Here is a 56,325-nt window from a genome sequence, read left to right as displayed (position 1 = left end):
TCACGGCGGCGCGGGCCGAGGCCGAGGCGGCGGCGACCGCGGTGTCGCTGGCCGAGGAACGGGAGGAGAAGCTGCGCGGCGAGCTGGCCGGTGCCGGCGACGAGAGCGCGGTGCGACTGCTGCTGCGGGCGTACGACGATCGGGATCGGCTGTCCGGCGAGGCCGACACGGTCCGTGCCGCGGTGGGCGCGGCGAACGACGAGCACGCTACGGCGGTGGCCGCGCTGGCCGCCGCCCGCGCGGTGGCCGAGCGGGCCGACGCCGAGTTGGAGGCGGCCTTCCGGGCGCACGAGGAGGCGAAGGCCACCGACCTGGCGGTCAGCCTGCGGGTGCACCTGCATGCCGGCGCGGCCTGCCCGGTCTGCGAGCAGCCGGTGGCGCAGGTGCCGGCGGTGCCGGCCGATTCGGCGGTGGCCGCCGCGACGGCGGCGGGCAAGGCGGCGCGGGCCGCGACCAAGGCCGCGCAGACGACGGTGCAGCAGCGGGACGCGGCGGCGCGTGACCTGGAACGGCTGCTGGTGCAGGCGCGGGCCCGGCAGGAGCAGTTGGAAGCCCGACTGGCCGAGCTGGACGGGCAGCTCGCCGGCGCGGCCGAGCCGGCGGTGCTGCGCCGGGAGTTGGCCGAGCACGCCCGGTTGCGGCGTGCCCTGGAGGAGGCGGCGACCGCGGTCCGGGCCGGCCGCGAGACCGCTCGCCAGACCCGGGCCGGGGTGGACGCCGCCGAGGAGCGGCTGCGGGCGGCGTGGCGGGCCTTCGACACCTCCCGCGACGGGCTGGCCCGGTTCGGCCCGCCGGCGACCGATCGGGACGACGTGGCCGCCGCGTGGGCCGCGCTGACCGGTTGGGCGACGAGTGAGGCGGATCGCCGCCGCGCGGACCGGGCCGGCCGGGCTGTCGCCGTCGCCGAGGCCGAGTCGGTGGCCGACGTGGTGCAGCGGCGTATCGCCGGCCTCTTCGCCGCCGCCGACGTGCCGGTCGGTGACGACCCGGTGCACGCCGCGACAGTGGCGGTGGAGCGGGCCGATGCCGACCGACGGCGGCTGCGGGAGCGCCGCGAGCAGGCCGGGACGTTGCGCGAGCAGCGGGCCGGGCACGAGCGGGAGGCGCAGGTGGCGCGCGCGCTGGCCGGGCACCTGCGGGCCAACAACTTCGAGCGGTGGTTGCTGGCCGAGGCGTTGGACCTGCTGGTCGACGGCGCGTCGGGGATCCTGCGGGAGCTCTCCTCCGGCCAGTACGAGCTGGTGCACGACAAGGGCGAGTTCGTCGTGGTCGACCACCACGACGCGGGGCTGCGCCGGGGCGTACGCACCCTCTCCGGGGGTGAGACGTTCCAGGCGTCGCTGGCGTTGGCGTTGGCGCTCTCCGAGCAGTTGGCCGGGATGTCGACCACGGCGGCGAGCCTGGAGTCGATCGTCCTGGACGAGGGCTTCGGCACGCTCGACGCGGCCACCCTGGACACGGTCGCCGCCACGTTGGAAAACCTGGCCGCCCGGGGCGACCGGATGGTCGGCGTGGTCACCCACGTGCCGGCGCTGGCCGAGCGGATCCCGGTCCGCTTCGAGGTGCGCAAGGATGCCCGGTCGGCCCGCGTCGAGCGGACGGGCCGGTGAGCGCGAGGGGCGACGCCGCGTTCTTCGTCGACTCGTGGGATCCGGCGTACGGGGCGTCGTTCGAGGCGTCCGCTTCCGGCCCGGCCACGCCGAGCAGCGCGCAGGTCGAGGCGGACGTGGAGTTGCCCGCCGTGGACTGGCGGGCGATCGGGGTACGCCCAGGGGTGCGGGCACCTGACGTGGTGCTGCTGGTCGACGGGGTTCGTCGGATCGACGCGAGCATCTGGACGGCGGAGACCGACGGCGGGTCGTTCCCCGGTCTGGCCGCCTCGTACGCGGCCGGGGTGGTCCGGTGTGACCTGGGTCGGGGCGCGGCGCAGTTGGCCGGTACCCGGGTTGGTCGGGGTCTGTTCACCGCGAGCCCGTCGGCGCAGGACGTGGTGGCCGGTGCGATTCGGTACCCGGTGCACCGGGTGGGTGGCACCGGTGAGCTGGCGAAGCTGCCGGCCGCCGTGCAGGGCCCGCTGACCGCGCTGGAGGTGGCGGTGTCCGACGCCGCCCGGGTCGACGGTGACCTGCTGGTGGTGGACGGTCCGCTGCGTAGTCGCCGACAGTTGCCGCGCACGCTCGGTTACATCAAGACCCAGCACAGCCAGTACCTGGATGCCCGGCTGACCGCGGTGGTGATCGGTATGGCGTCGGGTGAGCGTTCGCCGGTGTTCCGGCTGGGCACCGCCTGGGGTGGCTGGTCGTGGTATTTGCGGCTGCCGGTGGCGGTCGGCGCGCCGTGGGCGGGCGTCGTCCGGGTGGAGTGCTCCGCCGATCTGCCCGTCGAGGCGGCGATCGAGCTGGCCGACCTGTCGCTGGTCACCCTGCCGCGCTTCGCGTCCACCCCGTACAAGGATCCGCGGGCCCCACAGAATCTGATTCCGATCGCCGGGCTGGAACGACGACTGCGTGCCCTGCTCGGCGATTCCCGACTGCTGCACCGCGCGTTGACCGCTGCGGCCCGCGCCGCCCGTTGAACGCGGATACTTGTCGGGATGGGACGTAAGCGGGCGGCTGACCGGGTGGTCGAGCAGGTGGACACCGGGCAGGCCGAGCTTGTTCCGGACCAGGACCGGGCCGGCTCGTGGACGCTGCTGCTGGACGGCGCTCCGCAGTCGCACGTCGACCTGACCGATCCCACCCATCTGGAATTCGAGTACGTGCGACGGTTGGCCGCCGCGGTGGACCTGATCGCACCGGCGGGTGAGCCGCTGCGGGTGCTGCATCTGGGCGGTGGCGCCCTGACCCTCCCCCGGTACGTGTCCGCCACCCGGCCCGGCTCCACCCAGCGGGTGTCCGAGGTGGACGGCGCTCTGGTGGAGCTGGTCCGCCGGGTGTTGCCGTGGCCGTCCGATGCCCGCCTGCGGGTCCGGGTGGAGGACGCCCGTGCGGTGTTGACCTCCACTCGGGATGCCAGCTACGACGTGGTGGTCGCCGACGTCTTCGCCGGTGCCCGTACTCCGGCGCACCTCACGTCGGTGGAGTACGCGGCCGAGGTGGCGCGGGTGCTCCGCCCCGGCGGCTGGTATCTGGCGAACCTGGCCGACGGCCCGCCGCTGCGGCACGCGCGTGGGCAGGTCGCCACGGTCCGTTCGGTGTTGCCGCAGGCCTGCCTGGTCGGCGACGCGGCGGTGTTGCGTGGCCGCCGGTACGGGAATCTGGTGCTGGTCGCCGGGCGGGTGCCGCCGCCGGTGCCGGAGCTGACCCGGCGCGCTGCCGGCGACTGGTTCCCCGGCCGGGTGGTGGCCGGCGACGAGTTGGACCGCTTCGCCGGCGGCGCGCAGGTGGTCCGGGACGCGGACGCCACCGGCTCCGATCCGCCGCCGCCGGGCCTGTTCTCCGTCCGCCGCTGACCGCACACCCGACAGGCGCGCAGAAATTTTTTCGCCGTTTGTTGATCCGCTCGGGGCGGTGCTGCGTACCACCGGGCGGCCCGCTTCGTGGGCCGGCGATGGTCACGGACATCCCGGAGGTCTGCATGCATGCGGTGGCGGCCGGTTGGCATGGCGACGCGGTACGCGCGGACTGGTTGTCGGCGCGGTCCTCGTCTCGGCCGACGTCGTCAGCCCGGGGGATCGACGCGCGCGCGACGTCTCGCCAGAATGGGCCGGTGACGCCGCGACCGACGCCCGGACGCCATCAGGCGACGTCAACCGAGGCCAGCCATTCCGACCAGCTGATCCGGTTGCTCTATGCCGAGCACGCCGGCCCGTTGCTGATGTTCGTCATGCGACTCACCGGGGGGGACCGGCAGCGTGCGGAGGACATCGTCCAGGAGACCCTGCTGCGGGCGTGGCGTAACGCGCACCGGCTGGGCACGCAGGGGCAGGGTTCGTTGCGACCGTGGCTGGTCACGGTGGCCCGTCGGATCGCCATCGACGAGCACCGCAGCCAGGAGGCCCGCCCGCCGGAGACGTACGACCGGGATCTCACCGCGTTCGCCGAGGCGGACAGCACCGACCGGGTGCTGCGGACCATGACGGTGGCGGACGCGCTGCGTACGCTGAGTCAGTCGCACCGGGAGATCCTGATCTCGACGTACTTCCGGGGCCGGACGGTGCCGGAGGCAGCCGAGGAGTTGGGGCTGCCGCTCGGCACCGCCAAGTCGAGGGTCTACTACGCGCTGCGCGCGCTGCGTACGGCTCTGCAGGAGCGGGGGGTGACAGAATGAGCCGGCCGGACCACATGGACGTCGCGGCGTACGCGCTGGGCGTGCTCGACGAGCAGGACACTGAGCGGTTCGAGGAGCATCTCGCCACCTGCTGGGCGTGTGCGGCCGAGTTGGAGACGATGGTGCCGGTGGTGGGGCTGCTCTCCGACATCGACGGCGAGACGATGATGGCGCTGGAGCAGACCGCGACGGATCCGGCGCTGCTGGACCGGACGCTGGGCGCGGTCCGGGCCGACCGGCGGCGCACCCGGTTTCGTCAGATGCTCGCGACCGCCGCCGCGGTGGTGGTCTTCGGTGGGCTGACCGGGTATGGCTTCGTCAGCGTGACCGACAGCGAGCCGTCGCCGGGGGTGCTCGCCGAGTCGACGCCGAGCGCACCGAGTGACCCGGCGACGAGCGGGCCGACGGCCCCGCCGAGCGGCCCGGGTGTCGGCGGCACCGAGGAGGAGGGCGACCAGGTCGAGGCCACCGACCCGACCACCGGTGTGCAGACCACCATGTTCCTGGTGAAGCGGGAGTATGGCACCCGGATCAATTTCATCCTGCGGAAGCTGCCCGGCCCGCGTACGTGCCGGTTGGTGGTGGTGCGGAAGAACGGCAGCACCGAAGTTGTCTCGAGTTGGTCGGTGCCCGATGACGGCTACGGCACCAACACCCGACCGCAGGGCCTTGAGTTGAGTGCTTCGACGTCGGCCCTGGCGGAGGAGATCAAGCAGCTCCAGGTGCAGTCGGTGGATGCTGCCGGTGTGGCGAGTCCGCTGGTCACGGTGCCGTTGTAGGCTTGCGTACCGTATCGGCGCCGGCCATTGTGACAATGGCCGGCGCCGATCTGTATTTCCGGAGGCGCTCCGTGTCGGGTACGTACGTATGCCGACTCGGATCAGTTCAATCAATTCCGGTGAAATTGACCACTGTTACTTTTTCAACCTTGACAGCCAGTCCTCCGTACCTATGGGTGAACTGCCAAGAATGAGGAGGGCACGTGGCACAGATGAAGCGGACCGTCATCGTCGCGAGCGCGATGGTCGCACTAACGGCCTGCGCTCCCGCGGGTTACGACGGGGCGAACTCGAGCGCGGCCGAGCCGGTCGCCGTCGCCGCGGCCGAGCCCACCGCGTCGGTTGAACCCGAGGCCTCGGCGTCCGCGGAGGCGCCGGCTGCCGACGCGCCGCCGGCGAACGTCGACCTGACCGAGCAGTTGATCGGCAAGAGCGTCGCCCGGATGGGCAAGGTGGTCACCGACGAAGACGGCTGGATCCTGTACCGCTTCGACAAGGACACCGCCGACCCGCCGTCGTCGAACTGCGTCGACAAGTGCGCCGAGGTGTGGCCCCCGGCGCTGACCGACGGCAACCCGCAGCTCACCGGCGTCTCCGATGACAAGGTCAGCAGCGTGACCCGCCAGGACGGCACCCGTCAGCTCACCATCGCCGGCTGGCCGGTGTACCGCTACATCGGCGACAAGAAGCCCGGCCAGTGGAAGGGACAGGCTGTCGGTGGCACCTGGTTCGTGGTGCAGCCGGACGGCAAGAAGAACCTGAGCTGCCTGCCCACCTCCACGCCGAAGGCGGTCGCGCCGCCGGCCAACAGCGGCTCGAGCGACGCCGGAGGCGCGGGCTACTCGTACTGAGCCCGTTCGGCACCAGGACACGGTGGTCGGTCGTCGCCGGGGAGGGCGCGACCGGTCACCGTCGTACGGAACGGGACGTCGGCACACCGGTGATGCCGACGTCCCGTTCCGTGCGTGGCAGAGTTGGCGGGTGACCGAGACCGAACCCGCCGCGACCAGGGTGTTGCACCCGCCGGTCGGCTACCGGCTGGCGGCTTCCGTCCGGGCGCTCACCTTCACCCCGTACGACCCGTGCGCGCGCGTCGCCGCGGGCGCCTTCTGGTGGGCCACCCGCACCCCGGACGGTCCGGCCACCCTCGCGCTGCGACCTGTCGGCGGCGAGCTGCTGGCGGAGGGCTACGGGCCGGGCGCCGAGCATGTCCTGGCACGCGCCGACGCGGTCGCCGGGCTGCGCGACGACCTGACCGGCTTCACCGAGTTGGCCGGGGCGCACCCGCTGGTCACCCGGCTGGCCCGGGACCACCGGGGGCTGCGGATGCCCGCCACCGGGCAGGTCTTCCGGCACCTGCTGCGCGCGGTCTTCGAGCAGAAGGTCACCGTGAAGGAGGCGTACCGGGCGTACGCGGCGACCGTGCGGCACTTCCAGGAGCCGGCACCCGGCCCGTTGCAGCCGCTGCTGCTGCCGCCCGAGGCCGCCGCGGTGGCCGCCACCCCGTACTGGGTCTTCCATCCGTTCGGAGTCGAACAGCGTCGCGCCGACACGCTGCGTCGCGCCGCGGCGCTCGCCGACCGGTTGGAGCGCAGCGCCGACGCCGCGGACGCCACCCGCCGGCTGACTGCCATCCCCGGCATCGGACCGTGGACGGCCGCCGAGGTGGTCCGGGTCGCGTACGGCGACGCGGACGCGGTCAGCGTCGGCGACTATCACGTCCCGAACACGGTGGCCTGGGCGCTGGCCGGTGAGCCGAGGGGCGACGACGCCCGGATGCTGGCCCTGTTGGAGCCGTTCCGGGGTCACCGGGGCCGGGTGTGTCTGCTGCTGGGGGCCGCCGGCATCCACGCGCCGAAGTACGGTCCGCGCGCTTCGATCCGCTCGTTCGCCCGCTTCTGACTCGCGTCAGCCCTGCTCGCTCCGACTCCTGAGCCCGTCGGCCTCCAGCCGAAGGTAGCGGCGGAACAACTCGCCGTACAGCCGACCGATCAGGCCGGCCAGCAGCCCGGACTGGCTCATTGCCAGCTCGACCCGGGTGCGTCCGTCGGGCAGCGGCAGCAGCCGGTGCTCGGCCGTGGTCCGCACGCCCGGGGTGTCGGAGACCCAGACGAACTCCCGCTGCTCGGTCAGCTCGGTGACCCGCCACACCGCCGGCCGTAGCTTCGGCTGGGTCAACCGGGCTGTCGCGCCGACGGCGAGAGGCCCGGGCTCACCCCGCTCGGCCCGGGACACCGACGCCGTCCACTCCGGCCAGCGCGGCACGTCGACCAGCACCGCCCAGACCTGCTCGACGTCGGCGGCGATCTCCGTCGCGGCTTCGAACCGCATCGTCTCCCCTCCCCGACGGCTCCGTCGGGCACCCGCCACGGATGCAGACGAGACCGCCAGGTGGATCGTGACACCAGCGCGCAAACCCGACGGGATCAGGCGGCTTCGCGCAGGTCGGCCAGGCTCAGAGGGGTACGCCGACGCAGCAGTTCCTCCAACTCCGGCACCGAACCGACCTCGCCGAGCACGTTCCGGCCGCCGCCGAACCGCTGCGGATAACGGCGGGTCAGCCGGTAGCGGTAGCGGCCCCGGATCAGCTCGACGCTCACCCGCCACCGCCCGCAGCAGTCACAGACCCACTCGGACACCTGGCGAAAGTAGCTCTGACCTGCGGCTATTCGATTCGCCCGGCGGGGACGAGGAGCGCGTGGGCGGACACGCCACCCCGGCACCCACGGTGATCTGCCTCACGACTGTCGGCACCGTCTGATTGACTGGTCGCCGTGGACCTGCCGATCAACCCTCCGGTCGAGCCGATGCTGGCCAAGAGCGTCGCCAAGCTCCCCACCACGCCCGGGGTGACCTACGAGCCCAAATGGGACGGGTTCCGGTGCATCGTGTTCCGCGACGGCGACGAGGTCGAGCTGGCCAGCCGGGGCGGCAAGTCGATGACCCGCTACTTCCCCGAGGTGGTCGATCAGGCCCGCCGGCAGTTGCCCGAGCGGTGCGCGGTCGACGGTGAGCTGATCGTCATTCGGCGGGACGGGCCGAGCGGCCAGGCCCGGTTGGATTTCGAGTTGCTGGCCCAGCGCATCCACCCGGCCGCATCGCGGGTGAAGATGCTGGCCGAGACCACACCGGCCGACTTCGTCGCGTTCGACCTGCTGGCCATCGGCGACGAGGCGCTGCTCGACCAGCCCTACCCGCGTCGCCGGGAGCGGTTGGTCGAGGCGCTGGCCGGGGTGCGCCCGCCGGTGCACGTCACCCAGGTCACCACCGATCCCGACACCGCCCGCCGCTGGTTCGACGTCTTCGAGGGCGCCGGCCTGGACGGGTTGATCGTCAAGCCGGCCGACCTGCCGTACGAGCCGGGCAAACGGCTGATGTTCAAGGTCAAGCACTCCCGCACCGCCGACGCGGTGGTGGCCGGTTTCCGCTGGCACAAGTCCGGCCCGGTGGTGGGTTCGCTGCTGCTCGGCCTCTATGACGACGCCGGGGTCCTGCACCACGTGGGGGTGAGCGCGTCGTTCAGCATGGCCCGCCGGGCCGAGCTGCTCGACGAGCTGGCGCCCTACCGGGACACCGACGGCGAGCACCCGTGGGTGCACGGCGACCACGAGCGCGGCCAACGCATCCCGGGTGGGGTGAGCCGGTGGACCGGCACGAAGAACCTGGAGTGGGAGCCGGTGCGCCCGGAACTGGTGGTCGAGGTGGGCTACGACGCGATGGAGGGCGAACGGTTCCGGCACACCGCCCAGTTCGTCCGCTGGCGACCGGACCGCGATCCCCGTTCCTGCCGCTACGACCAGCTCGACCGCCCGATCCGCTTCGATGTGGACCAGGTGCTGCGCGGCGATCCGGCGGCCACCGTGGACCGGGCCGCCAGCGGCTCGGCGTAGCCTGGCCGTCGACTCGATTCCGGAGGACCACGTGATCCGCACCGCCCCGCAGCCTCGGATGGCGACACGTCGCCGGGTCCGTCGTACTCTGGCCGCTTTCACCGTCGCGGCGCTGCTCACCGCCGGGTGCACGTTGCCGGCGTTCGCGCCACGCACCGAGGTGGAGGGTGCGGCCGCACCGACCGGCAGCGCGCCCACCTGGCGGCCCTGTCCGGAGGTGCCCGACGAGCTGGTCGGGCGCGGCGCACCGGACATGCGCTACGAGTGCGCGCGGATCGCGGTGCCGCGCGACTGGGGCACCGGCGGCGGGGCGAGCACCGGCCCGGGCGCCGGGCAGACCTTCGAGATCGCCCTGCTGCGGGCCCGCTCGACCAAGCAGCACGACCGGGTCGGCTCGTTGGTGATCAACCCGGGCGGCCCGGGCGGCTCCGGCGTCGACACCGCCGTCTACCTGTCCTTCGGCCCCCAGTTCGGCGGGCTTCCCGCCTCGATCACCGAGCGCTTCGACATCGTCGGGTTCGACCCACGCGGCGTTTCCCGGTCCAGCCCGGTGAAGTGCATCTCCGATGCCGACCTGGACGCCAGCTTCGGCTTCGACCCGGATCCAGCGAGCCAGTCGGCGTTCGACGGCTTCGTCGGCCTGAGCCAGCGGATCGGGCGTGGCTGCGGCGATCGGTACGGCGACCAGTTGCCGCTGTACGGCACCGAGCAGGCCGCCCGTGACATCGACGCGGTACGCGCCGCCGTGGGCGACGACAAGCTCACCTACCTGGGTTACTCCTACGGCACCCTGCTCGGCGCCACGTACGCCCAGCTCTACCCGCAGCGGGTGCGTGCGCTGGTGCTCGACGGCGCGGTCGACCCGCAGCAGCGGCTGGTGGAGGGCTCGGAGAGCCAGGCCCGCGGTTTCGAACGGGCGTTCAACAACTTCACCCGCTGGTGCGCGGCGAACGCCGACCGCTGCCCGATCGCCCCGGACGCGCGGGCCGCGGTCACCGAGGCCATCGACAAGGCCAAGGCCTCCCCGGTACGCGGTGCCAACGGACGGGAGGCAACTGCCGGTTGGGTGTTCTACGCGGTCATCTCGTCGCTCTACACCGAAGCCGGTTGGCAGGAGTTGGCCCAGGCGATCGACCACCTGGCCGAGGGCGACCCGAAGGACGTGTTCCGGCTCGCCGATGCGTACGCCGGCCGGGGCAGCGACGGGCACTACTCGAACCTGTTCGACGCCAACCTGGCCATCAACTGCGCCGACGAGACGGAGAAGCCGAGCCGGGAGCAGATCCGGCAGTTGCAGGCGGAGTGGCGTGGAAAGTATCCGCTGTTCGGGCCAGCGCTGGCGGTGGGGATGCTGAGCTGCGTCGAGTGGCCGGGTGGGCGTGACCCGTACCCGACCGGACGGGCGAACGGGGCGCCGCCGATCGTGGTGGTCGGCACCACCGGCGACCCGGCGACGCCCTACGAGCAGACTCCACGGCTCGCGTCGATGCTGGGCGTCGGCCGGGTGCTCACCTGGGAGGGTGAGGGGCACACCGCGTACCCGCAGACCTCCTGCATCACCGACGCGGTCGACGCCTACCTGCTGGACCTGAGCGTTCCCCGGGAAGGCCTGCGCTGCCCGGCCCGCTGACGTCGCGGCTCGGCGGCCTCCCATCCGTCGGCGTCGCTGTGCCAGGCTCATCAGCATGACCGACGTGACCTACCGGGAGGCTGTCCGGGCCGACCTGCCCGCCGTCATCGCCCTGCTCGCCGATGATGTCCTCGGCAAGGCCCGCGATTTCACCGTGGTCGACGCGGCCTACGAGAAGGCGTTCGCGGACATCAGCGCAGACCCGCGCAACCAGCTGATCGTGGCCGAGCAGGCCGGTGAGCTGGTCGGCTGTCTGCAGATCACCTACATCCCCGGCCTCGGTCGGCACGGCAGCGAGCGGTCGCTGATCGAGGCGGTCCGGGTCCGCTCCGACCGGCGCGGCCAAGGGCTGGGTCGGGACCTGATGACCTGGGCCATCGACCAGGCCCGGCAGCGTGGCTGCGCCCTGGTGCAGCTCACCACGGACAAGTCCCGCGCGGACGCGCACCGCTTCTACCTGGGCCTCGGCTTCACGGCCAGCCACGAGGGCATGAAGCTCGCGCTCTGACCCGCCGCTGACGCCGGCCCGCCGACGGCGCCAGCCCACCGACGGCGCCAGCCCACCGACGGCGCCGGCCCGCCAGCTACCCGGCGCGCGGTGGCACCTCGGGTCCCGAGGTCGCCCCTCTACGTGCCTGTAGAGCTGCCCCAGATCTGGGGCAGCGAATCGTGCTGACGGCAGGCACGGACAGCCGTTTCCCACGCCTCCCGCGCGGTCCATAACTGGCGCAGCACTCCCCACGCCCCCACGCGGTCCATATCTGGGGCAGCTCTACAGGGTGCGAGCACACCCAGGCAATCTGTTCTGACCGAGTCTGCGGGCCCACAACCCAGGCCACGGGCCACGGGCCACGGGCCACGGGCAGCGGTCAGCGGTCAGCCGTCGACCAGGCTTCCGTCGCGCAGGACGAGCACCCGGTCGGCGAGGTCGATCAGGGCCGGGTCGTGCGTGGCCACCAGCGCGGTCATGCCGCGGGCGTGCACCACCGCGCGCAGCAGGTCCATGATGGACCGTCCGGTCTCCGAGTCGAGTTGACCGGTCGGCTCGTCGGCGATGAGCAGGTCCGGCTCGTTGGCCAGTGCTCGGGCCACCGCGACCCGCTGCTGCTGACCACCGGAGAGCTCGTACGGGCGCTGGGCCGCGTGCCCGCCTAGGCCGACCAGTTCCAGCAGCACGGCGACCCGCTGCTCCCGCTCCGCGGCCGGCACCTGCGCCAGCCGCAACGGCACACCCACGTTCTCGGCGGCGGAGAGGATCGGCACCAGCCCGAAGGTCTGGAACACGAACCCGACGGTGCCCCGGCGCAGCCGCAGCAGCTCCGCCTCACCGGCCGAGGTCACCTCGTGCCCGGCGACCACGACCTGGCCGCTGTCCGGCCGGTCCAACCCGCCGATCAGGTTCAGCAGCGTGGTCTTGCCGGCCCCGGACCGGCCCCGGATGGCGACCAGTTCGCCACGGTTGGCGCTGAACGAGACGTCCCGCACCGCGTGCACGGCGTGCTCGCCCCGGCCGAAGGTGCGGCTCACACCACTGACCCGGACCACCTCGGCAGGGTGCTCCGCAGGCCCACCACCGAACCCGGCCGCGCCGGTCACCACCATGTCCCGACGGCTCATGCCCCTGCCCCCCGCTCGTCTGAGGCCCGGTCACCAGACCGCACCTGCACATGGTCCGGCTCCAGATCGAGCCGGACCCGCTCCTTCAGCGAGAGCGCGTCGACGAACGCGGCCGGTAGTTGCATCCGGCCGTTTCGGTCCAGCACCGCGTACTCCTCGCTGACCAACTCGGTGTTGCCGTCGACGCCGATCCGAGCGGTTCGGCGTACCTCGGAGGCGGTCCGACCGTCGCGGATCGCGACGGTCCGGCGAACCTGCGTGGCCACCGCGTGGTCGTGGGTGACGACCACGATGGTCACGCCCAGCTCGGCGTTGATGGTGCGCAGCGCGGCGAAGACGTCGGCGCCGGTCGCCTCGTCCAGTTCGCCGGTCGGCTCGTCGGCGAAGAGCACCTCCGGGTCGTTGGCCACCGCCACAGCCACCGCGCACCGCTGCTGCTCGCCACCGCTGAGCTGCCCGGGCCGCCGGTCCGCGCAGTACCCCACGCCGACCATGTCGAGCAGTTCCCGGGCTCGCTGCCGGCGGGCCTTGCCACCAAGCCTGCCGGCAAGCTGCATCGGCAGCTCGACGTTCTCCAGCGCGGTGAGGTACGGCAGCAGGTTGCGGCCGGTCTGCTGCCAGACGAAGCCGACCAGCTCCCGCCGGTAGCTCAACCGCCGCTTCGCGGACAGCGAGAGCAGGTCGTAGTCGGCCACCCGGGCGATACCGGCGGTCGGCGTGTCCAGGCCGGAGAGGATGTTGAGCAGGGTCGACTTGCCCGAGCCGGACGCGCCGACGATCGCCACCAGCTCACCCCGGTCGATGACCAGGTCGAGCCCCTGCAGGGCGACCACCTCCACCCCCTCGGTCTTGAAGATGCGCACCAGGCCGTCGCAGACGATGTGCCCACGCAGCCGGTCCTGTCCCCCGGCCCGCTCCGCGGCGCGTTGCGCGGCCTGCTGCTGCAGGGCAGCCAGGTCGGGCACCGGTGAAGTCTGGGTGGTAGCGGTCATCTCAGCTCTCCTCTCCGAGCCGAAGCACCTCACCGAGGCGCAACCGGCGGTTGTTCAGGGCCTCGACGGCGACCGCGAAGCCGAGGGCGACCACTCCGAGCGCGAGCACCGCAGCCACCAGGCCGGGCTCGAAGGCCACTCGGACCGGCATGCCACTGGTGAAGGCGGACAGGCCGAGCACCGGGTTGAGCAGCAGGGGCAGCACCGCACCGACGAGCGCGCCGGTCAGCACCGACACCCCGACCAGCGGGGCAAGCTCGACCAGCAGCAGCCCACGCCACTGCCGGCGGGACAAACCGAGGGTACGCAGCCGGGACAGCACCTGACCTCGGGCCCGCGCGCCGGCCAGCACGGTGAACGCGATGGCCAGCAGCCCGAGCACGGAGCCACCGGCGGCACCGGCCACGAACCCGAAGGCCAGTACGCCGTTCGCACCGCCGTCACCGAGATCACGCCGGACGTCGGCCCGGGTGTCGACGACCACCCCGATCGGCCGTTCCTGGCCGGTGACCGCCCCTTCCTGCTGGTACCGCAGCTGCCCCTGGTCGCCGGCGCGGCGTAGCGCCTCCGCGTCCAGCCGATCCCCGGCGACCAGCAGGCTCGTCGCCACCGGTGTGGTGTTTCGCGCCGGCAGCGCCTGCCAGGGCAGGATCACGAACCGGCTGGTGTTCGCCGACAGCAGGGGGAAACTCTCCTCGCTGCCGGCCACCCGGAACTCGTACCGCTGCCCCTGCACCGAGATGAAGGCGGAGCGGTCCAGCCCGGCCTTGGCCAGATCGGCGGCGACCTCCGGCGCGACGATCGCCGGCAGCGGCCCCGGTTCGGGCCGGGCGGTGCGCAACGCGTCCGGAAGCGGCAGGTCCAACCCGGATTCCCGAGCCACCGTGGCCAGTCCTGGTCCGTCGACCAGCAGCACAGCCGTCTCACCGAGCCGAGGGCTGGTCCCGAGCTCGTCGGCTGCCAACTGCTCGTCGGACCCGTACAGCAGCCGCGTCACGGCCCGGACCCCCGACAGGCGGCCCAACTCGTCGACCGTGTCGGGGGCGAAGCGCTCCCCGCGGATCACCGCGTCGGCGGGCACGATCTGCTCGGCGGCCCGGTCCCGGCTCGCGTCGACGCCTGCGGCGACGACCGCACAGAACGCCGCAGTGCCGATCGCCAGCACCACGACGACCAGCGGGGCGGCGACAGCCGACCGACCGGCCCGCGCCGTCCCGAGGAAGGCCACGCTGCCCCGGGTCCGCGCGGCCAGCCGACTGACCAGCAGCAACGGCCAGGGGTACGCCCGCAGCGCGAGCACCGCCGCGGCGATTGCGAGCAGCACCGGCACCGACACCAGCAGTGGGTCCACCTCACCGAGGGTGAGGCCGCGCCGACGCAGCAGCACCGCGGCGAGCACGGCGAGCCCCAGCACGAAGAGCTCGACGGTGAGCCGGCGGGTCGACGGGCGCATCCGGACCAGGTCGCGGCGGGCCGCCCCACCGGTCGGCACGGCCAGCGTGGCCAGCGGCAACGCCAGGGTGACCAGGACGGTTGCGGCGACCGCGTACGGCGTGCTGGGGTCCGGGGCGCCGGGGAACAGAGTGCCCAGCCACCAGCCGAGCGCGGCGGCGACCGGCACCACCAGCAGTGACTCGGCGAGGCTGCGGCGGGCACCAGCGGTGGCCCCGCCGCCCCGTGCACGGATCAGCACGAACTCCGATCGACGCCGCCGGGTGGCGAGGGTCGCCGCGAGCACGATCAGCCCGGCCAGGGTTGCCAGTACGCCGGCCGCGATCACCGCCAGCAGGGTCCGGGCGGCGTTCACCTGCGCGGCGAACGCCCGCAACGGAATGTCGACACCCTGGGCCAAGGAGAGGTCGGCCGGCTTGTTGCGCTGCGATTCCTGCAGACCGTCGATCAGCTGGTCCAGCTTCCGCGCATCGATGCTGTCGACGTCCAGTCGGTACCGCCAGTTGTATCGGACCGACCAACCCGCCGCAGCCCGCTTGTCGAGGGTCGACGAGGCGACCGCACCCGTGGCGATGAACGGCTCACCGTCCCCGGCCGGGTCGGTGATCCGCAGCATCGATGGCAGCCCGTCCCAGATGCCGCCCGTACGGTCGACGGGGCGGAACAGCCCGACCACCACCAGCGGGGAATCGTCGACAAGCTCCTTCGTGACATCTACCCTGCCGATGCGCAGTTGGCTGCCGGTACGCAGGTTGAGCTTGGCGGCCACGTCGACGTCCAGCACCACCTCGATCGGGCGGTCGGGCACGTACGTCTCGCTCGGCCACGCCCCCTCCACGAGGGTGCTGGCTTCCTTGATGTCGGGCACGGCCCGGAGGCCCAGGTCGACCAGCATGTTGCGGGCCGCGAGGTCCGGCCCGACCACCCGGGTGGCTTCAGCGTCGACGTTGTACCACCGCTCGTTCACCGCCGAACGCACCTGCGAGGGCATTCCCGCGGCCAGGGCGTCGAACCGCTCACGGGCGCTGAGCGTCGCGGGTTTGTTGGCGGGGACGGTCACCACGCCGGTGGTGTAGGAGATGTCGCGACGGGCTGCCGGCTCACTGTTCAGCTGCGCCCGAAGCCCCTGTTCGGCGAGCCGGTTGACCAGCCGGGGCACGCCGCTGATCAGGAGCGTGACCACCAGCGTCAACGCCGCCAGGAGCAGGAACTGCCCTCCGTACGCCCGGACCCGCCGGGCAGCCGCGCCGACGCTCATCGTTCTCCCCCGATTCGCAACTGCACCGCCGCCACCCGCTGACGGATGCCGGCGGCGATGAACGCGCTGAAGGCGAGCGCCGCCAGCAGCAGACCGACCGCGGTCAGGCCGATCGGCACCCAGGGAAGCGCGAACGCCGCCGGGGGGATCGGCCGGCCGGCGGCCGGGGTGAGGATGACCAGTGGGGCCATGGTGGCCCCGACCGCGGCACCGAGCAGCAGACCGACGCCTACCCCGATGCCGGCGAGGAAGGCCTGTTCGGCCAGCAGCGCCCGGGCCAGCAACCGAGGTGTGGCGCCGAGGGTGTGCAGCACCGCGAACTCGCTGAGCCGGCGCCGGGCGGTGGCCCACACGTCCACCATCAGGCCGACGATGGCGAGCAGCACCGCGCCGAGGGCGGCGGCGAGCATCCCGGTGCGCGACCCGCGCCAGTACGGATCCTCGGCGGCCGACTCGATCACCTTCTCCCGGTCGAGCACTGTCACGCCAGGAAGTTCGCTGGCGGCCTGGGCGGCGGCCGACGCGTCGTCGGTGCTGACCCACCACTCCGGAGTGGACCGCACCGTGCCGCCGGCCTGGATCAGCGCGTCGACCCCGGCGGGCAGGTCGAGCAGCACGCCTTCGCCGCTGGTGGTCGGCACGGAGGCCAGCTCACCGATCAGGTGGACCTTCAGTGACACCCCGGAGAGCGTCAGGTCGACGGAGTCGCCGATGCGCAGGCTCAGGGCTTCACGTACCGCGGGGGTCATCAGCACCGGGACGGCCGCGCCCGGTCCGGCGGGCACGACGGCGAACCGGGTGGGCGGTTGGTACTCGAACTGACCGCCGGGAATCACCTCCACGGCGTGGACTGCGGCGAACCCGGTACCGGTGGTCCGCACCGGCGTGGGTTTCACGCCGAGGGCCGTCATCACCCAGCCGCCGCTCAGTTCGGCTGGCTGGGTCGTGCCATCGGCCTTGACCACCGCCAAGTCGTCCACCTGGAGGCGGTAGGCGTTGCCGGCCGCCAGCCCACCGTCGGATTCGAACCCGGCCAGCCGTAGCCGCGCCCCGCCCACGTCGGGTAACTGCACGGTGAACTGGGTGGCCCGGCCGTCACCGTCCGCGTCGACCGCCGGCAGCCGCAGGGCGAGTCCGTCGGAGCTGGTGACCAGCAGCGTCACCGCGACCCGGAGGGACCGGACGGCGCTGCTCACCGGGGTACGCACCGTGCCGGTGATCGCGCGCGTGTCGGCGGGCAGTTCGATACCCGCAGGGGCCCCGCGCGCAGCGATCATCCGCTGGTACTGCTCCGACACCGGCCCGTCGGCGAGGCGGTCGGCGAGGCGGACCACGCCGGGGGCGCTGGCCGGGTCGACACCGATCACGGTCGCCGGGAGGTCGTTCCGGCCGACCCGTACCTCGTCGCGCCACGCCGGGAGCGCACGGTCCACGCCCGGCAGCGCGGCGAGTTGCGTGGCCCGGTCCGGCGGAGCGGAACCGCCGCGCTCGGTGACCCGCAGGTCGGCGCCGACCGTGTGGCCGGCCTGCTCGACCTGCGATCGCTCCCCCGTGCTGATCAGGGACCAGGCCAGGGTGCTGCCACCGACGGCGAGGGCGAGCAGCAGTACCGGACCGGCGTGTGGGCGCCGTCCGGCCTGCCACATGCCGAACATGGTGGCGGTCCACGGGCGTCGGTCGACGAACCGCTCGGCGAACCGGGTGAGCGGCGGGAGCACCCGCAGCGCCAGTACGGCGCCGGCCAGCACGCCGAGCGTCGGGGCGGCGACCAGCAGCGGGTCGAGCCCGAGCTGGCCGTTCGAGCCGGCCAGCGGTGAGGCGTACCGGCGTAGTTGCACCCAGGCGAGCACGGCGAGCGCCACCAGCACCAGGTCGACGCTGGCCCGCTGGACGCTCGCCGCCCGGTTCGGGCGGGATCGGGCGGCCATGTCGGCGACGTACGTTCCGGCACCGCGCAGCGTCGGCGCGACCATGGCCACCAGGCAGCCCACCGCGGTTGCCACGGCGGCGGCCCAGACCAGGGCGGTGTTGCCGCCGGCGGCGGAGAGTTCCGTCGACCCACCGGGCCGGACGAACCGCAGCGCTTCCACGGCGATCAGTGGTCCGAGCAGAACGGCCGGGGCGACCACCAGGGTGGCCTCGCGGGCGGCGAGACCGGCCAACTGCCGGCGGGCCGCACCCCGGGCGCGCAGCAGCGCGGTCTGCGCGCGTCGGTCCTCGTGCAGGAGGGCGGCGACCAGGACCAGCGCGTACCCGCCGAGCACCAGGATGAGCAGCAGCGGAGTGGCCAGCGAGGAGCGGCCCACCAGGTCGGCGCGGCCGATCCGGTCCAGCAGCCCCGCCATCTTGGTCGCCGTCTGCGCCGACGAGCCCAGTTGGGCGGCCTCCGGCACCGCCGTGCCGGCCGCGGTGAGGGCCTTCCGCACGGCCGGCAGATCGGCGCTGTCGACGTCACCGAGATCCGGTTCGGCCAGCCAGGACGCCGACACCGCACCCGGGAAGGTCGCCTCGAAGTCGGCCCGGTCGAGCGTGAACGGCCCGTACGAGGTGCCGGAGGGGGCGCTGCCGGCGCCCACCCCGGGGGCGAGCAGCCAGTACGCGTCGGTCGGGTCGCGGGGCCGCCAGGTGCCGGCGAGCACGAACTCGCCGCGCCGCTCGGTGGCCCGGTCGCGCACCGGGATGCGTTCGCCGACGGTCAGGCCCAGCGCACCCGCGGCCCGCTCCGGAAGGCTCACCTGGATCGGGTTCGCCCCCGCCTGGGGCCACGCCCCGCTGGTCAGCTCCGCGTGCGCGGCGAGGTCGTCGAGGGTGGCCAGGCTGGCGAAGATGGGGTCGTCGCCGGTGCGGGGCACGGATCCGAGGGAACCGGTCAGCTCCCGGCCGGTGCCGTACCGGGCGACAGCCACGCGGACCGGGACCCCGGCGAGCCCGTCGGCGAACTCGGCGCGGACCGCCTTGTCGCGGTTGGCGAACTCGGCCGCGTCGCGCCCGGCTGAACCACTGACCAGGAGGCCGCGTTCCTCCGCCGGCGAGGCGGCGACGAGCGCCCGCTGCCCGGCGTCCACCGCCCGCCGGTTGTAGTCGGACAGTCCGGTGACCAACGCGACGGCCACCAGCGCCGCGATCACCGCAGCCACCAGCAGCCCGCGCGCCTCGCGGGCACGCCTCCACACCAACTTCATCCGACGCCTCCCCTGGCCCCAACGGGCCGACGACCATCAAGACAGGCCACGCACCAGGAAAGGTTCGCGCCCGTTACATGATCGTTATTCCGGGAAGGGGCCAGCTCAGGCTGGCCCGCGCGCCTGGGGCGGCTAGCTGCCGCCCCGAAGGTTCCGAATGCCGAACACCACCGCGCCGATCACGAGCACGACGCCCAGGAGTTGGAGGCCCGGCGAGTCGTCGGCCTCCCCGTGCGCGATGCCGGCGATGCCGAGCGCGACCCCGAGAATGGCGACGGCTGTCAGGACGTACCTCATGGGGTTTCCTCCTCGACCCACTCGAGCAGGTCTCCGGGCTGACAGTCGAGCACCCGGCACATCGCCTCCAACGTGCTGAAGCGGACGGCCTTGGCCCGGCCGTTCTTCAGCACCGCCACGTTGGCCGGCGTGAGCCCGACACGCTCGGCGAACTCCCCGACGCTCATCTTGCGCTTGGCCAGCTCGACGTCGATGCGGACGACGATGGGCATCAGATCACCGCTTCCATGTCGGACCGCAGCGTGGTCGCCTGCCGCAGCAGCGCACGCATCACCACCATGAGGAGCCCGAGCACCGTGACTCCCACCGTCAGAAGGAACAGCAGCAGCGGCATTCCGGGGTCGTCGGCCTTGAAGCCGACGTAGAGGAAGACACCCACGAGCACCACCCACGCGGCGGCGATGGCCCACACGATTGCGTCCACCCACTTCAGGGACGCTTCGGTGAAGATGCGGTCGTTCTTGACCAGGCTGAGCAACTGCCAGGTCGAGACGATGACGACCTGGACGCACAGCACCCAGAACACCGCGATGGCGGTCGCCGGCCACCGGAGGTAGGCATCCTCCGGCGATTCCGCGGCCATGTGCGCGAACTGCCCGGGCAGCGAGAAGGTCTGGAACAGGACCAGGACCCCGAACAGCACCACGAGGAAAACCTTGAGAGCGGCTACCGCTCGATGCTCTGTAACCATGCATCGAGTTTCGCTCGTTACCTATCGAAAGTCAATCGGTGCCGTGGGCGCCGGCAGTGCCGGTCGGCTCACGTTCGTCGGTGGTAGTGGTTGCGGCGCGGGAGTTGCTCGGGATCGAGCCAGGCCGGCGGCACGAACTCCGGGTGACCGTCGTGGCTGAGCTGGACCACCCAGTCGCCCTGGTGGACGTGTCGGTGGTGGTGGCCGCAGAGCAGCACAGCGTTGTCGAGGCTGGTCGGACCACCATCCGCCCAGTGTCGGATGTGGTGGGCGGCGCACCAGCGGGGTGGCCGGTCGCAGCCGGGGAAGGCGCAGCCGCCGTCGCGCAGCACCAGCGCCCGACGCAGGGGGCCATTGACGAGGCGACGCTGTCGGCCCACGTCGAGAACCTGGCCGGCGCCGCCGAGCACCGCGGGTAGGATGGCGGCATCGCAGGCGAGCCGGCGTACCGTGCCGGGATCGAGCCGCAGGCCGATGTCGAGGGCACCGGCGCGCAACTGCCGCTTCAGGCCGTCATAGCTGGTGGTCACGACGACCTGGGCGGCGTCGCCGCCGCGCTCCGGCAGCTCGCCGGTGCGCAGCGCGAGCCGGCACACGTCGGCGAGAGCGTCGTGGCGGCGCTGCCCGGCGGAACGGGTGTCGTCGAGCCCGGAGGGCGCGCTGAGCGGGTCGAGAACGGCACGCAAAAGCGCGGCAGCCTCGGCGTCGAGGGTGCCGCTGAGCCGCAGACGACCACCGGCCTGCTCGGAGATGGTGAGGTGCCGGTCGCGGGCGGCCCGCGCGGCCTCGGCCTCCAGGGCCGCCGCAGCGGCGACGTCGGCGACGTCGGGAGCGACGTGGTCGAGAATCCGGGTGCCCATCTTGCGTAGCAGCGAGGGGTCGAAGTGCTCGGCCCACTCGACCAGCACCCCAACGGCCTCGTCGGCGACCTCTGCACCGGCCGACGCCGACACGACGGCGACCGTGTCGGCGATGACCCGGGCCTGCTCCACGCTGACCGCACCGGCCGCCAGCGCGTCCCGTACGCCGGGTGGGGCCGCGTCGACCGCAGCGGCGAGGTCGACCAGCCGGCGGGCAGCGGCCACGCCGAGTCGCAGGCGGTGGCGCAGCCACACCGCCGTCGACGAGGCGCCCTGCGCCACCGCGGTGCCCCGACCGTCCAACTCGCGGACCGCCGCCAACTGCACGGCGGCCAAGCGCTGCTGGAGCCGGTGCGTGGCGTCGATCGTCGCGATCAGATCCTGCTCGGAGAGAGCCCAGACGGCAGCGTCGGCGCAGGCCGCCACCGCACTCTCCGCCCGGGCCAACTCATCGATCACAAGCAAATTTTAGAACTGGTGTACGACACTTTCGTCTCGCCCATCGGCACGTCGGCCCCAGCCGGGAGCTCAGTTGACGCGACGCTTGCATTAGAGCGCGCTCACAGCCCTAGCGTGCAGGGTATGGAAGTTGACGACGCACTTCGGGAGGCGTTGCGCCTCGCGGTGGACCCGCCAGACGGTGTCGCCATCGAGTCGCTGCGCGAACTCGCCCGCGATGACGACGCAACCGAGTGGGACATCGCCACGGCGGCAGAGCATCTGAAGATCAATCCCCACACGTTGCGCTATTACGAACGGATCGGCCTGGTCCAGGTCGCGCGGGACAACGCCGGCCACCGCCGGTACGACGCCGCGGCCGTCCGACGTCTGGTCTTCCTCACTCGAATGCGGACCTCCGGCATGCCGATCAGTGACCTGCGCCGTTACATCGAGCTCGTCGACGCCGGCCAGTCCACCGTGCCCGAGCGCCTCGACATGATGCTGGAGCACCGAGACACCCTGCGCGCCCAGATCGCTCAGCTGCAGCTGGCCCTGGCCGCCACCGAGTACAAGATCGCCACCTATGCGGGAGCACCCCAGCCATGACGAGAACCACCAGCACTGCCCAGCACGACATCAACAGCCCGGAGAACCTTGCCCGCCGTGAACACGGCCTGAGCGTGCTGTCCCAGATCGACGGGCACCAGGGTGAGGCCGTCATCGACGCACTGGCCGACATCAACCCCGCCCTGGGCCACCACGTCGCAGCCTTCGCCTTCGGCGACATCTATGACCGTCCCGGAATCGACCCCCGAAGCCGGCAGCTGGTCACCATCGGCGTCCTCACCGCTCTGGGTGGATGCGAGCCGCAGCTGAAGGTGCACATCGGTGCCGCGCTCAACGTCGGTCTGACGCGCGAGGAGATCACCGAAGCCATCCTCCACGCCGCGGTCTACTGCGGCTTCCCCCGCGCAGTGAACGCCACCTTCGCCGCCCGCGAGGTCTTCGCCACGCGTGACGACCCGGCGTAACCGACTGTCCACGTCTTTCACCAGGGCCAGCGGCCGCCAGGGCCGCTGGCCCCTGCCGTGCCTGGGACGAAACGGGGCGTCGGCGGTGCGGATCGGCTGGCGGTAGCGTTCACGGCACTCATGACCCCGATGGACCACATGCCGCGATTTTCCGATCGACCACTGTCACGACGGACGGTGGACCGGACATGGGGTAGACGTGAGCTCCGGGACTGAACACGAAGAACGCTTCCGTCGCGTCTACGCGGTCAACTTCGAGGCACTGCTGGCGTACGCGATGCGGCGCGTCGAACAGCCCGAGGACGCGGCCGACGTGGTCGCCGAGACCTTCCTCGTCGCCTGGCGGCGCAGCCGCGAGATGCCGCCGGAGGCCGAGGCCCGGTTGTGGCTGCACGGCGTGGCCCGTCGGGTGCTGGCCAACCACCACCGCGGCGGAGCCCGCCGGGGGCGGTTGGGCGATCGGCTGCGGCAACGGTTCCGGGCGGCCCTCGCCGTCGATCCGGGCAGCGAGGTGCCCGAACGACTCACCGTCCGGGCCGCGCTGGCCCGACTCAACGAGATGGACCGTGAGGTGCTGATGCTGACCTTCTGGGAGGGGCTGGAGCCGCGCGAGATCGCCGTGGTCCTCCAGGTGAACCCGGCCGTGGTCCGTACGCGACTGTCCCGTGCCCGAGCCCGGTTACGGGACATCCTCGGTGACGACCTCGACCCACCCGGACATGTACTCGACGTCATGGCCGTACGCGCCCCTGAGGAGGGCAGATGACCGACGAACAGCTCGACCGGAGGGTCCGCGACGCCGACCCGTACCGACCCGAGGTCGTCGCGCACCTCGACGGGGTCGCGCAGAACCTCCTGGAGGAGATCATGTCCACGCCAGTCCTCGAATCCGTCACCGAACCGCCAGGGCAGCGGCGCTCCCGACCGCGCCGCCGCCTGATGAGCGGTCTCGCCAGCGCAGGCATCGCCGCCGCCATCCTCGGCGTCGTATTCGGCACCTCCATCCTGAAGACCGAGCAGCCAGGGAGCCACGAGGCGTCTCCGGAAACGAACTCCACCTCCGAGGCACCGGGAACGACCACCTATTCGGCGATGGTGCTCAAGGCGGCCGAGGAGAACCCGCGGCTGCTGATCGACCAGCCCGGCTGGAAGGCAACGCACGTCGACGGGTTCGCCGAGCGGGCGGGCAGCATCACCTACAGCAATGGTGGGCGAAGCATCAGAATGAGCTGGTACCAGGCCAGCGAGTACGACGGGCGCTACAAGGACCGGCTCCAGATAAGCAAGCCGGAGTCGGTGCAGGTCGACCGCTGGCCCGGTCACCTGTTCCGATACAGCGAGCGCGAGTTCGAGGTCATCCTTCAGCCTCGCGACGGGTCCATGGTCGAGGTACGCACCGCGACCGCCTACACGCGCGCCGATTTCGACCGGGTGCTCGCCAGCGTGATCCGCGTCGACGCCCGTACGTGGCTGGCCGCGCTCCCGGCGGAGATCGTCACACCGGAGCGCTTGGACGAGCGGCGGGCCGCGGTGCTCGCCGACGTGCCGCTCCCTCCGGGCTTCGACCCCGCCACGGTGAACGTCGAAGGCGTCAACGACTCCGACCAGTTCGGCATCCAGGTGCTCGGCCCGGTCGGCTGTGCGTGGATCACCGAATGGACGCGCGCGAAGAAGAGTGGCGACGACGCCGCCCTCCGGCGGGCGGCTGACGCGTTGCGCAGCAGCCACAACTGGAAGGCGCTCCAGCAGATCGACAAAGGCGGCTACTGGGCGGACGGCTTCTGGGAGATCGCCGACACGGTGGCCGCCGGCAAGCCGATCCATCCCAAGATGTTCAACCCCTGCAATCCGGAGGAGTAGCTGACCGTCGGACTGCCCGGAGACGACGACGTGTCGGCCCCGGGCAGCCCGGCATCCCGCCCGCTCAGGCGCTCTCGTCGGGCGCGTGCTTGGCGCGGCTGGGTTGCACCCGCTTGGGTTCGCCGGGCATCTTCGGGTGGTCTGGTGGATACGGCAGGTCGCCCTGGCCGGCGGCGGCGTCCCGGTCGGCCCACTCCAGCAGCGGCGTGATGTCCCACGGAGTGTCGTCGATGCCGGCGTGCGGGTCGCCCCGCTCGGCGAGCCGGGCCGGCACGGTGCGCAGGTCGAAGTCGTCCGGGTCGACGTCGGGCAGCTCGTCCCAGGTGACCGGGGTCGAGACGGTGGCCCGAGCGTTGGCCCGCAGCGAGTACGCGCAGGCGATCGTCCGGTCCCGGGCCGTCTGGTTGAAGTCGACGAAGACCCGCCTGCCGCGCTCCTCCTTCCACCAGGCCGTGGTGACCAGATCGGGGTGGCGGCGCTCCACCTCCCGGGCCAGCGCGATGGTGGCCCGGCGCACCTCGGTGAACGTCCACCGGGGCTGGATGCGCAGGTAGACGTGCACGCCCCGGCCACCGGAGGTCTTCGGCCAACCGGTCACACCCAGCTCGTCGAGGAGCGTGCGGACCTCCCCGGCGGCCCGCGCCGCGTCGGCGAAGTCGGTGCCGGGCTGCGGATCGAGGTCGATGCGCAGCTCGTCGGGTCGGTCGACGTCGGCGGCGCGTACCGGCCACGGGTGGAACACGATGGTGCCCATCTGAGCGGCCCAGGCCACATGCGCCAGATCGGCCGGGCAGAGCTCCGCGGCGCTCCGACCGCTCGGGAAGGTGATCTCCGCAGTCGTCACCCAGGGTGGCACGCCCCGGGTGGGCACCCGCTTCTGGAAGAACATCTCGCCCTCGACGCCCTCGGGGAAGCGTTGCAGCGTGGTGGGCCGGTCCCGCAGGGCGCGCATGATCCCGTCGCCGACCGCGAGGTAGTAGTGGAAGACGTCCGACTTGGTGAAGCCCCGCTGCGGGAAGATGACCCGATCGGGACTGCTCAGTCGAACGCTGTGCCCGGCCACGTCGACCTCGGCGACCGCTGCCTTTGTGCCAGCCATCTCGCGACCATATGCCACGACCCTGACGTTCGACGTACCGTTGACGGGTGAGTCTTGACGACAACGAGCTGCCCCGCACCGAGGACGAGTGGCGGGTCCGGTTGACCCCCGAGGAGTTCCACGTCCTGCGGGAGCACGGCACCGAACGCCCGTGGACCGGCGAGTACGTGGACACGAAGACGGCCGGCGTCTACAACTGCCGAGCCTGCGGGCTGGAGCTCTTCTCCAGCGACACGAAGTTCGACTCGCACTGCGGGTGGCCGAGCTTCGACGACGCCATCCCGGGCCGGGTCAAGGAGATCGAGGACCGCAGCCTCGGCATGGCCCGCACGGAGATCCGCTGCGCCCGCTGTGACAGCCACCTCGGGCACGTCTTCCACGGCGAGGGCTTCACCCCGAAGGACACCCGGCACTGCGTCAACTCGGTCTCCATCCGGCTCGAACCCCGCTGACCTGAGCTGTCCGGGGCGCGCTCACGGCGTACCTCGGAGCAGCTCGACCTCGGCGCTGCGGGACTGCTCGATCCGCCGGGCGAGGTCACGGACGCGCTCGTTGCGGCCGACGCCGACCTGGGCCCGGGCCAGGTCGGCCGCCGCCCGTTGGTGGTCCGCGAGCACCTCGCGCAGCGTCCGGTCGACGTCCGCGTCGGGCGCGGTCCGCAGCCGGTCGAGCGCGGCCTCGTCCCCATGGCCTTCGTGCTGGTGTACGGCTGCGCTGGCGCCCGGCCCGGCGGTGGGCAGCCAGCCCCGCATCGTGGACAGCTCGTCGGCCTCGGTCGCCTCGATGGCGGCGGTCAGGGTACGCAGCGCGTCGTCGCGCACGCGGTCGCGGGCGAGCCGGACGAGCTGCAGGGTGCGTTCGCTGTGCCCGACCATCGTGCTCAGGAACACCACGTCGATCCCGCTCATCTCGGCATCGGCCGGGGAACCAGCCACCGCGGACCCGACCACCGCCGACCCGGCCGGGGACGCGGGAGCTGGTTGTGGCACGGCGGACGGGCTCGACGTGGGCGACCCGGCGCAGGCGCTGGTGAGCAGCAGCGCGACGACGAGGGACGCCGGACGGGTACGGCGGGGCATGCCGGGTGCTCCGTTCACGCGAGGGCGGCGACACGGGTGCGACCAGCGGCCGCACCCGTGCGGTCAGACCTGGAGCCAGAGCGCCGGTACGTTCGGCGGCTCCCACCCGGGGATCGCCGTGTGCGCCTGCCGGCAGCGGTACGTCCGCCCGCCGTAGGTGACCTGGTCGCCGACCTGGTACGCCCGGCCGGTCGTCCAGCTGCCGCCCGGGGCGGGCGTGGTGGACGGTGCGGTGGTCGGAGTGGGCCGTGGGGTGGGTGACGTGGTCGGGGTGGGCGCCGGTCCGCCTCCGCCGCCGATCTGCACGTCGATGCAGGAGTAGAAGGCGTTCGCGGTGTCGGAGATGTTCCACACCGCGAGGATCTTCTGGCGGCCGGAGTAGCCGCCGAGGTTGACGGTGTGCGAGACCGTGGCCCCCGGCTGCTGGCCGTTGCCGTTGACCACGCCGACCCGGGTGTTGCCGATCCAGTACTCCCAGTTGCTGGTGGCGTGCCGGGCGGTGTTGACCCAGGTGAAGGTCAGTGAGCTGCCGACCGAGGTGGCCGGCCAGCCCCGGCTGTCGTCGTTGAGGACGGCGAACTGGGCGATCCCGGCGTTGCAGCTACGCAGGCCCTTGGGCCCCTCGACGCTCTGCGGCTCGTACTTGATCTGCCCGCAGTCGGGCACCCGGCCCTGCGCGCAGAGCGCCTGCCGGCTCGGCGGGGCGGAGACGTAACCGTGTGCCTGCGCGGGGGCGGCGACGGTGAGGGTGGCGGCGACGGCACCCGCCGCCACCAGCGGGACGGTGATTTTTCGACGCATCGGGGCGGCTCCTTCTCTGGTGACGTGCCCCTCAACGTAATTTAAACATTGTTAACAGTAAAGACCCCCATCGATAAATACATCGATGGGGGCGAGTTTCGTGGTCAGAGTCGGAGCAGGCTGCCACGATCGTCGACCTGGTCGGCCGACTCGTCGTCCAACCAGACGCCGCCGGCGGCGAGGTAGCGGAACCGGTGCTCCCCGGGCGGAAGCTTCACGGTGACCGTCCGGGTGCCGTCGCGGCGGATCACCAACTCGTGCCGGCCCGGCTCCCAGCCGTTGAAGGAACCGACGACGCTCACCGGACCGGGTGGGGCATCGCGGGGCAGACAGAAGGTGACCCGGGTCTGATTGCCGAAAAGCCTGTTGCGCTTGATCACTGTGATCCTCCGGGGGTTACGGCGGTTCACCCGGCACAACTGGCAACACGCCGGGGCCGACACGCCGCCCGGGCCACCGAACATCGACATTTCACCGCACGCATGTCGTAATTCGGGGCAATCTGTGCATACATGTCCTGATATCGGGAGGTTAGCCATGGCAACGTGCGAGGTCTGCGGCAACGACTACTGGATGGCGTTCGAGGTGCACACCGTCAGCGGCGACGTGCACACCTTCGACTCGTTCGAGTGCGCGGTCCACCGGATGGCACCGATCTGCGAGCACTGCCAAGTCAAGATCGTCGGGCACGGCGTCGAGGTCAACGGCCGGTTCTTCTGCTGCGGACACTGCGCCCGCGCGGTCGAGGGCGCCGAGGGCGCCGAGATCCGCGACGCTGTCGGCGCACGCCCAGCCTGACCCCGCCGCGCCCTGCGGTACGGTCGTCCCCATGCGGCCGTTGCTGGGCGTTCTGCCCCCACCGCGCTCCTGACGGAGCGCCGTGCCTTCCGCCGACCGGGTGACTGACCCGGCTCGGCCACCTCGCCGTGCGCGCTCCGTCGACGTCGTCCCCGTCAACGGCTCACCCCTCGGAGCGCATCCGTGTCCATCTCCCGTACCGCGCCGTCGGCCGCTCCGGCCCCGGCGCTCACCCAGGCCCGCACCGGCCTGATCCAGATCACCGTCACCGGCGTGCTGTGGGGCACCACCGGCGTGGCGGTGCAACTCCTGCGCGAGAGCACCGGGCTCAGCCCGGTGAGCATCGGCTTCCACCGCCTCGCGATCGCCGCGCTCGTCCTGCTGGCGTGCACCGCTCCTCGGCTCGGCGCGATGCTGGCCGCGCTGCGCGCGGCACCCGTACCGCTGCTGCTCACCGGCGTCGGCCTCGGCCTCTACCAGGCGCTCTACTTCGCCGCCGTGGCCTGGGCCGGCGTCAGCGTGGCCACCGTCGTCAGCCTGGGCGTGGCCCCGGTGCTCGCCGCGACCTGGGAGGCGGTGCACGCCCGACGGATCCCCGGCCCACTGCGACTCGGCACGCTGGTCGCCGCCGTGGCCGGTCTCGTCCTGATCACCGGCGCCACGGCCGATCCCGACGCCACGGCGCCCGCCCCACTGCTCGGCCTGCTCGCGGCGGCCGGCTCCGGCCTGGGGTACGCGGTGACCACCCTGATCAGCCGGCAGGTGTCGCAGCGCACCGAACCGATGACGCTGACCACCATCTCCACCACGGTCGGCGCGCTGACCCTGGCACCGTTCGCCCTGGTCGCCGGGGTCAGCGCGCCGGTACGCCTCGACACCGTGGCACTGCTGCTGCACCTCGGCGTGGTCACCACGGCGGTGGCGTACGCGCTGTTCTACGCCGGGCTGCGCACCACCCCGGGCAGCGTCGCCGCCGTACTGACCCTGCTCGAACCGCTCACCGCCGCGGCACTGGCGGTGGCACTGCTGCACGAGCCACTCCCGCTGCCGGTCATCGGCGGCGGCGTACTGCTGCTCACCGCCGTGGCCGCCACCTATCTGGCGCCCGCCGGCACGAAGACACCGGCCGCCTGACGACACCGTGCGCGGATCCGGCCGGGTCGGGCGCGCGCGGCCCGGCCGGACGCCACGGCCTACCATCGGTGGGTGCCCCAGCAGACCACCGAAATCCGGACGGCCTCCTTCGCCGACCTGAACGCCCGCACCTTCCACGATCTGCTCAAACTGCGCATCGACGTGTTCGTGGTGGAGCAGCACTGCCCCTACGCGGAACTCGACGGCCGGGACGTGGAGCCGGGCACCCGGCATCTCTGGCTGACCGACGGCGGTGCGCCGCTGGCGTACCTGCGGATCCTGGCCGACCCCGACGGCACCGCCCGGATCGGTCGGGTCGTGGTGGCGCCGGCGGCGCGCGGCGGTGGGCACGCCGGCCGGCTGATGACGGCGGCGCTGGAGGTCCTGGGCAACCGGCCCTGCGTGCTGGAGGCCCAGTCGCACCTGGTCGCGTTCTACGCCCGGCACGGCTTCGCGGTCAGCGGCCCGGAGTACGTCGAGGACGGCATCCCCCACACGCCGATGCGACGCGAGCCCATTGACGCCTGACTATCAATCTGGCATGGTGCCGGGTAGAGCCATCGCAGGAGCCAGCGAATAGGCCCGGGAGTGGGCAACTCCCGGCGGTCCGGGTGTCGTCGTCCGACCTCATCCCCCCGGGGGCTCCATGTCTATTCTCGTACGATCACCACGCGTGCTCCGGCCACTCGCCGTCGCGTCGGCCGCCACGCTCCTGCTGGCCACCGCGCTGATGACGATGCTGGCCCAGCCCGCCTCGGCGCACGGCTCGGTCGTCGACCCGGCCTCGCGCAACTACAGCTGCTGGCAACGGTGGGGCAGCGATTTCCAGAACCCCCGGATGGCCACCGAGGACCCGATGTGCTGGCAGGCCTGGCAGGCCGACCCGGCCGCCATGTGGAACTGGAACGGCCTGTTCCGCGAGGGCGTCGGCGGCAACCACCAGGCCGCCGTCCCCAACGGCCAACTGTGCAGCGGCGGGCGCACCCAGAGCCCGCGCTACAACGCGTTGGACACCATCGGCGCCTGGAAGACCACCTCGGTGTCGAACAACTTCCGGCTCCGCTTCTTCGACCAGGCCAGTCACGGCGCCGACTACATCCGGGTGTACGTGACGAAGCAGGGCTTCAACGCGCTCACCGAGCCACTCGGTTGGGACGACCTGGAGCTGGCCGGCCAGATCGGCAACACCCCGGCCTCGCAGTGGGACCAGGACACCGGTGGCGTCTCCATCCAGATCCCGGTCAACGCGTCCGGACGCACCGGGCGGCACATCGTCTACACCGTCTGGCAGGCCAGCCACCTGGACCAGTCGTACTACCTGTGCAGCGACGTGACCTTCGGTGGGACGAGCACCCCGCCACCGACCACCCCGCCGCCGACGACTCCCCCGCCCACCACTCCGCCGCCCACCACGGCCCCACCCACCACGGTCCCGCCCACCTCGCCGCGGCCGACCACCCCGCCGCCGACTCTGCCGCCGGCCGGGGCGTGCACGGCGACGTACCAGGTCACCGGCCAGTGGGCCGGCGGCTTCCAGGCCGAGGTGAAGGTGACCGCCGGCGGCTCGCCCACCCGAGGCTGGTCGGTAAGCTGGAACTACGGCAACGGCCAACAGGTCACCTCGTCGTGGAACACCACCGTCAGCACCAACGGCACGCTGGTCACCGCGCGCAACGTCAGCCACAACGGCACCCTCGCCGCCGGAGCGAGCACCACGTTCGGTTTCCTCGGCTCGTGGAACGGCAGCAACCCGGTTCCGCTGGTCTCCTGCACGACGACCAGTTGACCCCCGTCCGGTGCCGCACCCGGGCGGGGGTGCGGCACCGGCCGGTGGTTTCTCGACGCGGCCAGCGGGTCATGCTCCGCCCGCTGTGAACCGGGTCAGACCAGGCAGTTGACGATCTCGGCGACCGAGCGGCGGCGGCCCGTGTAGAAGGGGACCTCCTCGCGGACGTGCCGGCGGGCGCCAGAGGCGCGCAGGTCACGCATCAGGTCGACGATCCGGTGCAACTCGTCGGCCTCGAACGCGAGCATCCACTCGTAGTCACCCAACGCGAACGAGGCGACCGTGTTGGCCCGTACGTCCGGGTAGCCGCGGGCCATCTTTCCGTGCTCGGCCAGCATCTCGCGCCGCTCGGCGTCGGGCAGCAGGTACCACTCGTACGAGCGGACGAACGGGTAGACGCAGATGTACGGGCGGGCCTCCTCGCCGGCCAGGAACGCCGGGATGTGGCTCTTGTTGAACTCGGCCGGCCGGTGCAGCGCCATCTGCGACCAGACCGGGGTCAGCGCCCGCCCCAGCGTGGTGCGACGGAACCGCAGGTACGCGTCCTGCAGCGCGTCACTGGACGCGGAGTGCCACCAGATCATCACGTCCGCGTCGGCGCGCAGGCCGGAGACGTCGTACACGCCCCGAACCACCACGTCCTTGCCGGCCAACTCCTCGAAGAGGGACTCGACCTCACCGGTGACGTTGTCTCGCAGCGACGGCAGCGGGGCGCTGGCCCGGAACACCGACCACATGGTGTAGCGGATGCTGTCGTTCAGCTCCCGCAAACGGGCCGCGTTGGACTGCTCGGTCATCTCGCCGATCCTCCCAGTGCTGTGATGATCTCTTCGGCCGCCGTCTCGCCGGAGCGGACGCAGACCGGGATGCCGACACCGTCGTAACCGGCACCGGCGAGGACCAGGGTGCGGTGCGCGGCCCGCAACGCCGTCCGCGCGGCGGCGACCCGGTCGGCGTGCCCCGGGGCGTACTGGGGCAGTGCCCCGCCCCACCGCTGCACGTGCCCGTCGACCGGGGCGGGCAGCGGGGTGCCGAGCACCGCCGAGAGCTCTCGGTGCACGGTGGTCGCCAGGTCCGCGTCGGGGCGCTGCAGGTGCGCCTCCTCGCCGTACCGGCCGACCGACGCGCGCACCAACGCCAACCCGTCCGGTCGGCGCAGGTGCCCCCACTTCGTGGTGAAGAAGGTGGCGGCCTTGATCAGCAGTCCTTCGGTGCTGGGCACCAGGAAGCCCGACAACTCGGGCAGTTGCGGCTGCGGCACCGCCAGGGTGACCAACGCGACGCTCGCGTAGTCCAGCTCCCCCACACTCGCCGCGGCCGCCGGGGCCGGGCCCGCGAGCAGCCGGGCCGCCGGTCGCGCCGGCACCGCCAGCACGACGGCGTCCACGTCGACCAGCTCGGGAGCACGCGTGGGGCCGACCGTGAGCCGCCAACCCGTGTCGGTCGGGGTCAACTCACGGACGGCGGCGTCCCGCCGTACCGTCGCGCCGCTGGCCGTCACCGCCGCCTCGACCAGGGTGCTGAGCCCACCGACCAGGGTGCCGAAGACCGGGGCGCCGGGTGCGCGCGGCGCGGCGGCCTGCGCCGCCCGGACCGCGCCGGTCAGGGTGTGCTCCACCCGGGCCGTGCGGGCCAGCGCCGGCATCGTCGTGACCAGGGAGAGGTCGTCGGCGCGGCCCGCGTACACACCGCCCAACATCGGGTCGACCAGCCGCTCGACCACCTCGTCACCGAAGCGGGACCGCACCAGCGCGCCCACCGAGACGTCCTCGTCCGGCCCGACCAGCGGCCCGCCGCCGTCGGTGTCGGCGTCCGTCCTCGGGCGGGCCACCGTGGTCACCCGGTCCAGATCCCCGGGTACGCCCACCAGGGTGCCGCCCGGAATGGGGCGCAGCCCCCCATCGATCACCAGCGCGGCCTGCCCGACCGTGGGGTGCACGATCCGGTCCGCCAGCCCGAGCCGGCGGGCCAACGCCACCGCCGCGCTCTCGGCGCCCGTCGGGTCGCGCATCAGGAACGACTCGGCGCCGAGCTCCACCGGCTGGCCAGCCAACTCCCCGGTGCGCAGCTTGCCGCCCAGCGCGCCGGACTGCTCGTACACCGTGATCTCGGTGCCGGCCGGTGCGCGGTCGCGCAACCGGACCGCGGCGGCCAACCCCGCGATCCCGCCGCCGACCACCGCCACCCGCCAGGGCTGCCGCATTGCCGCCTCAGCCCTGGTCGGCCCGGCGGCTGGAAAGCTCGTGCACCAGCGCGACCACCCGGGTCAACACCTCCGGGTCGACTTCCGGCAGCACGCCGTGGCCGAGGTTGAACACGTGCCCGGGGGCCGCCGAGCCCTGGTCCAGAATGCGGCGCACCTCGGCCTCCACGACCGGCCACGGCGCGAGCAGCACGGCCGGGTCCAGGTTGCCCTGCACCGCCTTGTCCGGGCCGATCCGGTGCGTGGCCACGTCCAGCGGGGTACGCCAGTCGACGCCGACCACGTCCGCGCCGGCCTCGCCCATCGCGCCGAGCAGCTCGGCGGTGCCCACCCCGAAGTGGATCCGCGGCACCCCGGCGGGCGACCGCTCCGGCTCGGCGCGTCTGTCGCCGCGCCCCGACCCGGAGCAGTCGTCAACCAGCCCGCTCAGTACGGCGGTCGAGTGCGGCAGCACGTAACGGCGGTAGTCGGCCTCGGAGAGCGCGCCCGCCCACGAGTCGAAGAGCTGCACGGCGGACACGCCGGCCTCGATCTGCACCCGCAGGAACGCCAGCGTCACCTCGGCGAGCCGGCCGCAGAGCGCGTGCCACAGCGCCTCATCGCCGTACATCAGGGCCTTGGTCTTCGCGTGGGTCCGCGACGGCCCGCCCTCGACCAGGTAGCTGGCCAGGGTGAACGGCGCCCCGGCGAAACCGATCAGCGGGGTGTCGCCCAGCTCGACCACCAACTGCCGGACGGCCTCGTCCACGTACGAGACGTCGTCGCGGGTGATCGGGCGGATCCGCTCGACGTCGGCGGCGGTACGGACCGGCTCGGCGACCACCGGGCCGGTGCCCGGCACGATGTCCAGGTCGACCCCGGCCGCGGCGACCGGCACCACGATGTCGCTGAACAGGATCGCCGCGTCCACCCCGTGCCGGCGCACCGGCTGGAGGGTGATCTCGGTGACCAACTCCGGGCGACGGCAGGACTCCAGCATCGGCACGCTCGCCCGGATCTCCCGGTATTCCGGCAGAGAGCGACCGGCCTGGCGCATGAACCAGACCGGGGTGTGCGGGACGGGCCGGCGTCGGCAGGCCCGGATGAAGGGCGAGTCGGCCGGTCCGCCGGGGCGGGGTTCTCCGTCTCGGGCGGCAGCGCCCGTGGTGTCCGTGGTCATCGCCGCAATCGTGCCACGCCCACCGCCCCCACCCGGCCGGGGGTGAACGGAACGACACCCGGTCCACGTCCGCGGTGGAGCAGGGACCCTCGTCAACGCCCGAGCGGCGGCCCGGCTGGCTCGACCGGGCGGCCCGGGCGGCCGGGCGCCGGCGCACCGGGACGGCCGTCCGGTCGGGTGTCGGCGCGCCGTCGAAGCAGGGCGGCCGACGGCGGCATAGGCTGCCGACATGGCCCCCCCGATCGCGCTCCCGGAGACGTTCGCCCGCGCGGTCGCCGGGCTGCGGTCGGCGGCCCCTCGGCCGGAGATCACCCTGGAAGAGGTCAGCGCACCCCAGCGGCTGGCCCCGTTCACGTTCGCGCTCTCCGCGACCGTGCTGCGCGACGGCGACGAGGTGGCCACCGGCCGGCTGATCCTGCTACACGACCCGGTCGGCCACGAGGCGTGGCAGGGCACCCTGCGGTTGGTCACCTACGTGACCGCCGAGTTGGAGGTCGACCTGGCCGCCGACCCGCTGCTGCCCGGAGTCGGCTGGACGTGGCTGACCGACGCGTTGGACACCCACGACGCCGGCCACCGCGCGATCGGCGGAACGGTGACGCAGACCATGTCGACCCGATTCGGCGACCTCGCCGGCCCACCGACCGCCGGCGACATCGAGATCCGCGCCTCGTGGACGCCCGTCGACGACGACCTGACCCCACACCTGCTCGGCTGGTGCGCACTGCTCGCCTCCACGGCCGGCCTGCCACCACCCGGCGTCACGGCCCTGTCCGACCGCCGCCCCGCCGGCGCAGCCTGACCCACCTCGCCGCTCCCACCCGCGCGCCGGCTCCGCTCAGAGGTAGTCCTCCGCCTCGTTGCAGATCTTGTCCAGGTCCTTCATCGCCGCGTCGTACGCGCTCCTGTTTCCAGCCGCCGCCGCTCCCAGCGCGGTCGTCAGCTTGTCCAGGCAACTCGCGATGACCGTCTTCTGCCGGGCCTGTTCGTCGCGGTCGTTGCGGGTGCCGGTCAGGTCCTGCTCGGTGTTGTCGAGCTTCTCCTGCTTGGCCTGCAGATCGGTCCGCAGCTTCGTGATCTCGGCGGTGTTGGCGGCGATGGTGTCGTCGCGCTGGCTGACCTGACCGGTGAGGCGTTTCTCGGTGCGGTTCAGCTCGTTGTTCTTCGTCACGAACAGCCCGGTCATCACCGCGCTGACGACGAAGAGCAGCGCGGTCACCAGGGCCAGCACCAGCACCGCGGGACCTCGACCGGCCGGCGGCGCACCGGCCGGGCCGTACGCCGGCGCCATTGCGGGCGGCGCGGACAGCGGCTGCCCGTACCCAGGGCCGGAGACCGGCGGCGTGGGGACTGGACCGGTGTACGGCGGGGTGCTGGCCGGGTAGCCCGTCGTCCCCTGCGGTACGCCGTACTGCGGTGGCACGGGCGAGGGCGCAGCGTACTGCGGTGGGGCCTGGCCCGGGGCGTACGGCTGCGGCGCGGGCCCGCCGACCGGGTGCGGCACGGTCGGGTCGGCGCTCGTCGACTGCGGAACGGCCTGCTGCGGCACGGTCCGGTCCGGATCGGGCGGTGGGGGGAAGGCGGGCAGCGGACCCTCCGGCCCGGGCGGTGGTTGGGTCATCTTCGCTCCTGGAGGTGGGCAGGTCCCGCGTCGGCAGACGCGGTGGGGATGGTCAGCAGATCTTGAACCCGTCGCAGGCGACCTTGATCGGTACGGCGAGCCCGATGCCCTCGGCGTTGCGTGCCTTGGCGGTGGCGATGCCGACCACCTGCTTGCTGCCGTTGATCACCGGCCCGCCGGAGTTGCCCGGGTTGATCGGGGCGTCGAACTGGATCGCCGGCCCGGCCCCGCCCTGGGCGGGGCGCAGGGCGCTCACCACACCGGTGGTGACGCTGTCCTCCAGGCCGAGCGGAGCGCCGACGACGACGATCTGCTGGCCGGACTTCGCCGCGGCGGGCGCGGTGACCAGGCCGGTGAACTTGCCGCTGGTACGCAGGTGCGCCACGTCGTTGGCCTTGTCGACCTTGACGATGGTCGCGGGGAAGCGCTGGCTGGTGCGCTCCAGGAAGACTTCGCGGCCTCCGCCGTCCCAGACCGCCTCCACCACGTGGAAGTTGGTGAACAGGTTGGTCCCGCCGTCGGAAGTCGGCTTGCCCACCGCGAACGCGGTGCCGGTGAACTGGCCGGCCCGGACGCGGAACACGCTGGGCAGCACCGCGCTCGCCACCGCCTCCGGATTGAAGGCAGCGCCCGCCTGCTTCTCCAGCGCCTCCGTGCGCTGGTCCAGGCCGTCGAGGCGCGCACCGTCGCCGTCCTGGGCCTGCGCCAGCCGGCGGTCGGTGTCGGCGAGCCGGTGGCCGAGCCGGTCGAGCTGGTACGCCTGCAGGCCGGCCACCGCGGCCAGCACGACGATGGCCAACGTGGCGAGCACGGCCGGCCAGCGACGGCGGGCGGGTCGGACGGCCGGAGGCGGCGCACCGGGCCAACCGGGCTGTCCAGCGGCGCCGAGGGGCTGGACGCCGCCCGGCGGCGGGTAGCCGCTCGCCACCGGGAAGCCGGGTGCGGCCGGGGGGTAGCCGGCGGCCGCGGTCGGAGCGCCCGGGCCGTACGGCGCGGCTGACGGGGTGCCCCACTGGCCGGTGTTGGGCGGGACGGGCCGGTCGGCGCGGGGTGCCGGAACGGGCCGGGACGGAACGGTGCCGCCGGCCGGGGGCGTGGACCAGGTCGGCTGGGCACCCGGGTACGGCTCGATGCGCGGTGGCAGCGGCCCCGGCCGGGCCGCCGTCGGGCCGCCCACGTCGTCGGGCTCGGCATCCGCCGGTCGCCCGTCCCCCGAACCGAAGCCAGCCGTCATGGTCGCCGTGCCTCTCCCCGTGGTCGCCCCCGCAGCCGTCACGCGTCACGCGTTGCGGGTCGCAGTTCGATGGAACGTACCTGCGCGAACGGGCTTTGTCTCCCCCAATGTCCGGCATCCGAAGGGACACCTTGCGGACACCTGACGAACACACGCCGGACCGGCTGCACCCGCCGGATCACCGCGCGCACTAGGGTTGGCAGGTGACCGACGAACCACCCCTGCGCCGTCGGCCCGCCGAAGAACTCCCGGGAAACGCACCCCAGCACCCGCCGTCGGCCCAGCCGCAGCCGGCGGGCGAGAGGGTCGACCCGGCCGACGGTGGGCCCGTTCCGCTGATCGCCCCGCGTGACGGCACCCCCGATCCGGTGGCCGCTCCGGCCGAGCTCGCCGAGGTCGTGGCCCGCTTCGCGGCCGGCACCGGCCCCGTCGCCCTGGACGCTGAGCGGGCCTCCGGCTACCGCTACAGCCAGCGCGCGTACCTGGTGCAGTTGCGCCGGGCCGGTGCGGGCACAGCGCTGATCGACCCGCTGCCCCTGCCTGACCTCAGCGCGTTGGACGCGGTGATCGGCGAGGCCGAGTGGGTGCTCCACGCGGCCAGTCAGGATCTGCCCTGCCTGGCCGAGGTGGGGCTGCGTCCGCGCCGGTTGTTCGACACGGAACTGGCCGCTCGGCTGGCCGGGTTCGAGCGGGTCGGGCTGGCCGCGCTGACCGAGCAGTTGCTCGGGTTCACGCTGGAGAAGCACCACTCGGCGGCCGACTGGTCGAGCCGACCGCTGCCCGAGTCGTGGCTGACGTACGCCGCCCTCGACGTGGAGCTGCTCACCGATTTGCGTGACGCACTCGACGCCGAGCTGACCCGGCAGGGAAAGTCGGCCTGGGCCGCGGAGGAGTTCGCCGCGTTGGTGCGCACCGGGGCACGTCCGCCACGGGTCCGTGCGGAGCCCTGGCGGCGTACCTCCGGCATTCACCGGTTGCGTGGGGCGCGGGCCCAGGCCCGCGTCCGCTCGATGTGGTACGCGCGGGACCAGATCGCTTCCCGGCGGGATGCCGCGCCCGGCCGGGTGTTGCCCGACTCGGCGATCATCGCCGCCGCCGAGTTGGACCCGAAGGACGAGAAGACCCTGTTGACCCTGCCCGGCTTCGGCGGTCGGTCGGTTCGTCGGTTGGCCCGCACCTGGCTCGCCGCGCTCGACGACGCCCGGCAACTGCCGGAGGACTCGCTGCCGGTCTCCCCGATCGTGGAGGGCCCGCCCCCGCCGCACCGCTGGGCCGAACGGGACCCGGTGGCGGCCGGTCGACTGGCCCGCAGCCGGGAGGTGGTCATCCGCATCGCCGGTGAGCACAACCTGCCGCCGGAAAACCTGATCACCCCGGATTCGATTCGCCGGCTGGCCTGGACCCCGCCGGAGGAGGTCACCGAGGAGACGGTCGCGGAGACCCTGCGTGGCCTCAACGCCCGCGAGTGGCAGATCGCCCTCCTCACCCCCGACCTGACCGAAGCCCTAACCCCCACCCCGCCCCTCCCCTGACCATCCACCCCTGCTGTTGATCATGAGGTTGTTGCCATCCGCGCCGGCGTGTCGCGACAACAACTTCATGATCAACCGGGGTGAGGGTGGGGTGTGGGGTGGGCCACAGCCGGGGGTGGGGACGGGGTTGGTTACTGGCGAGTAGCATCCGAGGGAAACGTGCCCGTGTCCGCGACCCTCGTTCGGTCTGGAGTGCCGCCCGGCGCGACGGCCGAATCACGGTCGAATAGGAGGCTCAAGTGCCCCGTGAAGTTCGCGATGTCGTCTTCGTCGACGGCGTCCGTACCCCGTTCGGCAAGGCGGGTGGCATGTACGCCAACACCCGCGCCGACGACCTGGTGATCCGCTGCATCCGTGAACTGCTGCGGCGCAACCCGCAACTGCCTCCGGAGCGGGTCGAGGAGGTCGCCATCGCGGCCACCACCCAGATCGGTGACCAGGGCCTCACCATCGGCCGTACCGCCGCCCTGCTGGCCGGTCTGCCCAAGACCGTTCCCGGCTTCGCCATCGACCGGATGTGCGCCGGCGCGATGACCGCCGTGACCACCGTGGCCAGCGGCATCGCCATGGGCGCGTACGACGTCGCCATCGCGGGCGGCGTCGAGCACATGGGACACCACCCGATGGGCGAGGGCGTCGACCCCAACCCGCGCATCATCGCGGAGAAGCTGGTCGACCCGTCCGCGCTGGTCATGGGTGCCACCGCGGAGAACCTGCACGACCTGGTCCCGCACATCACCAAGGCGCGCACCGACGCGTTCGCGCTCGCCTCGCAGCAGAAGACCGCGAAGGCGTACGCCAACGGCAAACTCCAGGACGACCTGGTGCCGATGTCGATTCGCGACGCGGAGGGCGGCTGGGGCCTGGCGACGGTCGACGAGGCCCCGCGGGACACCACGCTGGAGAAGCTCGCCACCCTGAAGACGCCGTTCCGCCCACACGGCAAGGTCACCGCGGGCAATGCGGCCGGTCTGAACGACGGTGCCACCGCGAGCCTGCTCGCCGACGAGGCCACCGCCCGCGAGCTGGGTCTGCCGGTCGCCATGCGGTTGGTGTCGTTCGGGTTCGTCGGTGTGGAGCCGGAGGTGATGGGCGTCGGCCCGATCCCGTCGACGGAGAAGGCGCTGCGCCTGGCCGGGCTCAGCATCGACGACATCGGCCTGTTCGAGCTGAACGAGGCGTTCGCCGTGCAGGTGCTCGCGTTCCTCGACCACTTCGGCATCGCCGACGACGACGCGCGGGTCAACCCGTGGGGCGGCGCGATCGCCATCGGTCACCCGCTGGCCTCCTCCGGCGTGCGGCTGATGACGCAGCTGGCCCGGCAGTTCGCCGAGCACCCCGAGGTCCGGTACGGCCTCACGGCGATGTGCATCGGCATCGGCATGGGCGGCACGGTCATCTGGGAGAACCCACACTGGACGGAGTCCAGCAAGCCTGCTGAGCGGACGGAGGGTGACAAGTGAGCGCACTGGCCGCACCGAACGAGGTCGTGACCCGGGCGCTGCTGCGCCAGGTGAACGTACCGGGGTTGGACCGACCCGCCGCCCTGATCACGCTGGACAACGGCTTCGACCACACCAAGCCGAACACCTTCGGCCCCGGCGGGCTGGCCAGCCTGGACGAGGCGATCACCGCGGCACTCGCCGCTGACCCGGCGTTCATCGCGGTCACCGGCAAGCCGTACATCTTCTGTGTGGGCGCGGACATCGTCGGCCTGCCGCAGCTCGCCGACCGCGCGCAGGCGCTGGAGATCGGCCGGCTCGGCCACCGGGTCTTCGCCCGGCTCAAGGACAGCACGGTCCCCACCTTCGCGTTCGTCAACGGCGCGGCGATGGGCGGCGGCCTGGAGTTGGCGCTGCACTGCCACTACCGGACGCTCTCCGGTGGCGCGGCGGCCCTGGCCCTGCCCGAGGTCTCCCTCGGCCTGGTGCCCGGCTGGGGCGGCACCCAGTTGCTGCCGAACCTGATCGGCATCCCCGCCGCCACCCAGGTGATCATCCAGAACCCGCTGATGCAGAACAAGATGCTCAAGCCGAAGCAGGCCGCCGAGCTGGGCATCGCGGACGTACTGCTGGAGCCGGCCGACTTCCTGGAGCGGTCCCTGGAGTGGGCTGCCGGCGTGGTACGCGGCCAGGTCACCGTCACCCGCCCCGAGGTCGACAAGGACATGTGGGCGGGCGTGCTCTACTTCGCCCGGGAGACGCTGAACCAGCGGCTGCACGGCGCGGTCCCGGCCGCGTACAAGGCTCTCGATCTGCTGGAAACGGCGAAGGACGGCGACTTCGCCGCGGGCACCGCCGCCGAGGACGAGGCCCTCGCCGACCTGGTCTTCTCCGAGGAGCTGCGCAGCGGTCTGTACGCGTTCGACCTGGTGCAGCGGCGGGCCAAGCGGCCGGCCGGCGCACCGGACAAGGGTCTCGCCCGCACGATCACCAAGGTCGGCATCGTCGGCGCCGGCCTGATGGCCAGCCAGTTGGCGTTGCTGTTCGCCCGTCGCCTCCAGGTGCCGGTGGTGATGACCGACCTGGACCAGTCCCGCGTGGACAAGGGCGTCGGCTACGTGCACACCCAGATCGAGAAGGCCGTCACCAAGGGCCGGATGGACAAGGGCACCGCCGCCAAGCTGTACGGCCTGGTCTCGGGCACGGTCGACAAGAGCGCCTTCGCGGACGCCGACTTCGTCATCGAGGCGGTCTTCGAGGACCTGGGCGTCAAGAAGCAGGTCTGGGCCGAGCTGGAGAAGATCGTCTCCCTGGAGGCGGTGCTCGCCACCAACACCAGCTCGTTGTCGATCACCGAGATGGCCGCCGAGCTGGAGCACCCGGAGCGGGTGGTCGGCTTCCACTTCTTCAACCCGGTGGCGGTGCTGCCGCTGCTGGAGATCGTCCGGGGCGAACGGACCGACGACGCCACCCTGGCCACCGCGTTCGCGGTCGGCAAACAGCTCAAGAAGTCGAGTGTGCTGGTCAAGGACGCCCCCGCGTTCGTGGTGAACCGACTGCTCACCCGTTTCCTGGGCACCGTCTTCGCCGCTGTCGACCAGGGCACCTCGCTGGACGTTGCGAACACCGCACTGGACCCCTTGGGCCTGCCGATGCGGCCGCTGGCCCTGCTCCAACTGGTGGGCCCGGCCGTCGCGTACCACGTGGGCGGGACCCTGCACACGGCGTACCCGGACCGGTTCGGCGTCAGCGAGAACCTCCGGCGGATCGCCGACTCCGGTCGGCCGATCGTGGTCGACGACCAGATCGACGAGGAGGTCGCCAAGCTGCTCGTCGTCGGTGACCAGCCGCTGACCGCCGAGCAGGTACGGCAGAACGCGCTCGACGCGCTCGCGCAGGAGGTCCGGCTGATGCTGGACGAGGGTGTGGTCGCCGAGGCGCAGGACATCGACCTGTGCATGATCCTCGGCGCCGGTTGGCCATTCCATCTGGGCGGCGTCACGCCGTACCTGGACCGGACCGGCACCTCCGAGAGGGTCACCGGTCAGCGGTTCCTGCCGCGCGGGGCGGCGAGCCTGCCCGCCTGAGGGCTTCGCAGCACCACGGTCGCGGTGGTCGGATCGTCTCTCGTGGACGGCCGGCCACCGCGACCGTTTGTGATCAGCCGGCCGTCGAAGGGGACTTCAGCACGGACAACACCTGCAGCCACCCCGGGTTAAGATCACGCGTTTTGCACCCCCAACTTGGAGCCAACTGATGTCTGAGCCGCCGGCCACCCCATACGGCCCGCCGCACAATTCCCCCACCCCGCCGCAGCAGCCAGGTCAGCCGCAGCAGCCGGGTCAGCCGCAGCAGGCCGGTGGTTGGCCGGGTCAGCCGCAGCAGGCCGGTGGTTGGCCGCAGCAGCCCGGCCAGCCGGGTCAGCCGGGTCAGCCGCAGCAGCCCGCTGGCTGGCCGCAGCAGCCCGGCCAGCCGGGTCAGCCGCAGCAGCCCGGTGGTTGGCCGCAGCAGCCGCAGCAGCCCGGCGGTTGGCCGCCGCCGCAGCAGCAGGGCTTCCCGCCCGCACAGCCGGGTCAGCCGTACGGAGACCCGTACCTGCCCGGCGGCCCGCCGCCGGCGAAGAAGTCGAACGTCGGCAAGATCGTGCTGATCGTGCTGGCGGTGGTGTTGGTGCTCTGCGTCGGCGGGGTGGCGATCACCTGGTTGACCGTCAAGGACGAGGTGGGCGACGTCGTCGACGCCACCAAGACCCGGGTGGTCGCGCCGGAGACCCTCGCCGGCCGGCCGAAGATCACCGACCCGCAGTTGCAGGCGGCCGCCGACGATCTGGTCACCATGATGAAGGCGGAGGTGCAGAACGAGACCAGCACGATCGGCGCCTTCTACGGTGACCCGACCAAGCGGGACCTGGTCATGGTCACCGCCGTGTCCGGCCTGTTGACGGACCCGAAGAAGGAACTGGAAGACGCCGTTACCGGCCTCTCCACCGAGCTGAGCGTGACCAACATGGCGGTGGCCGAGGCCGGCCCGCTCGGCGGTGACGCGCGCTGCGGCGACGGTAAGGCCGCCGGGAACGTGCCACTGGGCGTCTGCGTCTGGGCCGACCGGGGCAGCCTGGGCATGGTGGTGATCTACTTCAAGACCGCCGAGCAGGTGGAGGCCGAGTTCGCCACGATCCGCGGCCAGGTCGAGCAGCGCTCCTGAAGCCGTACACGGCCGGGGCCCCGGCCACCTCAGGGTGGCCGGGGCCCCGTGCCGTACTCCACGGGACCGCTCGGGCTCAGGCCACCGGGAAGTACGCGTTCAGCTTGTTCCGCAGGTGGGCCGCGTAGATGAAGCCGAGCACCGGGTTGCCGCGGTAGGCGCTGGCCGTGCCGCTGCCGGCCTCCACCGCCACCGGTCGGGCCACCGCGGCGAACTTCACCTGCTGGCCCCCCTGCGCCCACGCCGAGGCCGCCGGCTCGACCTGGGTGCCGACCAGGGCGGGGAACACCGCCACGCCGTTCTGAAAGCCACGCAGCTGCCCCTTGCGGGCCAACACGTAGTCCATCGCCGTGGCGGTGAACCTCTGCAGGGCGTCCGCCGTGACAAGCGTCGCCGGTGCGGCGACCGTGAACAGGTGCAGCTTGGTCGCCATCCACCGCATCCGGAAATCGCCCCGGTGGCCGATCAGCACCGGTACGCCGCCCCAGTCCTCGGTCCGCACCTCGCAACCGTCGGCCCGAAGCCGCTCACCGGTCGCGGTGAGGTACGCCCGCACCGGCTCCGTCGCCGTCGTGTCCATCTGCCCACGCCTTTCCCTGGCTCGCTCTGGCCGCTCATCTAACACCACCGCCGCCTGCCCCGCCGCCCCTGTCGATCATGGGCCCCAGCCACCCGAAGGTGGCCGGGGGCCCCGGGCCGTACGCCGGCGGTCAGGCCGGTTCGTTGTCTCCCGCCGCGGCCCGCGCCGCCGCTGCCGCCGCCCGCTCAGCCTTGTTGCCGAGCACGCAGAACTCGTTGCCCTCCGGGTCGGCGAGCAGCACCCAACCACCACCGGTCGGGCCGACGTGGTCGGCGACGAGCGTCGCGCCGATGCCGAGCAGTCGCTCGACCTCCTCGGCCCGGGTCCGGTCGGCGGGTTGCAGGTCGAGGTGCAGCCGGTTCTTCACCGTCTTGCCCTCGGGCACCGCGATGAACAGCACCTCCGGGCCACCCGGCGGCAGGAGCATCGCCTCCGGGTCGCCGGGGAAGTCGTCAGGTTGCCGGGGGCAGTCGAAGACCTGCGCCCAGAAGCCGGCCAGGGCGTACGTGTCGGAACAGTCGATGCTGATGTTGTGGATCGTCGAACTCACAGCTGGTCCTCCACAGTGGTGGTGGCGACACGTTCCCCGGCGCTGCGCAGCACGCAGAACTCGTTCCCCTCCGGGTCGGCGAGCACCGCCCAGCCCGTGCCATCGGCGTGCCGATGGTCGGTGACCAGGGTGGCCCCGAGGGCGAGCACCCGTTCGACCTCCTCATCTCTGGTCCGGTCGACAGGTTCCAGGCAGATGTGGAGCCGGTTCTTTGTCGCCTTCTCCTCCGGCACCTCTTGGAAGAACAGGTTCGGGGTGGCGTCGTCCGACGGCAGCAGGGCCGCCTCCGGCTCACCCGGGGCGTTCTCGCCGTGCGGGGCGTAGCCGAGCACGGCTTCCCAGAAGCCAGCCAGGGCGTACGTGTCGTGGCAGTCAAAACTGATGTTGCGGATCCGTGGATACACGGGTGTTCCCTCCGAACGGGATGGGACGCTCCGCTTCCGGGAGTCAGCCGGCGCAGACCCGGGGTGCGGACTCATGATTGGTGGACATCGACGCACCCCCCTTCGCTTCTCGGGCTGACGCAGTGATCTTGCCAGCGGCCGAGTGCTGCGCGCAACCCCCGTCAGCCGTGGCTGGGCACCGACCCGTTGACCGCCGGAGCGTCCGCCGACGGGAGGGTGACCGTTACCTCCAGACCACCACCCGGCTGCGCGATCACCCTTACGGTGCCGCCGTGCGCCGTGCAGACCGCCCGGACGATGGACAGCCCCAGGCCGGAGCCGCGGGCCCCGGTGCGTTCCCGGCCGCCGCGCCGGAACGGCTCGAACAGCCCCGGCACGTCGGCCTGGTCCACCTCGAACCCGGTGTTGCCCACCACCAGCCAGGACCGGTCGCCGTCGGTGCCGGTACGCACCCAGAGCCGGCCGTGCAGGTGGTTGTAGCGAACCGCGTTCTCGATGAGATTGCCGGCCAACCGGTCGAGCAGCCCCGGGTCGCCGACGACCGGCGCGGACTCCAGCGACGTCTGCACCCGCAGGCCGATCCGCTCCACCTCCCGGCGCATCGCCGACAGCGCGTTCGCGGTGCCCGCAGAGAGATCACACTCGGTACGCCGGCCCAGCTGCCGCCCGGCCTGCGCCTCGCTACGGGCCAGCACCAGCAGCGCGTCCACCAGGCCGTTGGCGCGCTCGGACGCGTCCCGGACCACTGTCGCCATCCGTCGGTACTCGGCGGCGTCCGCGTCGTCGTCGCTGAGCGTCACGTCGATCTCGGTCCGCATCACGGCGAGCGGGGTACGCAGCTCATGCGAGGCGTTCGCCACGAAGCGCTTCTGCGCCTCGAACGCGGACGCGATCCGGTCCAGCATGGCGTCGAACGTCTTGGCCAGCTCGGCCACCTCGTCGTCGGCGCCCGAGTAGCCGATCCGCTGGTCCAGGGTCGCCTCGCCGAGCCGTTGCGCGGTCGCGGTGACCTGGTGCAGTGGGCGCAGCGCCCGACCGGCCACCGCGTACGCGCCGGCCACCCCGACCACACTGATCGCCAACAGCGCGACCAGGCCCTTGGCCAACAACTCCCCGGACGCGGAGTCGACAAGCTGCCGCTGCCACTCGGCGGCGTCCATCCGTCGGCCGTCGGAGAGCAGCACGACCGTGCCGGGCAGCAGCTCGTCGGTGGGCCGCAGCGCGTCACGGACCAGCAGCCAGGCCAGCAGCACGAGGATCGCCCCCGCACCGACCAGCAGCACCCCGTTGAGCAGGGTCAGCCGCAGCCGCAGGGTGGGCCGCACCCTGCGGCTCACGCGCGCACCTCCGCCGTGCGGTAGCCCGCGCCCACCACCGTCTCGATCAGCGGCGGGTCACCGAGCTTCTTCCGCAGGGTCATCACGGTGACCCGGACGATGGTGGTGAACGGGTCGGTGTTGGCGTCCCAGACCCGTTCCAGCAGCTCCTCACTGGAAACCACCGCGCCACGCGCCTTGAGCAGTTCGCTGAGCACCCCGAACTCCTTGTTGGTCAGGTCGACCGGCACTCCGGCGCGGGTGGCCACCCGGCGGGCCGGGTCGAGCACCAGGTCGGCCAGTTCGAGCACCGGCGGCGCGGCCGGGGTGGCCCGCCGGCCCAGCGCCTGCACCCGGGCTACCAGTTCGTCGAAGGCGAACGGCTTGGGCAGGTAGTCGTCCGCGCCGAGCTGCAACCCCTCCACCCGGTCGGCCACCGTGCCACTCGCGGTGAGCATCAGCACCCGGGTCAACGCGCCGGAGGCGGCCAGGTCGGCGCAGATCTGGTCACCGTGCACACCCGGCAGGTCGCGGTCCAGCACCACCACGTCGTAGCGGGTGACGAACGCCGCCTCGTGGCCGGCGTCGCCGTCGTACGCCACGTCGACCGCCATCCCCCGCTTGCGCAACCCGCGCGCGATCGCGTCGGCGAGGTTGCGCTCGTCCTCCACCACCAGTACCCGCATCCCCGGCCTCCTCGCTGCTGACCACCGACAACCTAGTGCCAGCCGGCAACCATCGTCCCGCGCCGCCCGCGCCGGTCGGCGTTGCGGACCACCGCGGCGTACGCGATGCTGTGCGGCGGCACCGAGCGACGGATGGACCTGTCATGACCATCGCGGCACCACCCACCCGGCGGGACATCGCCTACCGGGGCTTCCACCTGCCGGCGGACACGACGGCCGGCAGCGTCGACGGTCTGCTCGCCACCGATCGGGGCCTGACCCTCGACGGTGCCGTAGAGCGCGGGACCTGGACGGCACCGCCGGTGCGTGTCGGTTTCCCGGTCGCCGAGGTGGTGCCGTCCTGGATCGCCGACACCCCGGACGACTGCTGGATCGAGGTCGAGCTGCGCGGCTGGCACGACGACGCGGCCAGCACCGACTGGTATCCGCTGGCCCGCTGGGCGGCCGGCGACCACGCGGTTCGACGCACCTCCGTGCCCGGGCAACGCGACGGCGACGCCCGGGTCGACACCGACACCCTGATCGTGACCGGCGCGACGGTCACCGGTTGGCAGGCGCGGGTGATCCTGTGCCGGCCGGCCGGCAGCCCGACCGGGCCGGTGCTGCGCGGCATCGGCGCGGTCGCCACCGGCGCCACCTTGACCGACCAGGGATACGAGCAGGAGCCCGACTCGGTCGACGCCCGTGGGCGGGTGCTGGACGTGCCCCGCTACTCGCAGCGCCTGCACGCCGGCCAGTACCCGCAGTGGGGTGGCGGCGGGGACTCCTGGTGCAGCCCCACCTGCACCTCCATGGTGCTCGCCTACTGGGGTGCCGAGCCGGCACCGGAGCGTTACGCCTGGGTGGAGCCGTCCGGCCCCCGTCCGGTGGTGGTGCACGCCGCCCGGCACTGCTACGACCACGCGTACGCCGGGGCCGGCAACTGGCCGTTCAACACCGCGTACGCCGGTCTGCACGGGGTGGACGCGTTCGTCACCCGGCTACGGTCACTGGTCGAGGCCGAGGCGTTCATCGCGGCCGGCATCCCCCTGATCGTCTCCGCCGCGTTCCGGGCCGACGAGGTGCCGGGACTCGCCTACGACACCGGCGGCCACCTGATGGTGCTCGTCGGTTTCACCGCCGACGGTGACCCGGTGCTCAACGACCCGTACGCCCCGGACGACGACGCGGTCCGCCGAACCGTGCCCCGGCGGCAGTTCGAGGCGGTCTGGCAGCGGGGCAGCGGCGGCGTGGCGTACGTGCTGCGACCCGCGTCGGTGCCGCTGCCCCCGCCGCCCGCCCAGGCCAACTGGTGATCAGCCGGGCAACTGCCACAGTTTGAACGAGCCGTCCACGTGCCGGCACCGCAGCTGGTCGACGATCGCCTGGCACTCCCCCGTGGCGTCCGGCAGCACGTCCAGCATGCGCGCCTCCCCGGCCCGAACGTCCAGCTCCGCGACGAGTAGCCCACCGTCCGGGTGCCGGCGCACGCCGAACAGGGGGCCGTCGAGGCCGAACTGGACCAGCTCCCAACGGCCCAGCTCGGCCAACACTCGACCGGTCAGCGGATCGAGCACGACGAACTGCTGCAGGGTGGTGTCCGAGGTGCTCAACGTGCTGGTCAGCAGACGTCCGCCCGTGGGGGACGCCCACGCCCAGCGGTCACTGCGCCACCGCTCCGCACCGGTCGCGAGGTCGACCGCTCGCAGCCCCGCGAGACGGGTCTGCAGACACAGGACCGGGCCGCAGTCCCCCACGAAATCCACCCGGCCGGACGTGCTGCTCCAGCGCCGGTCCAGCCGGTCCAGCCCGTAGGCGGTGACCGTGACCGGGTCCCCACCGATGGTGAGCAGAAGATCGTTCACCACCTCCACGTACCCGAGCGTCCCGCCGCCGGGTGGGCGCAGGTCGGCCCGGGCCAGCACCGCACCGGTGGTCGCGTCGCGTACCTCGGTCGGGCCGTTCTCCTGGTTGAGCACCACCCGGTCCACCCCGGGGCCGGTTTCCCGGAAATTGATCCAGTCGGCGGCGTCGGGTAGTTGCCAACGTACGGCGCCACAGCAGGGGTCGACCGCGCGCAGGCTTTGCGGTTCGTCATCGCCGCCGGAATGCAGCAGCAGGTTGCCGTCGGCCAACCTCCTGGCGCTGCCCGGCTGCTGCCACCGGTACGCGCCGGTGGCCCGGTCCAGCGCCACCGTGAGGTTGCCCTGACCCTCCGGGCCGATCTCGTACCCGGTAGCCAGCAGCATCCCGGCCAGTGGTGCGACCCCCCAGTACCGGGCCCCCGCTGGTAGTGACGCCTGCCAGATCGGGTCGCCACCGGGCAGCCGAAACGTGGCCAGCCGCTGCGGCCTCTGCACGTCGGTGGCCGCGTCGATGACCACGAGCAGGTCATCGATGACCACGACGTCGGCCCCGGCCGAGACCGGCAACGTCACCGCGGCCCGCCGGGGCTGCGGCACGGCGGCGGAGGCGATGGTGGCCAGCACGAGCAGCAGGACCAGCGCGCAGCGCAGCGGCCGACCGTTCGCGCGGGGTGGGCGGGGCAGCGGGTCCGCGTCCGGCCCGTGCCGGAGCTCGCCGAGGTCGATCACCGGGCCGGTCACGGTTGCAACCGCCACAGCACGGTCGTGCCGTCGAGGCCTTGGCAGAGCAGGATCGGTAGGGACGCCTGGCAGCTGTTGGCGAGGCCCGGCACCACGTCGATGACCCGCGCTCGACCGGCCACCAGGTCCAGTTCGGCGACGACCACCCGGCCGTCGGCCGTCTGCCGCACCCCGACCAGCGGATCGTCGCGCCCGAGCAACGGAATCAGGACCCACTTGCCCAACTCGGTCCGTGCCTGCCCGGTCGCCGAGTCCCGCACCACGTACCCCTCGCCCGTCCCGGCCACCAACAGCCGGTCGCCCCGGACATCGGCCAACAGGTCCGTCGGGTCGGACCAGTGCAGCAGGCCGGTGGCCGGATCGAGGACCTGGAGGCCGCCGTTCTGCGGCGCCACGCAGAGCAGGTCGCCGCAGCGGGTCGCCCACGACACCAGCGACACGTCGGCCGTCCAGCGCCGTTCCAGCCCGGGCAGCCCGTAGCCCACCAGGCGGGTACCGCCGGGTGGGACGAGCAGCAACAGGTCGTCAACGACCTGCACCCGCTGGAACGCCGACCGGTCGCCGGGCAGGGTGTCGACGCTGCGCAACAGCCGGCCGCTGCTGGCGTCGTACACCTGCACCTCGCCGGTCGGCTGCACGAGTAGGAACTGGTCGACCCGACCGTCGGCCCCGTGGTAGATGTTGTCCGCGCCCTCCGGGACGGGCACCGACCAGAGCAACCGGCCGGTCTCGGGCTCGACCCGGCTGATCGCGCCCGACCCGTCTTCCCGGGGGTCCGACAGCAGCAGGCCGCCGTCGACGATCGGTTGGGGAGCGCCAGGATGCTGCCAGCGCTGTTGGCCCGTCTCGGCATCGAATGCGGTGGTATGGAACACCCCGTCCGTGGCGCTGACCCCCATCGCCAGCACCAGCCCCTGCTGGACCCGGACGTCGAGGTAGTCACCCTGGCGGGGCAGCGACGCCTGCCACCGCCGCCGCACACTCGCGCCGCTCGGCGACGGCTCGGCGTACGCGGTCAGGTACCGGTCCTTGTCGGGTGTCGGCGGGTCGACCACGAAGACGTCATCCGCAGCGAGGTAGACCGCAGCCGCGCGTGGCCCCGGCACCACGCTCACCATCCGTTCCGGAAACGGTGTCGCACCGGCCAACACCACCAGGGCGAGGAGCAGCACGGCAGCGCTGCGCAGTGGGCGGCCGGCGGCGCGTGGCCGGCGGGCCGGCGGCACAACTGTCGACTCGTCCCTGACTTCGCCCAGCTCGATGATCGACAACGACCGTCCTTCCTCAGCGCGCCCGGCTAGCCGACAGGTTGGCGTCCGGCAAACCGACCGTGGGTGCACCGGGCCGGCAAAAGCGACGGACCCACGCCTGTACGATGGCGCGTCGTGGCTGTGCCGGTGGTAGACCCTTCGCTGAATCCCGTGACCGACGCCGACCCGGCCGAGGTCGAGCCGGCACGGCGGCCTCGACGCCGCCCGGCCCGAGCCGACCTGTTGGCCCTCGGAGCCTATGTGCTGCTGGGCATCTTCGTCTGCCTCAACTACTGGGGTGACGTCAGCGGCCGGGTCTCCTCGCACCTGCCCACCGACCACAGCTGGTTCGAGTGGCTGTTCGCGCACGGCGCGTACTCGGTGCGGCACCTGGAGAACCCGCTCTTCACGGCCCGGCAGAACGCCCCGGACGGGGTGAACATGATGGCCAACACCTCGCTGCTCGGGATGACCCTGCCGCTGGCCCCGCTGACCCTGCTGCTCGGCCCCCAGGTGATGTACGCGCTCTACCTCGGTGGGGCGCTGGCGGCAACCGCCGGCACGGGGTACTGGATGCTCTCCCGCCACCTGGTGCGTTCCCGGGCGGCGGCCTTCGTCGGCGGCGCGTTCCTCGGCTTCGCGCCGGGAGTCATCCACCACGCCAACGGGCAGCCCAACTTCGTGTCCAACTTCCTGCTGCCGCTGATCGTGGTGCGGGTGCTGCGCCTGGGTGAGCCGGGCCGGTGGCGGCGCAACGGGCTGGTGCTCGGGGCGCTGGTGACGTACCAGATCTTCATCAACGAGGAGATGCTGCTGCTCACCGCGCTGGCCTGCCTGGTCGTCGTGCTGGCGTACGCCGTGCAGCGGCCACGGGCCACCCGGGCCGCCGCCGGCACGTTCCTGGCCGGGCTCGGCGTCGCCGGTGGGCTGACCCTGGTGCTCGCGGCGTACCCGATCTGGTACCAGTTCAACGGCCCGCAGTCCTACCGGGGGTTGCAGGGTGGCGTCTTCCACAACTGGGGCGAGGACCTGGTCGCCTTCGTCACCTTCGCGCGGGACACCTGGGCCGGCGATCCGGCCGTGGAGAAGACGATCGGGCTGACCGAGCAGAACACCTGGTTCGGCTGGCCGCTGGTGCTGCTCTCGCTGGTGGCTCTGGTGCTGCTCGTACGCCGGTCGCTGGCCACGCGGATCGTCGCGGTGCTGATCGTGGTGTTCAGCGTCGCCGCGATCGGGCCGTGGGTGCGCTTCGACGGCGTGGAGACCGGTGTGCGCGGCCCGTGGTCGTACGTGCCGGACGACCTGCCGCTGGTCGAGATGATGATGCCGACCCGGCTGACGCTGGTGGTTGCCGCCGCGGTGGGCGTACTGCTCGCGTTGACCTGGGACGCCGCGCACCGCCAGGGGCGCCCGGTGACCGACCGGCCGCGGGTGCCGGCCCAACGCGCCGGTGAGCCGGCGACGTCCGACGCCGCGCCCGCGCCGGTCGCGCGCCGTCGGTGGCTGCGCCCGGTCGGGTACGCGGCGGTCGCCCTCGCCGTCCTGCCGCTCTTTCCCCGGCCGTTGCCCGCCCAGCAGATCGACCCGCCGCCGCACTTCATCACCGCCGGCGGCTGGCGGCCGTACGTGCCGGCGGGCCGGACCCTGGTGCCGGTGCCGATCCCGAGCAACGTGCACGGCCTGCCGACCCTGCGCTGGAGTGCGCTCACCGGGCAGGAGTTCCCCGTCCCGGGCGGCTACTTCATCGGCCCCAACGAGTTGGGCGAGGGAGTCTTCGGCGCACCGAACCGGCCCACCAGCACCCTCATCTACTCCACGATGGACAAGGGCCAGGTGCCGGCGCTCACCGACGAGAACCGCCGCCAGGCCATCGAGGATCTGCGGTTCTGGCGGGCATCGGTGGTGGTCCTCGGGGCACACCCGCGCGAGGCGGTGCTGCGCGAACTGGTCACCGGTCTGCTCGGGTCGCCGCAGCGGGTCGACGACGTCTGGGTCTGGGACGTCCGCGCGCTGGTGGGTTGACTAACGCACGCGGTCCCGGACGTCCCACACCCACCCGCCGTCGACCGGTCGACCCGGGCCGAGCAGGTCGTCGACGGTCCGGCGGACCGGGTCACCGTGCTCCAGCCAGCCGAGCACCACCACCGCGGCACGCCAGTGCCGCAGGTCCTCGACGGCCTGGCGGCGGTCGGCGTCGGTGAGCACCGGCACCGCGCCGGACTGGGCCACCCGGCGTAGCAGCACCGACGTGGGCCGGTCCGGCGCCCCCCAGCGGGCCGCCGGGTCGTCCGGGCCGCTGGGGCCGATGAAGTAACCGCCGGGCGCGCGGAACGCCAGACCGGTACGGGCGGACCACAGCATCACCGCGCTGCGCCCGGCACCCGTGACCGGGGGTAACGCGACCACCGTCCGGCCCGGCGGCACCAGGGGACGCCAGCCACCGTCGGCGACGAACGCCGGTACCGGCGCGACCGGCACCACGCGGATCGGCGTCGGAACGAGCGGCAGCAACGCGGCGGCGACCGCGCCGGCCCACAGCAACCGCACCGGCAGGCCGGGCACCGTGGCCGGCCCGCGCGCGGTGCGGACCCGGTCCAGGGACAGCGCCACCAGCACACCCAGCACCGGTACGCAGACCAGCGCGAACCGGGCCGGCACCGCGAGGTCGAGCAGCGGCAGCCCGGCGACCAGCCGGTACGGCCCGGGGATGCCGGTGGCGGTGCCGTCCACCCGCAGCTCGGTGCCGAGCGAGAGCAGGGCGAAGACCACTCCGCAACCAGCAAGCGCCCGGACCAGTGGTCGTCGCCACTGCCAGATCACGATCACCACGGCGAGCACCAGCAGTCCCGGGCCGAAGAACGAGTTCTCCTCGGTCGGGTTCGGCGAGAGCAACCCGGGCAGCCAGTCGTCACCGAGCACGGTCTGCCGGGCCGACGCGGTGAACGACGCGGCGTCCAACTGGAAGCCCTGCGTGGCGAACGCCATGCCCGAGTAGTGCTGCGGGCCGTAGAACTGGAACCACAGCGGGTAGGCCAGCGGCACCGCCGCCACCCCGGCCGCCACCGCGAGCCGCCCGAAGAGGGCCGGCGCGAGCCGTCGGGCGGCCGCACGGTCGGCCAGCGCGTAGCCCAGCGCGAACACCCCGGCCGCGAGCGCGAGGAAGACCAGCACCTCCTCGCCGATGAAGACCTGCCAGACGAGCAGCAGCCCGAGGCCGACGCCGGGACGCCACACGCCGTCGGACCGCCACACGCCCTCGGGTCGGCGCAGGTCGTCGGGTCGGCGCAGGTCGTCGGGTCGGTGCAGGTCGTCGGGTCGGTGGGCCGGATTCGGGGCGGGCCGGAACACCAGGGCGAGGATCGCGGGCACCAGGAACTGTGCGGCGATGTGCGGGTGGGCACCCGCCTGGGCGATCATGCCCGGGGCGAAGCCGCAGATCAGACCGCCGACCGCGGCTGCGGACCGGGTGGTGACCAGTCGGCGGCGCAGCAGCGCGTACCAGGCGGCAGCGGTGCCGGCGAGGCAGCAGACCACCGCCACGCAGAACGCCACCTGCGAGCCGAAGAGCAGGGTGACCGGGGCCAGCGGGACACCCAGGCCGAGGACCGAGGTGTTCGCCATCAGGTTGACCCCGTCGGGCGCGTTCAGCCCCACACCGTAGAGCGGGTTCTCCCCCTCGACCAGGGCGTGGGCCGCGTGGGCCAGCATCCACTCGAAGAGGACCTGGTCACCTGCCTGGTGGAACAGCCGCCACGGGTGACCCCACTGCGCGCAGGTCAGCACCGCGGCCAGCCCCAGATAGCCGGCCACCACCAGCACGTCGGTGAGCCAGGCCGGCCGGGAGGTGCGGGCCGCCGCCGCCGGGGACGCGGTGATCGGTGACGTCGTCCCGGTGGTCATCAGACCGAGCGGTCGGTCAGCGCCCGGACGTCCCACACCCAGACGTCCAGCTCCTGGCGGCCCGGGCCGACCAGCTCCTCGACGGTACGTCGCAGCGGCTCCGCGTTCTGCTGCCGCACCGGCAGCACCAGGATCGCCGCCCGCCAGTGCCGCAGCTCGTCGGTGAATCGGCGGCGCTGCCGGTCGTCGAGCTTCGGCGTACGGCCGGTGGTCGCCACCTCCTCCAGCATCTGGCCCACCCCGCTGGGTCGGCCGCCGAACCGGCCGGCGTCACCGGTGTTGCCGTTGCGGGGTGCGAGGAAGTAACCGCCGGGGATCTTGAAGTCGAGGTTGGTGGCCGCCGCCCAGCGCATACCGTGCGTGTTGCCCATGCTGGGCACCGGGATCGGCACCAGCGTCTGGTCCGGCCCGACGTACGCCCGCCAGCGGTCGGCGGTGATGAAGTCCGGCACCGGCGGCCTGCCGACCATCCGCAGCGGCATAGGGGCGATCGGCAGCAACGCGAACGCCAGGCCTGCGGCGGTGAGCACCCGTACGGTGCGCCGATCGGCGACGCGCAACGCCCAGGCCCGCTCGACGGCGAACGCGAGTAGCAGACCGATCACGACACTGGTGATCAGACCGAACCGGGTCGGCACCACCGCGTCCAGCAGCGGCAGGTGAACCAACCACTGCCACGGCCCGCTGACCAGTTCCCGATCCCACCAGGAGACCCGCTCGCCGAGCGACAGCACGGCGAAGAGCAGGCCCGTCACCGCGAGCGCGCGGACGATCAACTCCCGGCGCAGCCAGACCACGACGCCGATGGCGAGCAGCGACAGGCTCCAGCCGAAGAAGGCGTTCTCCTCCGAGTAGTTCGGCGCCAGGTTGATGTTGGCTCGTTGGTTGCCGCCGAGGGTGGGTGAGCCGGGGGCGAAGAAGGCGGCGATGTCGTTGCCGTAGTCCTTCACCGCGTCGCTGAGCCCGTGGTAGGCCATCGGCCCGGCGAACTGCACATACAGGGGGTACGCCAGCAGCGCCCCGGCCAGCAGCCCGCAGGTCACCACACCGGCGCCCAGGGGCCGCCAGGCGGTCCGCCAGCGGGCCGGCTCCTGCACGAGCACCGCCAGCAGGAAGACACCGCACGCCAGCGCCGTGAAGAGCAGGATCTCCTCGTTGATGAACGCCTGCACGGTGACCAGCAGTGCGAGCAGCGCCCCGTCCAGGACCGGCCGGCGCGACCGGGTGAGCACCAGCACCCGCCAGACGATGAACGGCAGCAGGAACTGGCTGATGATGTTCGGGTGCCAACTGGCGTGCGAGAGCATCGCGGGCGAGAACCCGCAGAACCAACCGCCGACCGCCGCCGCGAGCGGCGTACGCACCAGATGGCGGGAGAGCATGAGGTACCAGGCCATGGCGGTACCGGCGAGGCCGAGCGTCACCAGCAACACGAAGGAGACAGCCGGCCCGAACAGCAGCGTCACCGGGACCATCGGAATGCCCAGTGCCAGCACCGCCGTGTTGGCCATCAGGTTGACGCCGTCGGGGTAGTTGAACTGCTCGGTGTAGAACGGGTACTCGCCGTGCAGCACCACGCGTACCGAGTGGGCGAGGAAGAACTGCACCTGCGCCGGGTCACCGGTGTAGAGCGAGGCCACCCGGCCGGACGGGTCCAGCCAGATCCGGCTGGTCACCCAGAGCGCCGCGAGCAGAAACAGTCCGCCGACCGCC

At 72.5% G+C, this 56,325-nt stretch carries 54 protein-coding genes (2 of these 54 cut by a window edge); 26 read left to right on the top strand and 28 right to left on the bottom strand.

What is annotated here, in order from left to right:
- From C7C45_RS10465 to C7C45_RS10435, 7 genes are all read left to right on the top strand, one after another.
- A protein-coding gene (locus C7C45_RS10465; RefSeq protein WP_110563426.1) for an AAA family ATPase crosses the window boundary here: on the top strand, positions 1–1,610 show its 3' portion. The gene continues 865 nt to the left of window position 1, outside the view; 1,610 of the gene's 2,475 nt are visible here — the last part of the coding sequence; the start codon falls outside the window, past its left edge; its stop codon occupies positions 1,608–1,610.
- Positions 1,607–2,575: a hypothetical protein gene (locus C7C45_RS10460; RefSeq protein ID WP_110563425.1), complete on the top strand. Its 969-nt coding sequence runs from the start codon at positions 1,607–1,609 to the stop codon at positions 2,573–2,575. Before C7C45_RS10465 ends, C7C45_RS10460 begins: the two co-directional genes overlap by 4 nt.
- Before the next feature lie 18 nt (positions 2,576–2,593).
- Positions 2,594–3,451 carry a spermidine synthase gene (locus C7C45_RS10455; RefSeq protein WP_110563424.1) on the top strand — a complete coding sequence of 286 codons (858 nt, stop codon included), beginning with the start codon at positions 2,594–2,596 and terminating at the stop codon, positions 3,449–3,451.
- Between the two features lie 125 nt (positions 3,452–3,576).
- Complete coding sequence (locus C7C45_RS10450; RefSeq protein ID WP_110563449.1) at positions 3,577–4,269, top strand: sigma-70 family RNA polymerase sigma factor; 693 nt, start codon at positions 3,577–3,579, stop codon at positions 4,267–4,269.
- Entirely contained in the window at positions 4,266–5,048 is a 783-nt protein-coding gene (locus C7C45_RS10445) for an anti-sigma factor family protein (RefSeq protein WP_110563423.1), read from the top strand. Before C7C45_RS10450 ends, C7C45_RS10445 begins: the two co-directional genes overlap by 4 nt.
- Before the next feature lie 212 nt (positions 5,049–5,260).
- Positions 5,261–5,899 (top strand): hypothetical protein, encoded by a 639-nt coding sequence (locus C7C45_RS10440; RefSeq protein ID WP_425271126.1) that lies wholly within the window; start codon positions 5,261–5,263, stop codon positions 5,897–5,899.
- 130 nt (positions 5,900–6,029) lie between these two features.
- Positions 6,030–6,950, top strand: coding sequence for a DNA-3-methyladenine glycosylase family protein (locus C7C45_RS10435; RefSeq protein WP_110563421.1), 921 nt, complete (start codon positions 6,030–6,032; stop codon positions 6,948–6,950).
- Between the two features lie 6 nt (positions 6,951–6,956).
- On the opposite strand, the gene C7C45_RS10430 is transcribed toward C7C45_RS10435, so the two are convergent.
- Positions 6,957–7,379 carry an SRPBCC family protein gene (locus tag C7C45_RS10430; RefSeq protein ID WP_110563420.1) on the bottom strand — a complete coding sequence of 141 codons (423 nt, stop codon included), beginning with the start codon at positions 7,377–7,379 and terminating at the stop codon, positions 6,957–6,959.
- 95 nt (positions 7,380–7,474) lie between these two features.
- On the bottom strand, positions 7,475–7,687 hold the full coding sequence (locus C7C45_RS10425; protein ID WP_110563419.1) for a hypothetical protein: 213 nt from the start codon (positions 7,685–7,687) through the stop codon (positions 7,475–7,477).
- Positions 7,688–7,822: 135 nt separating this feature from the next.
- Here C7C45_RS10425 and C7C45_RS10420 point away from each other — a divergent pair, with 135 nt between their 5' ends.
- From C7C45_RS10420 to C7C45_RS10410, 3 genes are read left to right on the top strand one after another with little or no spacing between them, the layout of a single operon-like run.
- Positions 7,823–8,938 (top strand): ATP-dependent DNA ligase, encoded by a 1,116-nt coding sequence (locus C7C45_RS10420; protein WP_110563418.1) that lies wholly within the window; start codon positions 7,823–7,825, stop codon positions 8,936–8,938.
- Between the two features lie 58 nt (positions 8,939–8,996).
- Entirely contained in the window at positions 8,997–10,568 is a 1,572-nt protein-coding gene (locus C7C45_RS10415) for an alpha/beta hydrolase (RefSeq protein ID WP_110563448.1), read from the top strand.
- 55 nt (positions 10,569–10,623) lie between these two features.
- Positions 10,624–11,076 carry a GNAT family N-acetyltransferase gene (locus C7C45_RS10410; RefSeq protein ID WP_110563417.1) on the top strand — a complete coding sequence of 151 codons (453 nt, stop codon included), beginning with the start codon at positions 10,624–10,626 and terminating at the stop codon, positions 11,074–11,076.
- Between the two features lie 368 nt (positions 11,077–11,444).
- Here C7C45_RS10410 and C7C45_RS10405 read toward each other — a convergent pair whose 3' ends face one another.
- From C7C45_RS10405 to C7C45_RS10375, 8 genes are all read right to left on the bottom strand, one after another.
- The gene (locus tag C7C45_RS10405) at positions 11,445–12,170 is read right to left on the bottom strand and encodes an ABC transporter ATP-binding protein (RefSeq protein WP_110563447.1); all 726 of its coding nucleotides are present in this window, start codon (positions 12,168–12,170) and stop codon (positions 11,445–11,447) included.
- 11 nt (positions 12,171–12,181) lie between these two features.
- Complete coding sequence (locus C7C45_RS10400) at positions 12,182–13,177, bottom strand: ABC transporter ATP-binding protein (RefSeq protein WP_110563416.1); 996 nt, start codon at positions 13,175–13,177, stop codon at positions 12,182–12,184.
- Between the two features lies 1 nt (position 13,178).
- Positions 13,179–15,887, bottom strand: a complete 2,709-nt coding sequence (locus tag C7C45_RS10395) for an FtsX-like permease family protein (protein WP_110563415.1) — start codon at positions 15,885–15,887, stop codon at positions 13,179–13,181.
- The gene (locus C7C45_RS10390) at positions 15,884–19,069 is read right to left on the bottom strand and encodes an ABC transporter permease (RefSeq protein ID WP_110563414.1); all 3,186 of its coding nucleotides are present in this window, start codon (positions 19,067–19,069) and stop codon (positions 15,884–15,886) included. The genes C7C45_RS10395 and C7C45_RS10390 overlap by 4 nt, the downstream gene beginning before the upstream one ends.
- Before the next feature lie 132 nt (positions 19,070–19,201).
- Positions 19,202–19,366 carry a hypothetical protein gene (locus tag C7C45_RS33995; protein WP_167454695.1) on the bottom strand — a complete coding sequence of 55 codons (165 nt, stop codon included), beginning with the start codon at positions 19,364–19,366 and terminating at the stop codon, positions 19,202–19,204.
- Positions 19,363–19,578 (bottom strand): helix-turn-helix domain-containing protein, encoded by a 216-nt coding sequence (locus C7C45_RS10385; RefSeq protein ID WP_030336216.1) that lies wholly within the window; start codon positions 19,576–19,578, stop codon positions 19,363–19,365. The genes C7C45_RS33995 and C7C45_RS10385 overlap by 4 nt, the downstream gene beginning before the upstream one ends.
- Positions 19,578–20,057 carry a DUF2975 domain-containing protein gene (locus tag C7C45_RS10380; RefSeq protein WP_110563413.1) on the bottom strand — a complete coding sequence of 160 codons (480 nt, stop codon included), beginning with the start codon at positions 20,055–20,057 and terminating at the stop codon, positions 19,578–19,580. The genes C7C45_RS10385 and C7C45_RS10380 overlap by 1 nt, the downstream gene beginning before the upstream one ends.
- Positions 20,058–20,125: 68 nt before the next feature.
- Positions 20,126–21,376 carry an HNH endonuclease signature motif containing protein gene (locus tag C7C45_RS10375; protein WP_110563412.1) on the bottom strand — a complete coding sequence of 417 codons (1,251 nt, stop codon included), beginning with the start codon at positions 21,374–21,376 and terminating at the stop codon, positions 20,126–20,128.
- 123 nt (positions 21,377–21,499) lie between these two features.
- Here C7C45_RS10375 and C7C45_RS10370 point away from each other — a divergent pair, with 123 nt between their 5' ends.
- From C7C45_RS10370 to C7C45_RS10355, 4 genes are all read left to right on the top strand, one after another.
- A complete protein-coding gene (locus C7C45_RS10370; RefSeq protein WP_110563446.1) occupies positions 21,500–21,964 on the top strand; it encodes a MerR family transcriptional regulator in 465 nt (154 codons plus the stop codon).
- A complete protein-coding gene (locus C7C45_RS10365) occupies positions 21,961–22,389 on the top strand; it encodes a carboxymuconolactone decarboxylase family protein (RefSeq protein ID WP_110563411.1) in 429 nt (142 codons plus the stop codon). The genes C7C45_RS10370 and C7C45_RS10365 overlap by 4 nt, the downstream gene beginning before the upstream one ends.
- Before the next feature lie 199 nt (positions 22,390–22,588).
- On the top strand, positions 22,589–23,155 hold the full coding sequence (locus C7C45_RS10360; RefSeq protein ID WP_110563410.1) for an RNA polymerase sigma factor: 567 nt from the start codon (positions 22,589–22,591) through the stop codon (positions 23,153–23,155).
- A complete protein-coding gene (locus C7C45_RS10355) occupies positions 23,152–24,249 on the top strand; it encodes a hypothetical protein (RefSeq protein ID WP_110563409.1) in 1,098 nt (365 codons plus the stop codon). The genes C7C45_RS10360 and C7C45_RS10355 overlap by 4 nt, the downstream gene beginning before the upstream one ends.
- Before the next feature lie 64 nt (positions 24,250–24,313).
- On the opposite strand, the gene ligD is transcribed toward C7C45_RS10355, so the two are convergent.
- Positions 24,314–25,348, bottom strand: coding sequence for a non-homologous end-joining DNA ligase (gene ligD, locus C7C45_RS10350; RefSeq protein ID WP_110563408.1), 1,035 nt, complete (start codon positions 25,346–25,348; stop codon positions 24,314–24,316).
- Positions 25,349–25,395: 47 nt separating this feature from the next.
- Here ligD and msrB point away from each other — a divergent pair, with 47 nt between their 5' ends.
- On the top strand, positions 25,396–25,800 hold the full coding sequence (gene msrB, locus C7C45_RS10345; protein WP_110563407.1) for a peptide-methionine (R)-S-oxide reductase MsrB: 405 nt from the start codon (positions 25,396–25,398) through the stop codon (positions 25,798–25,800).
- A gap of 21 nt (positions 25,801–25,821) precedes the next feature.
- Here msrB and C7C45_RS10340 read toward each other — a convergent pair whose 3' ends face one another.
- The 3 genes from C7C45_RS10340 to C7C45_RS10330 form a co-directional block, all read right to left on the bottom strand.
- Positions 25,822–26,427: a DUF305 domain-containing protein gene (locus tag C7C45_RS10340; protein WP_110563406.1), complete on the bottom strand. Its 606-nt coding sequence runs from the start codon at positions 26,425–26,427 to the stop codon at positions 25,822–25,824.
- A gap of 63 nt (positions 26,428–26,490) precedes the next feature.
- Positions 26,491–27,228 carry a lytic polysaccharide monooxygenase gene (locus C7C45_RS10335; protein WP_110563405.1) on the bottom strand — a complete coding sequence of 246 codons (738 nt, stop codon included), beginning with the start codon at positions 27,226–27,228 and terminating at the stop codon, positions 26,491–26,493.
- Between the two features lie 104 nt (positions 27,229–27,332).
- Positions 27,333–27,608, bottom strand: a complete 276-nt coding sequence (locus C7C45_RS10330; protein ID WP_110563404.1) for an isoamylase early set domain-containing protein — start codon at positions 27,606–27,608, stop codon at positions 27,333–27,335.
- A gap of 157 nt (positions 27,609–27,765) precedes the next feature.
- Between C7C45_RS10330 and C7C45_RS10325 the strand changes: the two genes are divergently transcribed.
- The 4 genes from C7C45_RS10325 to C7C45_RS10310 all read left to right on the top strand — a co-directional run bounded on the left by C7C45_RS10325 (position 27,766) and on the right by C7C45_RS10310 (position 30,946).
- Complete coding sequence (locus C7C45_RS10325; RefSeq protein WP_110563403.1) at positions 27,766–28,026, top strand: Prokaryotic metallothionein; 261 nt, start codon at positions 27,766–27,768, stop codon at positions 28,024–28,026.
- Between the two features lie 183 nt (positions 28,027–28,209).
- The gene (locus C7C45_RS10320; protein ID WP_244200320.1) at positions 28,210–29,160 is read left to right on the top strand and encodes a DMT family transporter; all 951 of its coding nucleotides are present in this window, start codon (positions 28,210–28,212) and stop codon (positions 29,158–29,160) included.
- 72 nt (positions 29,161–29,232) lie between these two features.
- Positions 29,233–29,688 (top strand): GNAT family N-acetyltransferase, encoded by a 456-nt coding sequence (locus C7C45_RS10315; protein WP_110563402.1) that lies wholly within the window; start codon positions 29,233–29,235, stop codon positions 29,686–29,688.
- Between the two features lie 118 nt (positions 29,689–29,806).
- Entirely contained in the window at positions 29,807–30,946 is a 1,140-nt protein-coding gene (locus C7C45_RS10310) for a lytic polysaccharide monooxygenase auxiliary activity family 9 protein (protein WP_110563401.1), read from the top strand.
- Between the two features lie 95 nt (positions 30,947–31,041).
- Here C7C45_RS10310 and hemQ read toward each other — a convergent pair whose 3' ends face one another.
- Genes hemQ through hemE form a run of 3 tightly spaced genes read right to left on the bottom strand, consistent with a single transcriptional unit; the run spans position 31,042 to position 34,308 of the window.
- Positions 31,042–31,743 carry a hydrogen peroxide-dependent heme synthase gene (gene hemQ, locus C7C45_RS10305; RefSeq protein ID WP_110563400.1) on the bottom strand — a complete coding sequence of 234 codons (702 nt, stop codon included), beginning with the start codon at positions 31,741–31,743 and terminating at the stop codon, positions 31,042–31,044.
- Positions 31,740–33,149 carry a protoporphyrinogen oxidase gene (hemG, locus tag C7C45_RS10300; RefSeq protein ID WP_110563399.1) on the bottom strand — a complete coding sequence of 470 codons (1,410 nt, stop codon included), beginning with the start codon at positions 33,147–33,149 and terminating at the stop codon, positions 31,740–31,742. The genes hemQ and hemG overlap by 4 nt, the downstream gene beginning before the upstream one ends.
- A gap of 7 nt (positions 33,150–33,156) precedes the next feature.
- Complete coding sequence (gene hemE / locus C7C45_RS10295; protein ID WP_110563398.1) at positions 33,157–34,308, bottom strand: uroporphyrinogen decarboxylase; 1,152 nt, start codon at positions 34,306–34,308, stop codon at positions 33,157–33,159.
- Between the two features lie 229 nt (positions 34,309–34,537).
- Here hemE and C7C45_RS10290 point away from each other — a divergent pair, with 229 nt between their 5' ends.
- Positions 34,538–35,110, top strand: a complete 573-nt coding sequence (locus C7C45_RS10290) for a DUF3000 domain-containing protein (protein ID WP_110563397.1) — start codon at positions 34,538–34,540, stop codon at positions 35,108–35,110.
- A gap of 36 nt (positions 35,111–35,146) precedes the next feature.
- Here C7C45_RS10290 and C7C45_RS10285 read toward each other — a convergent pair whose 3' ends face one another.
- Together C7C45_RS10285 and C7C45_RS10280 are read right to left on the bottom strand one after the other, a co-directional pair.
- Positions 35,147–35,929 (bottom strand): hypothetical protein, encoded by a 783-nt coding sequence (locus tag C7C45_RS10285; protein ID WP_110563396.1) that lies wholly within the window; start codon positions 35,927–35,929, stop codon positions 35,147–35,149.
- Between the two features lie 52 nt (positions 35,930–35,981).
- Entirely contained in the window at positions 35,982–37,163 is a 1,182-nt protein-coding gene (locus tag C7C45_RS10280) for a trypsin-like peptidase domain-containing protein (protein ID WP_110563395.1), read from the bottom strand.
- A 203-nt stretch (positions 37,164–37,366) separates the two neighbouring features.
- Here C7C45_RS10280 and C7C45_RS10275 point away from each other — a divergent pair, with 203 nt between their 5' ends.
- The 4 genes from C7C45_RS10275 to C7C45_RS10260 all read left to right on the top strand — a co-directional run bounded on the left by C7C45_RS10275 (position 37,367) and on the right by C7C45_RS10260 (position 43,341).
- Positions 37,367–38,695: a ribonuclease D gene (locus C7C45_RS10275; RefSeq protein WP_110563394.1), complete on the top strand. Its 1,329-nt coding sequence runs from the start codon at positions 37,367–37,369 to the stop codon at positions 38,693–38,695.
- Positions 38,696–38,934: 239 nt separating this feature from the next.
- On the top strand, positions 38,935–40,158 hold the full coding sequence (locus C7C45_RS10270; protein ID WP_110563393.1) for a thiolase family protein: 1,224 nt from the start codon (positions 38,935–38,937) through the stop codon (positions 40,156–40,158).
- Positions 40,155–42,224 (top strand): 3-hydroxyacyl-CoA dehydrogenase NAD-binding domain-containing protein, encoded by a 2,070-nt coding sequence (locus C7C45_RS10265; RefSeq protein ID WP_110563392.1) that lies wholly within the window; start codon positions 40,155–40,157, stop codon positions 42,222–42,224. The genes C7C45_RS10270 and C7C45_RS10265 overlap by 4 nt, the downstream gene beginning before the upstream one ends.
- Positions 42,225–42,393: 169 nt before the next feature.
- Positions 42,394–43,341, top strand: coding sequence for a hypothetical protein (locus C7C45_RS10260; RefSeq protein ID WP_244200319.1), 948 nt, complete (start codon positions 42,394–42,396; stop codon positions 43,339–43,341).
- 76 nt (positions 43,342–43,417) lie between these two features.
- Here C7C45_RS10260 and C7C45_RS10255 read toward each other — a convergent pair whose 3' ends face one another.
- From C7C45_RS10255 to C7C45_RS10235, 5 genes are all read right to left on the bottom strand, one after another.
- Positions 43,418–43,921, bottom strand: coding sequence for a levansucrase (locus C7C45_RS10255; protein WP_110563391.1), 504 nt, complete (start codon positions 43,919–43,921; stop codon positions 43,418–43,420).
- Between the two features lie 130 nt (positions 43,922–44,051).
- Positions 44,052–44,471 (bottom strand): VOC family protein, encoded by a 420-nt coding sequence (locus C7C45_RS10250; RefSeq protein WP_110563390.1) that lies wholly within the window; start codon positions 44,469–44,471, stop codon positions 44,052–44,054.
- The gene (locus C7C45_RS33990; RefSeq protein ID WP_167454694.1) at positions 44,468–44,875 is read right to left on the bottom strand and encodes a VOC family protein; all 408 of its coding nucleotides are present in this window, start codon (positions 44,873–44,875) and stop codon (positions 44,468–44,470) included. Before C7C45_RS33990 ends, C7C45_RS10250 begins: the two co-directional genes overlap by 4 nt.
- Positions 44,876–45,036: 161 nt before the next feature.
- Positions 45,037–46,212, bottom strand: a complete 1,176-nt coding sequence (locus tag C7C45_RS10240; protein WP_110563388.1) for a sensor histidine kinase — start codon at positions 46,210–46,212, stop codon at positions 45,037–45,039.
- Positions 46,209–46,877, bottom strand: a complete 669-nt coding sequence (locus C7C45_RS10235; protein WP_110563387.1) for a response regulator transcription factor — start codon at positions 46,875–46,877, stop codon at positions 46,209–46,211. Before C7C45_RS10235 ends, C7C45_RS10240 begins: the two co-directional genes overlap by 4 nt.
- Positions 46,878–47,020: 143 nt before the next feature.
- Here C7C45_RS10235 and C7C45_RS10230 point away from each other — a divergent pair, with 143 nt between their 5' ends.
- Positions 47,021–48,172: a peptidase C39 family protein gene (locus C7C45_RS10230; RefSeq protein WP_110563386.1), complete on the top strand. Its 1,152-nt coding sequence runs from the start codon at positions 47,021–47,023 to the stop codon at positions 48,170–48,172.
- Here the strand turns inward: C7C45_RS10230 and C7C45_RS10225 are convergent, their stop codons facing one another.
- Both C7C45_RS10225 and C7C45_RS10220 read right to left on the bottom strand, forming a co-directional pair.
- Positions 48,173–49,477: an outer membrane protein assembly factor BamB family protein gene (locus C7C45_RS10225; protein WP_167454693.1), complete on the bottom strand. Its 1,305-nt coding sequence runs from the start codon at positions 49,475–49,477 to the stop codon at positions 48,173–48,175.
- Positions 49,459–50,733: an outer membrane protein assembly factor BamB family protein gene (locus tag C7C45_RS10220; RefSeq protein ID WP_146247304.1), complete on the bottom strand. Its 1,275-nt coding sequence runs from the start codon at positions 50,731–50,733 to the stop codon at positions 49,459–49,461. Before C7C45_RS10220 ends, C7C45_RS10225 begins: the two co-directional genes overlap by 19 nt.
- Positions 50,734–50,847: 114 nt before the next feature.
- Between C7C45_RS10220 and C7C45_RS10215 the strand changes: the two genes are divergently transcribed.
- Positions 50,848–52,734 carry a DUF6311 domain-containing protein gene (locus C7C45_RS10215; RefSeq protein ID WP_110563383.1) on the top strand — a complete coding sequence of 629 codons (1,887 nt, stop codon included), beginning with the start codon at positions 50,848–50,850 and terminating at the stop codon, positions 52,732–52,734.
- Here C7C45_RS10215 and C7C45_RS10210 read toward each other — a convergent pair whose 3' ends face one another.
- Together C7C45_RS10210 and C7C45_RS10205 are read right to left on the bottom strand one after the other, a co-directional pair.
- Positions 52,735–54,612 (bottom strand): DUF6311 domain-containing protein, encoded by a 1,878-nt coding sequence (locus C7C45_RS10210; RefSeq protein ID WP_244200317.1) that lies wholly within the window; start codon positions 54,610–54,612, stop codon positions 52,735–52,737.
- A protein-coding gene (locus C7C45_RS10205; protein ID WP_110563382.1) for a DUF6311 domain-containing protein crosses the window boundary here: on the bottom strand, positions 54,612–56,325 show its 3' portion. It continues 365 nt past the right edge of the window; only the last 1,714 of its 2,079 coding nucleotides appear in the window; its start codon lies beyond the right edge, outside the window — the gene reads right to left on this strand; its stop codon occupies positions 54,612–54,614. The genes C7C45_RS10210 and C7C45_RS10205 overlap by 1 nt, the downstream gene beginning before the upstream one ends.

The organism is Micromonospora arborensis, from assembly GCF_003205615.1.
In the GTDB taxonomy this organism is placed as follows: Bacteria; Actinomycetota; Actinomycetes; order Mycobacteriales; family Micromonosporaceae; genus Micromonospora; species Micromonospora arborensis.
Note: the sequence above shows the minus strand (reverse complement) of the source record. Positions and strands in the feature narration are given on the sequence as shown.

Excerpts from the sequence above, each read along its gene's own strand:
- C7C45_RS10395 (WP_110563415.1), bottom strand. The coding sequence starts at position 15,887 with ATGAGCGTCGGCGCGGCTGCCCGGCGGGTCCGGGCGTACGGAGGGCAG.
- hemE (WP_110563398.1), bottom strand. The coding sequence starts at position 34,308 with ATGACCACGGACACCACGGGCGCTGCCGCCCGAGACGGAGAACCCCGC.
- C7C45_RS10340 (WP_110563406.1), bottom strand. The coding sequence starts at position 26,427 with ATGCCCCGCCGTACCCGTCCGGCGTCCCTCGTCGTCGCGCTGCTGCTC.
- C7C45_RS10290 (WP_110563397.1), top strand. The coding sequence starts at position 34,538 with ATGGCCCCCCCGATCGCGCTCCCGGAGACGTTCGCCCGCGCGGTCGCC.
- C7C45_RS10430 (WP_110563420.1), bottom strand. The coding sequence starts at position 7,379 with ATGCGGTTCGAAGCCGCGACGGAGATCGCCGCCGACGTCGAGCAGGTC.
- hemQ (WP_110563400.1), bottom strand. The coding sequence starts at position 31,743 with ATGACCGAGCAGTCCAACGCGGCCCGTTTGCGGGAGCTGAACGACAGC.
- C7C45_RS10410 (WP_110563417.1), top strand. The coding sequence starts at position 10,624 with ATGACCGACGTGACCTACCGGGAGGCTGTCCGGGCCGACCTGCCCGCC.
- C7C45_RS10400 (WP_110563416.1), bottom strand. The coding sequence starts at position 13,177 with ATGACCGCTACCACCCAGACTTCACCGGTGCCCGACCTGGCTGCCCTG.
- C7C45_RS33995 (WP_167454695.1), bottom strand. The coding sequence starts at position 19,366 with ATGAGGTACGTCCTGACAGCCGTCGCCATTCTCGGGGTCGCGCTCGGC.
- C7C45_RS10210 (WP_244200317.1), bottom strand. The coding sequence starts at position 54,612 with ATGACCACCGGGACGACGTCACCGATCACCGCGTCCCCGGCGGCGGCG.
- C7C45_RS10230 (WP_110563386.1), top strand. The coding sequence starts at position 47,021 with ATGACCATCGCGGCACCACCCACCCGGCGGGACATCGCCTACCGGGGC.
- C7C45_RS10365 (WP_110563411.1), top strand. The coding sequence starts at position 21,961 with ATGACGAGAACCACCAGCACTGCCCAGCACGACATCAACAGCCCGGAG.
- C7C45_RS10440 (WP_425271126.1), top strand. The coding sequence starts at position 5,261 with ATGAAGCGGACCGTCATCGTCGCGAGCGCGATGGTCGCACTAACGGCC.
- C7C45_RS10285 (WP_110563396.1), bottom strand. The coding sequence starts at position 35,929 with ATGACCCAACCACCGCCCGGGCCGGAGGGTCCGCTGCCCGCCTTCCCC.
- C7C45_RS10260 (WP_244200319.1), top strand. The coding sequence starts at position 42,394 with ATGTCTGAGCCGCCGGCCACCCCATACGGCCCGCCGCACAATTCCCCC.
- C7C45_RS10450 (WP_110563449.1), top strand. The coding sequence starts at position 3,577 with ATGCATGCGGTGGCGGCCGGTTGGCATGGCGACGCGGTACGCGCGGAC.
- C7C45_RS10455 (WP_110563424.1), top strand. The coding sequence starts at position 2,594 with ATGGGACGTAAGCGGGCGGCTGACCGGGTGGTCGAGCAGGTGGACACC.
- C7C45_RS10355 (WP_110563409.1), top strand. The coding sequence starts at position 23,152 with ATGACCGACGAACAGCTCGACCGGAGGGTCCGCGACGCCGACCCGTAC.
- C7C45_RS10280 (WP_110563395.1), bottom strand. The coding sequence starts at position 37,163 with ATGACGGCTGGCTTCGGTTCGGGGGACGGGCGACCGGCGGATGCCGAG.
- hemG (WP_110563399.1), bottom strand. The coding sequence starts at position 33,149 with ATGCGGCAGCCCTGGCGGGTGGCGGTGGTCGGCGGCGGGATCGCGGGG.
- C7C45_RS10325 (WP_110563403.1), top strand. The coding sequence starts at position 27,766 with ATGGCAACGTGCGAGGTCTGCGGCAACGACTACTGGATGGCGTTCGAG.
- ligD (WP_110563408.1), bottom strand. The coding sequence starts at position 25,348 with ATGGCTGGCACAAAGGCAGCGGTCGCCGAGGTCGACGTGGCCGGGCAC.
- C7C45_RS10255 (WP_110563391.1), bottom strand. The coding sequence starts at position 43,921 with ATGGACACGACGGCGACGGAGCCGGTGCGGGCGTACCTCACCGCGACC.
- C7C45_RS10445 (WP_110563423.1), top strand. The coding sequence starts at position 4,266 with ATGAGCCGGCCGGACCACATGGACGTCGCGGCGTACGCGCTGGGCGTG.
- C7C45_RS10390 (WP_110563414.1), bottom strand. The coding sequence starts at position 19,069 with ATGAAGTTGGTGTGGAGGCGTGCCCGCGAGGCGCGCGGGCTGCTGGTG.
- C7C45_RS10385 (WP_030336216.1), bottom strand. The coding sequence starts at position 19,578 with ATGCCCATCGTCGTCCGCATCGACGTCGAGCTGGCCAAGCGCAAGATG.
- C7C45_RS10415 (WP_110563448.1), top strand. The coding sequence starts at position 8,997 with ATGGCGACACGTCGCCGGGTCCGTCGTACTCTGGCCGCTTTCACCGTC.
- C7C45_RS10370 (WP_110563446.1), top strand. The coding sequence starts at position 21,500 with ATGGAAGTTGACGACGCACTTCGGGAGGCGTTGCGCCTCGCGGTGGAC.
- C7C45_RS10310 (WP_110563401.1), top strand. The coding sequence starts at position 29,807 with ATGTCTATTCTCGTACGATCACCACGCGTGCTCCGGCCACTCGCCGTC.
- C7C45_RS10235 (WP_110563387.1), bottom strand. The coding sequence starts at position 46,877 with ATGCGGGTACTGGTGGTGGAGGACGAGCGCAACCTCGCCGACGCGATC.
- C7C45_RS10380 (WP_110563413.1), bottom strand. The coding sequence starts at position 20,057 with ATGGTTACAGAGCATCGAGCGGTAGCCGCTCTCAAGGTTTTCCTCGTG.
- C7C45_RS10335 (WP_110563405.1), bottom strand. The coding sequence starts at position 27,228 with ATGCGTCGAAAAATCACCGTCCCGCTGGTGGCGGCGGGTGCCGTCGCC.
- C7C45_RS10405 (WP_110563447.1), bottom strand. The coding sequence starts at position 12,170 with ATGGTGGTGACCGGCGCGGCCGGGTTCGGTGGTGGGCCTGCGGAGCAC.